Origin of the sequence: Constrictibacter sp. MBR-5, from assembly GCF_040549485.1 — a bacterium.
Lineage (GTDB): Bacteria > Pseudomonadota > Alphaproteobacteria > JAJUGE01 > JAJUGE01 > Constrictibacter.
This window is the reverse complement of sequence record NZ_JBEPTK010000025.1, coordinates 1-45,794: the sequence shown is the minus strand read 5'-3', so window position 1 is coordinate 45,794 and position 45,794 is coordinate 1. Positions and strand designations below refer to the sequence as shown.

At 63.9% G+C, this 45,794-nt stretch carries 53 protein-coding genes, 2 pseudogenes and 1 other annotated feature; of the genes and pseudogenes, 36 read left to right on the top strand and 19 right to left on the bottom strand.

The features are described 5' to 3' along the window. Positions 1-37: 37 nt before the first annotated feature. Positions 38-520: a hypothetical protein gene (locus tag ABIE65_RS26500; protein WP_354081769.1), complete on the bottom strand. Its 483-nt coding sequence runs from the start codon at positions 518-520 to the stop codon at positions 38-40. 270 nt (positions 521-790) lie between these two features. Here ABIE65_RS26500 and metB point away from each other — a divergent pair, with 270 nt between their 5' ends. After that, on the top strand, positions 791-1,945 hold the full coding sequence (gene metB / locus ABIE65_RS26495) for a cystathionine gamma-synthase (protein ID WP_354081768.1): 1,155 nt from the start codon (positions 791-793) through the stop codon (positions 1,943-1,945). Positions 1,946-2,105: 160 nt separating this feature from the next. Here metB and ABIE65_RS26490 read toward each other — a convergent pair whose 3' ends face one another. Next, complete coding sequence (locus tag ABIE65_RS26490) at positions 2,106-2,558, bottom strand: pentapeptide repeat-containing protein (RefSeq protein ID WP_354081767.1); 453 nt, start codon at positions 2,556-2,558, stop codon at positions 2,106-2,108. Positions 2,559-3,285: 727 nt separating this feature from the next. On the opposite strand from ABIE65_RS26490, the gene gdhA (ABIE65_RS26485) reads away from it, so the two are divergent. From gdhA (ABIE65_RS26485) to ABIE65_RS26440, 10 genes and pseudogenes are all read left to right on the top strand, one after another. Then, a complete protein-coding gene (gene gdhA / locus ABIE65_RS26485) occupies positions 3,286-4,626 on the top strand; it encodes an NADP-specific glutamate dehydrogenase (RefSeq protein ID WP_354081772.1) in 1,341 nt (446 codons plus the stop codon). A gap of 290 nt (positions 4,627-4,916) precedes the next feature. Beyond that, complete coding sequence (gene ccoN / locus ABIE65_RS26480) at positions 4,917-6,560, top strand: cytochrome-c oxidase, cbb3-type subunit I (RefSeq protein WP_354081766.1); 1,644 nt, start codon at positions 4,917-4,919, stop codon at positions 6,558-6,560. Between the two features lie 4 nt (positions 6,561-6,564). Continuing rightward, complete coding sequence (gene ccoO / locus ABIE65_RS26475; protein ID WP_354081765.1) at positions 6,565-7,320, top strand: cytochrome-c oxidase, cbb3-type subunit II; 756 nt, start codon at positions 6,565-6,567, stop codon at positions 7,318-7,320. 19 nt (positions 7,321-7,339) lie between these two features. Further along, positions 7,340-7,510, top strand: a complete 171-nt coding sequence (locus tag ABIE65_RS26470; RefSeq protein WP_354081764.1) for a cbb3-type cytochrome c oxidase subunit 3 — start codon at positions 7,340-7,342, stop codon at positions 7,508-7,510. Next, positions 7,501-8,382, top strand: coding sequence for a cytochrome-c oxidase, cbb3-type subunit III (gene ccoP, locus ABIE65_RS26465; protein ID WP_354081763.1), 882 nt, complete (start codon positions 7,501-7,503; stop codon positions 8,380-8,382). The genes ABIE65_RS26470 and ccoP overlap by 10 nt, the downstream gene beginning before the upstream one ends. Beyond that, on the top strand, positions 8,379-8,579 hold the full coding sequence (locus tag ABIE65_RS26460) for a hypothetical protein (protein WP_354081762.1): 201 nt from the start codon (positions 8,379-8,381) through the stop codon (positions 8,577-8,579). The genes ccoP and ABIE65_RS26460 overlap by 4 nt, the downstream gene beginning before the upstream one ends. A gap of 10 nt (positions 8,580-8,589) precedes the next feature. After that, entirely contained in the window at positions 8,590-9,414 is an 825-nt protein-coding gene (locus ABIE65_RS26455; RefSeq protein ID WP_354081761.1) for a DUF2189 domain-containing protein, read from the top strand. Then, on the top strand, positions 9,411-11,675 hold the full coding sequence (locus tag ABIE65_RS26450) for a heavy metal translocating P-type ATPase (RefSeq protein WP_354081760.1): 2,265 nt from the start codon (positions 9,411-9,413) through the stop codon (positions 11,673-11,675). The genes ABIE65_RS26455 and ABIE65_RS26450 overlap by 4 nt, the downstream gene beginning before the upstream one ends. Beyond that, positions 11,672-11,866, top strand: coding sequence for a cbb3-type cytochrome oxidase assembly protein CcoS (ccoS, locus tag ABIE65_RS26445; RefSeq protein ID WP_354081759.1), 195 nt, complete (start codon positions 11,672-11,674; stop codon positions 11,864-11,866). The genes ABIE65_RS26450 and ccoS overlap by 4 nt, the downstream gene beginning before the upstream one ends. A gap of 745 nt (positions 11,867-12,611) precedes the next feature. After that, positions 12,612-12,819, top strand: a pseudogene (locus ABIE65_RS26440) (IS5/IS1182 family transposase); the annotation flags it as partial. A gap of 55 nt (positions 12,820-12,874) precedes the next feature. Here ABIE65_RS26440 and ABIE65_RS26435 read toward each other — a convergent pair. Then, positions 12,875-13,303 (bottom strand): CBS domain-containing protein, encoded by a 429-nt coding sequence (locus ABIE65_RS26435; RefSeq protein ID WP_354081771.1) that lies wholly within the window; start codon positions 13,301-13,303, stop codon positions 12,875-12,877. Between ABIE65_RS26435 and ABIE65_RS26430 the strand changes: the two genes are divergently transcribed. Beyond that, entirely contained in the window at positions 13,211-13,420 is a 210-nt protein-coding gene (locus ABIE65_RS26430) for a hypothetical protein (RefSeq protein ID WP_354081773.1), read from the top strand. The genes ABIE65_RS26435 and ABIE65_RS26430 overlap by 93 nt on opposite strands. A gap of 43 nt (positions 13,421-13,463) precedes the next feature. Further along, a protein-coding gene (locus ABIE65_RS26425) for an IS3 family transposase (RefSeq protein WP_354081758.1) occupies positions 13,464-14,575 on the top strand; the annotation gives its coding sequence in 2 pieces (ribosomal slippage) (positions 13,464-13,719 and positions 13,719-14,575; 1,113 coding nt in all). Here ABIE65_RS26425 and ABIE65_RS26420 read toward each other — a convergent pair. The 4 genes and pseudogenes from ABIE65_RS26420 to ABIE65_RS26405 all read right to left on the bottom strand — a co-directional run. Beyond that, positions 14,511-14,849: an HPP family protein gene (locus tag ABIE65_RS26420; protein WP_354081757.1), complete on the bottom strand. Its 339-nt coding sequence runs from the start codon at positions 14,847-14,849 to the stop codon at positions 14,511-14,513. The two genes, ABIE65_RS26425 and ABIE65_RS26420, sit on opposite strands and share 65 nt — an antisense overlap. Before the next feature lie 440 nt (positions 14,850-15,289). Next, entirely contained in the window at positions 15,290-16,009 is a 720-nt protein-coding gene (locus ABIE65_RS26415; RefSeq protein ID WP_354081756.1) for a pentapeptide repeat-containing protein, read from the bottom strand. Positions 16,010-16,263: 254 nt separating this feature from the next. Next, complete coding sequence (locus ABIE65_RS26410; protein WP_354081755.1) at positions 16,264-16,707, bottom strand: CBS domain-containing protein; 444 nt, start codon at positions 16,705-16,707, stop codon at positions 16,264-16,266. 50 nt (positions 16,708-16,757) lie between these two features. Further along, a pseudogene (locus ABIE65_RS26405) lies at positions 16,758-16,925 on the bottom strand (succinate dehydrogenase iron-sulfur subunit); the annotation flags it as partial. A gap of 379 nt (positions 16,926-17,304) precedes the next feature. Between ABIE65_RS26405 and ABIE65_RS26400 the strand changes: the two are divergent. Beyond that, positions 17,305-17,442 carry a hypothetical protein gene (locus ABIE65_RS26400; RefSeq protein WP_354081754.1) on the top strand — a complete coding sequence of 46 codons (138 nt, stop codon included), beginning with the start codon at positions 17,305-17,307 and terminating at the stop codon, positions 17,440-17,442. A gap of 78 nt (positions 17,443-17,520) precedes the next feature. Continuing rightward, positions 17,521-17,898 (top strand): hypothetical protein, encoded by a 378-nt coding sequence (locus tag ABIE65_RS26395; RefSeq protein WP_354081753.1) that lies wholly within the window; start codon positions 17,521-17,523, stop codon positions 17,896-17,898. Positions 17,899-18,282: 384 nt separating this feature from the next. Here the strand turns inward: ABIE65_RS26395 and ABIE65_RS26390 are convergent, their stop codons facing one another. Further along, entirely contained in the window at positions 18,283-19,173 is an 891-nt protein-coding gene (locus ABIE65_RS26390) for a ferritin-like domain-containing protein (RefSeq protein WP_354081752.1), read from the bottom strand. Between the two features lie 252 nt (positions 19,174-19,425). On the opposite strand from ABIE65_RS26390, the gene ABIE65_RS26385 reads away from it, so the two are divergent. From ABIE65_RS26385 to ABIE65_RS26340, 10 genes are all read left to right on the top strand, one after another. After that, the gene (locus ABIE65_RS26385) at positions 19,426-21,681 is read left to right on the top strand and encodes a 4Fe-4S binding protein (protein ID WP_354081751.1); all 2,256 of its coding nucleotides are present in this window, start codon (positions 19,426-19,428) and stop codon (positions 21,679-21,681) included. 15 nt (positions 21,682-21,696) lie between these two features. Then, positions 21,697-23,622 carry a TAT-dependent nitrous-oxide reductase gene (gene nosZ, locus ABIE65_RS26380; RefSeq protein WP_354081750.1) on the top strand — a complete coding sequence of 642 codons (1,926 nt, stop codon included), beginning with the start codon at positions 21,697-21,699 and terminating at the stop codon, positions 23,620-23,622. 119 nt (positions 23,623-23,741) lie between these two features. Next, positions 23,742-24,992 (top strand): nitrous oxide reductase family maturation protein NosD, encoded by a 1,251-nt coding sequence (locus ABIE65_RS26375; RefSeq protein ID WP_354081749.1) that lies wholly within the window; start codon positions 23,742-23,744, stop codon positions 24,990-24,992. Continuing rightward, complete coding sequence (locus ABIE65_RS26370; RefSeq protein ID WP_354081748.1) at positions 24,979-25,923, top strand: ABC transporter ATP-binding protein; 945 nt, start codon at positions 24,979-24,981, stop codon at positions 25,921-25,923. The genes ABIE65_RS26375 and ABIE65_RS26370 overlap by 14 nt, the downstream gene beginning before the upstream one ends. Further along, positions 25,920-26,750 carry an ABC transporter permease gene (locus ABIE65_RS26365; RefSeq protein ID WP_354081747.1) on the top strand — a complete coding sequence of 277 codons (831 nt, stop codon included), beginning with the start codon at positions 25,920-25,922 and terminating at the stop codon, positions 26,748-26,750. The genes ABIE65_RS26370 and ABIE65_RS26365 overlap by 4 nt, the downstream gene beginning before the upstream one ends. Next, a complete protein-coding gene (locus ABIE65_RS26360) occupies positions 26,747-27,322 on the top strand; it encodes a nitrous oxide reductase accessory protein NosL (RefSeq protein WP_354081746.1) in 576 nt (191 codons plus the stop codon). The genes ABIE65_RS26365 and ABIE65_RS26360 overlap by 4 nt, the downstream gene beginning before the upstream one ends. A gap of 8 nt (positions 27,323-27,330) precedes the next feature. Beyond that, the gene (locus ABIE65_RS26355; RefSeq protein ID WP_354081745.1) at positions 27,331-28,323 is read left to right on the top strand and encodes an FAD:protein FMN transferase; all 993 of its coding nucleotides are present in this window, start codon (positions 27,331-27,333) and stop codon (positions 28,321-28,323) included. A gap of 254 nt (positions 28,324-28,577) precedes the next feature. Continuing rightward, positions 28,578-28,865, top strand: a complete 288-nt coding sequence (locus ABIE65_RS26350; RefSeq protein WP_354081744.1) for a hypothetical protein — start codon at positions 28,578-28,580, stop codon at positions 28,863-28,865. Between the two features lie 15 nt (positions 28,866-28,880). Continuing rightward, positions 28,881-30,109 (top strand): IS3 family transposase gene (locus ABIE65_RS26345; protein WP_354081743.1). Its coding sequence is split into 2 segments (ribosomal slippage): positions 28,881-29,169 and positions 29,169-30,109, totalling 1,230 coding nucleotides; the frame shifts between segments, so codons are not numbered across the junction. Further along, positions 29,162-29,278 (top strand) — a sequence feature (AL1L pseudoknot). Its footprint overlaps the gene before it by 117 nt. Beyond that, the gene (locus ABIE65_RS26340; protein ID WP_354081742.1) at positions 30,106-30,684 is read left to right on the top strand and encodes a DUF4142 domain-containing protein; all 579 of its coding nucleotides are present in this window, start codon (positions 30,106-30,108) and stop codon (positions 30,682-30,684) included. The genes ABIE65_RS26345 and ABIE65_RS26340 overlap by 4 nt, the downstream gene beginning before the upstream one ends. A 234-nt stretch (positions 30,685-30,918) precedes the next feature. On the opposite strand, the gene ABIE65_RS26335 is transcribed toward ABIE65_RS26340, so the two are convergent. Next, positions 30,919-31,170: a hypothetical protein gene (locus ABIE65_RS26335; RefSeq protein ID WP_354081741.1), complete on the bottom strand. Its 252-nt coding sequence runs from the start codon at positions 31,168-31,170 to the stop codon at positions 30,919-30,921. An 87-nt stretch (positions 31,171-31,257) separates the two neighbouring features. Further along, on the bottom strand, positions 31,258-31,788 hold the full coding sequence (locus ABIE65_RS26330; protein WP_354081770.1) for a Crp/Fnr family transcriptional regulator: 531 nt from the start codon (positions 31,786-31,788) through the stop codon (positions 31,258-31,260). Between the two features lie 710 nt (positions 31,789-32,498). Between ABIE65_RS26330 and ABIE65_RS26325 the strand changes: the two genes are divergently transcribed. From ABIE65_RS26325 to ABIE65_RS26315, 3 genes are all read left to right on the top strand, one after another. After that, complete coding sequence (locus ABIE65_RS26325) at positions 32,499-32,957, top strand: pseudoazurin (protein ID WP_354081740.1); 459 nt, start codon at positions 32,499-32,501, stop codon at positions 32,955-32,957. Positions 32,958-33,121: 164 nt separating this feature from the next. Continuing rightward, positions 33,122-34,462 carry an NADP-specific glutamate dehydrogenase gene (gene gdhA / locus ABIE65_RS26320; RefSeq protein ID WP_354081739.1) on the top strand — a complete coding sequence of 447 codons (1,341 nt, stop codon included), beginning with the start codon at positions 33,122-33,124 and terminating at the stop codon, positions 34,460-34,462. 144 nt (positions 34,463-34,606) lie between these two features. Beyond that, on the top strand, positions 34,607-35,050 hold the full coding sequence (locus ABIE65_RS26315; protein ID WP_354081738.1) for a TDT family transporter: 444 nt from the start codon (positions 34,607-34,609) through the stop codon (positions 35,048-35,050). Positions 35,051-35,078: 28 nt separating this feature from the next. On the opposite strand, the gene ABIE65_RS26310 is transcribed toward ABIE65_RS26315, so the two are convergent. The 5 genes from ABIE65_RS26310 to ABIE65_RS26290 form a co-directional block, all read right to left on the bottom strand. Beyond that, positions 35,079-35,297 (bottom strand): CBS domain-containing protein, encoded by a 219-nt coding sequence (locus tag ABIE65_RS26310; protein WP_354081737.1) that lies wholly within the window; start codon positions 35,295-35,297, stop codon positions 35,079-35,081. Continuing rightward, complete coding sequence (locus ABIE65_RS26305; RefSeq protein ID WP_354081736.1) at positions 35,294-35,518, bottom strand: hypothetical protein; 225 nt, start codon at positions 35,516-35,518, stop codon at positions 35,294-35,296. The genes ABIE65_RS26310 and ABIE65_RS26305 overlap by 4 nt, the downstream gene beginning before the upstream one ends. Further along, on the bottom strand, positions 35,515-35,838 hold the full coding sequence (locus ABIE65_RS26300) for a DUF6522 family protein (RefSeq protein ID WP_354081735.1): 324 nt from the start codon (positions 35,836-35,838) through the stop codon (positions 35,515-35,517). Before ABIE65_RS26300 ends, ABIE65_RS26305 begins: the two co-directional genes overlap by 4 nt. Then, positions 35,835-36,068: a hexameric tyrosine-coordinated heme protein gene (locus ABIE65_RS26295; protein WP_354081734.1), complete on the bottom strand. Its 234-nt coding sequence runs from the start codon at positions 36,066-36,068 to the stop codon at positions 35,835-35,837. The genes ABIE65_RS26300 and ABIE65_RS26295 overlap by 4 nt, the downstream gene beginning before the upstream one ends. Before the next feature lie 69 nt (positions 36,069-36,137). After that, positions 36,138-36,632 carry an Rrf2 family transcriptional regulator gene (locus ABIE65_RS26290; protein WP_354081733.1) on the bottom strand — a complete coding sequence of 165 codons (495 nt, stop codon included), beginning with the start codon at positions 36,630-36,632 and terminating at the stop codon, positions 36,138-36,140. A gap of 9 nt (positions 36,633-36,641) precedes the next feature. On the opposite strand from ABIE65_RS26290, the gene ABIE65_RS26285 reads away from it, so the two are divergent. The 6 genes from ABIE65_RS26285 to ABIE65_RS26260 are packed head-to-tail and all read left to right on the top strand — an operon-like array spanning position 36,642 to position 40,167. Next, positions 36,642-37,097: a group III truncated hemoglobin gene (locus tag ABIE65_RS26285; RefSeq protein WP_354081732.1), complete on the top strand. Its 456-nt coding sequence runs from the start codon at positions 36,642-36,644 to the stop codon at positions 37,095-37,097. Between the two features lie 19 nt (positions 37,098-37,116). Beyond that, positions 37,117-37,605 (top strand): hemerythrin domain-containing protein, encoded by a 489-nt coding sequence (locus tag ABIE65_RS26280; RefSeq protein ID WP_354081731.1) that lies wholly within the window; start codon positions 37,117-37,119, stop codon positions 37,603-37,605. Continuing rightward, a complete protein-coding gene (locus ABIE65_RS26275; protein WP_354081730.1) occupies positions 37,598-37,936 on the top strand; it encodes a carboxymuconolactone decarboxylase family protein in 339 nt (112 codons plus the stop codon). The genes ABIE65_RS26280 and ABIE65_RS26275 overlap by 8 nt, the downstream gene beginning before the upstream one ends. Then, positions 37,933-38,256, top strand: a complete 324-nt coding sequence (locus ABIE65_RS26270; RefSeq protein ID WP_354081729.1) for a DUF488 domain-containing protein — start codon at positions 37,933-37,935, stop codon at positions 38,254-38,256. The genes ABIE65_RS26275 and ABIE65_RS26270 overlap by 4 nt, the downstream gene beginning before the upstream one ends. A gap of 35 nt (positions 38,257-38,291) precedes the next feature. Continuing rightward, on the top strand, positions 38,292-39,491 hold the full coding sequence (locus tag ABIE65_RS26265; protein ID WP_354081728.1) for an NnrS family protein: 1,200 nt from the start codon (positions 38,292-38,294) through the stop codon (positions 39,489-39,491). Between the two features lie 4 nt (positions 39,492-39,495). After that, on the top strand, positions 39,496-40,167 hold the full coding sequence (locus ABIE65_RS26260) for an NnrU family protein (RefSeq protein WP_354081727.1): 672 nt from the start codon (positions 39,496-39,498) through the stop codon (positions 40,165-40,167). A 1,397-nt stretch (positions 40,168-41,564) separates the two neighbouring features. Here the strand turns inward: ABIE65_RS26260 and ABIE65_RS26255 are convergent. Beyond that, positions 41,565-41,891, bottom strand: a complete 327-nt coding sequence (locus ABIE65_RS26255; RefSeq protein ID WP_354081726.1) for a hypothetical protein — start codon at positions 41,889-41,891, stop codon at positions 41,565-41,567. Continuing rightward, positions 41,888-42,421 carry a nuclear transport factor 2 family protein gene (locus ABIE65_RS26250; protein ID WP_354081725.1) on the bottom strand — a complete coding sequence of 178 codons (534 nt, stop codon included), beginning with the start codon at positions 42,419-42,421 and terminating at the stop codon, positions 41,888-41,890. The genes ABIE65_RS26255 and ABIE65_RS26250 overlap by 4 nt, the downstream gene beginning before the upstream one ends. Positions 42,422-43,316: 895 nt before the next feature. On the opposite strand from ABIE65_RS26250, the gene ABIE65_RS26245 reads away from it, so the two are divergent. Further along, positions 43,317-43,883, top strand: a complete 567-nt coding sequence (locus ABIE65_RS26245) for a hypothetical protein (protein WP_354081724.1) — start codon at positions 43,317-43,319, stop codon at positions 43,881-43,883. A gap of 68 nt (positions 43,884-43,951) precedes the next feature. On the opposite strand, the gene ABIE65_RS26240 is transcribed toward ABIE65_RS26245, so the two are convergent. Next, the gene (locus ABIE65_RS26240) at positions 43,952-44,530 is read right to left on the bottom strand and encodes a recombinase family protein (RefSeq protein ID WP_354081723.1); all 579 of its coding nucleotides are present in this window, start codon (positions 44,528-44,530) and stop codon (positions 43,952-43,954) included. A gap of 687 nt (positions 44,531-45,217) precedes the next feature. After that, positions 45,218-45,517 (bottom strand): transposase, encoded by a 300-nt coding sequence (locus tag ABIE65_RS26235; RefSeq protein WP_354081722.1) that lies wholly within the window; start codon positions 45,515-45,517, stop codon positions 45,218-45,220. A 56-nt stretch (positions 45,518-45,573) separates the two neighbouring features. Here ABIE65_RS26235 and ABIE65_RS26230 point away from each other — a divergent pair, with 56 nt between their 5' ends. After that, on the top strand, positions 45,574-45,726 hold the full coding sequence (locus ABIE65_RS26230; RefSeq protein WP_354081721.1) for a hypothetical protein: 153 nt from the start codon (positions 45,574-45,576) through the stop codon (positions 45,724-45,726). Positions 45,727-45,794 lie beyond the last annotated feature (68 nt).

Sequence of the window (45,794 nt, the reverse complement as noted above, 5' to 3'; positions counted from 1 at the left end):
CTACGGCTCCGCATCACCCAGGACGGCAGCGAGCACTTCAGGGGGTCAATATTGCAAGCCGATACGGGGTCAGCTTTGAACGCCGTTTGACACCGCAGGTCGATGCGCCGCCAACGGACGACGCCGTCGACCGCCTGATCGGGTCCGGTCCCTTCGACCGGTTGGCGCCAGCCAGAACAGCGACCAGGCTATCCGGCTTGTCGAGATCGTTTGCATATGCCTGCCGCCGCTCCTCGTCCCAGATGTCGGCACCAGATGCGTGCGCCTCTGCGAGGGGCACCATATGGTCGATGTCGATCTGTCGGCGGTCGGTCACGACGGAGCCGGTGTATGGACAGACCCAGAGGCCGACGAGGACTTTGCAGCCGGGTTGGTCTAGCTGCACCACCACTAAGCTTTCGGCGATCAGCACCTCCTCGCGGGTGTCCTGACAGTCCCCGTCGGCATCGATCCAGTGGCGATACAGGGCGCGATCATAAGGCTCCGCCGCGAGTGCGGGCGAGAGTAGCAGAATGAGCAAAGCAACCGTCGTGGATCGCATATCGATACCGTGACAGGATGTCCCCGATCAGGGGGTGATCGCGGTCACGCCTGACGCGCCGATGCAAATCCAGGCGTAGACGCGAAGCGGGTCCAGCGCGATCCGAGCTTCGGCGAGCACTCTTCCCACGTGCACTCGCGATCGCCGAGCTTCGGGCAGGGACGAGAGCGCTTCCTGCGACACGATCACTCTTAGCGCGTAGCCGCGTGACCGACGGATGGTAAAGCCAGCAGCGGATGGAGCCCAATCATGGAACTTTCACCTGAGACCATTGCCGCAGCGAATGGTGTGGCCGAGGACAAGGCATACGGCGCGGTAGTTCCGCCGCTCTACCTGTCGAGCACCTATGAATTCACCGGCTTCGACGCGCACCGTGGCTACGACTATTCACGCGCCACGAATCCGACGCGCGACCAATTGTCCGACACGATCAACCGCCTTGAGGGCGGGGCCGGCGCGATCATAACCTCTTCGGGGATGGCCGCCATCGATCTGGTGCTGACGATCCTAAAGCCTGATGACCTGCTGATCGCGCCGCATGACTGTTACGGTGGCACTCTTCGCCTGCTCTCGGCCCGCGCGGCCCAAGGCCACTTCCGCCTGGCGCTCGTTGATCAGACGCGGGAGGAGACGGTCGTTGCCGCACTCGAAGAGCGCCCGGCTCTCGTGCTCCTGGAGACGCCCAGCAACCCGCTGATGCGGATCACTGACATCGAGATGGTGTCCGCACGGGCGAGAGCAGTCGGCGCAAAGATCGTGGTGGATAACACGTTCCTATCCCCAGCGCTGCAGCGGCCCATCTCGCTCGGCGCGCACATGGTCGTTCACTCCACCACCAAATATCTGAACGGTCACTCCGACGTGGTCGGCGGCGCCGTCGTCGCTGCCGATGCGGACATGGTGGAGCACCTTAAAGCCTGGGCAAACATGACCGGTGTGACAGGTGCTCCCTTCGATGCCTTCCTGACGCTTCGCGGCATCCGGACACTCTTCCCTCGGATCGAATACCAGCAACGCAACGCGGCTGCCGTAGCGGAATATCTCTCCGCGCATAAGATGGTCGATGCCGTCCACTATCCGGGGTTGCCCTCCCATCCCGGCCATGCGATCGCTGCCCGACAGCAGCGCGGATTCGGCGCAATGCTCAGCTTCGAAATCGCGGGTGGCCCAGAGAGTGTGCGGAAGTTCGTGGAGCACGTTCAGGTATTCACCCTGGCGGAGTCGCTGGGTGGTGTCGAGAGCTTGGTTGCTCATCCCGCCACGATGACACACGCGAGTCTCTCGCCCAATGCTCTACGGGCCGCTGGCATCGGGCATAACCTACTAAGGCTCTCGGTTGGGCTCGAGAACCAGTCCGATCTCATCTCCGATCTCGAAGAAGCATTAGCCTCTGCGAGGATCTAGGAAACAGCCCAATCGCCGCTTTATCGGCGCCCCTTATAGGATTGCGTCACCGGACCAGCTTGTCGGTGAGCGGCTTGAGCGATGAACTCTCGCTCCTTGTGTGAGAGCAATGGGTAGGCCACTGCTGCACGCGCCGCCTCACCTCCGCCGTCGGCGAGAGCTAGGGCTTACAGGCGCCTACGGAACCAGGCGCGCAGGTTTGCCCGTCGGTCCACGTGGCGCCGCTCAGGTCGCTGTAGGTGAACTCCGCCCGATCGAGCTTTGCGTTCGACAGGTCGGCGCCGGATAAGTCTGCCGCCCGTATGTCGGCGGCTGTCAAATCCGCTCGCGACAGGTTGGCGTTCGACAAATCCGCCCGGTTAAGGATTGCGCCTGTGAGTTGCGCACCGACGAGCACTGCGCCTGACAGGTTGGTGCTGTAAAGATCGACGCCGCTCAGGTTCGCTCCTGCCAGGTTAGCGCCTGACAGATCGGCGTCGGAGAGGCTGGCGCCGGCGAGATCACGGCCTGAAAGATCAACCCCCGTGCAGTTCGTCCTCGGCTTGATCTTGCATAGAGAGCTGGTGGCTGAAGAGGCTGGTGCTGCGGGCGTCACGAAGGCGAAAAACAGCATAGCGGCGAGCGCATGGTGTCGGATGTAGCACTTGCGCCGCTCGTTGCCCTGGAGCGTCAGGCGAACAACCCTAGGTTCCACACCATGAACAAGGCGACCGCAACCAGAAGGACGCCCCACAAGATCCGCTGATCCTTCATCCACTCTTCCCTCTGTATCGATGCAGCGGCACTGGCGGCTGCGCCATCTTGCCCTTTAGCGCACCGCATTCTCGGTAGCTTGCGGTGGCTGGTATCTCACTTAGCCCCTCCGCTGTCGTGATCAAGGATTGGCATCAGTTTCACCAGACGGTAGGGCTACCAGGTCCCGAACTCCCGGAGGTTGACCAGCCACCGATCGACCGTCACTTCTTGCGGTTCGCGGTGGGAACCACCGAAAATTCAAGTTGGACGTTCACCGTCAGCCTCACGCGGTCGTCAGTGACAGGGATCGGCCGTGCTGCAGCAGCGGCTTGAAGGTCCGCGCCACCTCGGCGGCGCGAGCGACGAGGAGGGCGACACGAGATTGGGTGCCCCCAGGCTGCGCAGCCAAGCGTCATAAATGGCGCCTGTTAACTGCCTGTCGCAGAGGCGGAAGTGTGTTCGCCGTCTGAGGTGACGTCGATTTCCGGTCGACGCTGCACAGGAAAGCGCCATAACAGAGCGACAGGTGGAATGATATCGCGCGTGCGGCACCGGTGCCGCAAGCATCGAAGCCGTTCAGCAACGAAGGACATCGCGTCGTGAGTATGGACGAGAAGCTGCAACCGATCCTTGACGAAGTGCTGCGCCGCAACGCTGGTGAGGAGGAGTTTCACCAGGCCGTGCGGGAGGTCCTGGAGTCCCTCGGCCCGGTTGTCGCCCGCCATCCCGCCTATGCCGACGGAGCGCTGATCGAGCGACTTTGCGAGCCGGAGCGGCAGATCATTTTCCGCGTGCCTTGGGTCGACGATCACGCACAGGTGCAGATCAACCGTGGCTTCCGGGTGCAGTTCAACTCCGCCCTCGGCCCCTACAAGGGCGGGCTGCGCTTTCACCCGTCGGTCAATCTCGGCATCATCAAGTTTCTCGGCTTCGAACAGACCTTCAAGAACGCGCTGACCGGCTTACCGATCGGCGGCGGCAAGGGCGGCTCCGACTTCAATCCGCGCGGTCGCTCCGACGCCGAGATCATGCGCTTCTGCCAGTCGTTCATGACCGAGATGTATCGCCACCTCGGCGAGTATACCGATGTGCCGGCGGGCGACATCGGGGTCGGCGGGCGCGAGATCGGCTATCTCTTCGGCCAATACAAGCGGATCACGAACCGTTACGAGGCCGGTGTGCTGACTGGCAAGGGCCTCGTTTATGGCGGATCGCGCGCCCGCACCGAGGCGACAGGGTTTGGCGCTGTCTTCTTCGTGCGACAGATGCTGGCGACACGTGGCACCGATTTCGACGGCAAGCACGCGACCGTCTCAGGCTCAGGCAATGTCGCCATCTACACGATGGAGAAGATTCTGCAGTTCGGCGGCAAGGTCGTCGCCTGCTCCGACTCCGGCGGCTATGTCGTCGACGAGAGCGGGATCGACCTGGATCTCGTTAAGCAGATCAAGGAGATTCGGCGCGAGCGCATCTCGGAATATCCCCGTCTGAAGGGTGCTAGCGCACACTACATCGAGAAGGGTCGCATCTGGGACGTGCCTTGCGAGATCGCGATGCCGTCGGCGACCCAGAACGAGTTGAACGGCAAGGACGCCCGTCAGCTCGTTCAGAACGGCGTCATCGCTGTGGGCGAAGGTGCCAACATGCCGTCCACGCCCGAGGCGGTGCGGATCTTTCAGGAGGCGGGCGTCCTTTTCGCTCCCGGCAAGGCCGCCAATGCCGGCGGCGTCGCCACCTCGGCGCTGGAGATGCAGCAGAACGCCTCCCGCGACAGTTGGAGCTTCCGCGAGACCGAGGAACGGCTGGAACGGATCATGTGCAACATTCACGACAGCTGCGCCGACACTGCCGAACAATACGGGTCGCCGGGCAACTACGTCCTCGGCGCCAACATCGCCGGCTTCGTCCGTGTCGCGGAAGCCATGCGTGCGCTCGGCCTGATCTGATTCCCCGTCAGGCGATGGCCCTGATGTTCCCAAACCCCAGGTCCCTCGCCATGCTCGCGCGCTCTGTCTTGCCATAGCCGACTTCGGGGGTACCATGGCCCTATGTTCGGTCCGCACAATTCGCGACCTACGAGACTCCGTGGCTCGCCGGAAAATATACCGGCCGGATCCGGCAACCTCCGCATCGATGCCCTGCGCCCTGCAGGACCCCGCCGCGCACCATCAGAGCACCATCGACACCAGCCCCCCGTGCTCCCTCCCCCCGATGATCGGAAAAAGTGACTGCCCGCATGGCCGCAACACTCACTGCCACCGAGCGTCAACTCGCACTGGTGATATCCGCCGCGGTCGCCTTGTGCGGGCTCATTCTGGCTGCCGCAGGACGCCAGGACGCACTCGGTATGCACGGGTTCATCATCCTGCTGTTCGGGTTGGCGTGCACGTTCGCCGTGGTCCATGCGTATCAGGAACCGGAGCCGGGCGAGGAGCGTCTTGCGCGCTACTATGACGAGCCCATCAAGGCCGGAATCGCCATCTCGATGGCGTGGGCGGTCTTCGGCATGTTCATTGGGGTATGGGTGGCCGTGCTTCTGGCTTATCCGGACTTCACCTTCGATCAGGCGTGGGCGAGCTTCGGCCGCTTGCGACCCGCCCATACCACCGGTGTGATCTTCGGCTTCGGCGGGAATGCCCTGATTGCGACGTCGTTTCATGTCGTTCAGCGAACATCGCGGGCACGCCTGCCCGACCAGCTTTCACCCTGGTTCGTCCTGATCGGTTACAACCTGTTCTGCGTGCTGGCCGTGACCGGCTACTTCGTGGGCGTCACCCAATCGAAGGAGTATGCCGAGCCGGAGTGGTACGCCGACATCTGGCTCGTGGTCGTCTGGGTAACGTACTTCGTGCTCTATCTGCGCACGCTGGCGCGGCGGAAGGAGCCCCACATCTACGTTGCCAACTGGTACTTTCTGGCCTTCATCCTCGTCGTCGCCATCCTCCACATCGTCAACAACATCGCCGTTCCGGTGTCGCTGGGACACGCGAAGAGCTACACGGTCTGGCCGGGCGTCCAGGATGCGATGGTGCAGTGGTGGTATGGCCACAACGCCGTCGCCTTCTTCCTGACGGCGGGATTCCTGGGGATGCTCTACTATTACCTGCCCGTTCGGGCGCAGCGACCGATCTTTTCCTATCGCCTTTCGATCCTAAGCTTCTGGGGGATCACCTTCTTCTACATGTGGGCCGGCTCGCACCACCTGCATTACACCGCCCTGCCCCACTGGGTGCAGACGCTGGGCATGACATTCTCCGTGATGCTGCTGGTGCCGTCATGGGCGTCGGCCGGCAATGCTCTCCTCACCCTCAACGGCGCTTGGCATAAAGTCAGGGACGACGCGACACTCCGTTTCATCATGGTCGCCGCGGTGTTCTACGGGCTCTCGACCTTCGAGGGATCGTTCATGGCGATCCGGCCTGTGAACGCGCTGTCGCACTACACCGACTGGACCGTCGGCCACGTTCATGCCGGCGCACTCGGATGGGTCGCGCTGATCACCTTCGGCTCGTTCTATACGCTGGTCCCGTCTCTCTGGAGACGCGAGCGTATGTACTCGCCGGCGCTGGTCGAAGTGCATTTCTGGCTCTCACTCGCCGGAACGCTGATCTACGTCTTCGCGATGTGGAACTCCGGCATCATCCAGGGCCTGATGTGGCGGACCTACACCGAGGACGGCACGCTCGCCTACTCCTTCATCGATTCGCTGGTCGCGATGTTCCCGTATTACGTGGCGCGCGCCATCGGCGGACTGCTGTTCCTGATCGGTGCCATCGTGGGCAGCTACAACATATGGATGACGGCCCGCACCGCTCCCGTGGCGGAGCCCGCGGAGGCGGATGCTCCCCTGACCGGCGCTGTCGCCGCCCCGGCGGAGTAGAATCATGCCCGAATTGTTTCACCGCAGGCTGGAGCGCTCGGCCATCGGCTTCGTGCTCGCGATCATCGCGGCAGCCAGTGTCGGGGGCATCGTCGAGATCGCTCCCTTGTTCACCATCGACGAGACCGTCGAGGAAACGCCGGACATGCGCATGTACACGCCGCTCGAACTCGCCGGCCGCAACATCTATATGCGCGAGGGCTGCTACGCCTGCCACAGCCAGATGATCCGCACGCTGCGCGACGAGGTCGAGCGCTATGGGCCGTACTCGCTCGCCGTCGAATCCAAGTACGATCACCCGATGCTCTGGGGCTCGAAGCGCACCGGGCCGGACCTCGCCCGCGTCGGCGGCAAGTACAGCGACTTCTGGCACGTCGCCCATCTGACGAACCCGCGGGACGTCGTGCCGGAATCCAACATGCCTGCCTACCGCTGGTTGGCGCGGAACACGTTGAAGCTGGACGATCTGCCGCTGCATCTCGAGGCGCTGCGGGCGGTCGGCGTCCCCTATACCGACGAGATGATCGGGAACGCCGCCAGGGACGCGTACGGACAGGCGACGCCCGACAGCGGCTCCGCCGCCGAAGGCGTCTCGGAACGCTACGGCGAGGACACGCAAGTGAGAGCGTTCGACGGCGTCGCCACGCGCGTCACCGAGATGGACGCTCTCGTCGCTTATCTTCAGGTCCTCGGGAGGCTGACCGCCGCGGCGTATCTCGGCACTGCCGCGCCCGAGGAAGTACCGAAACCCATCAATTGACCGGAGAGGAGGAGACGGAATGGACATCGACCACGACAGTCTCGTCGCCTTCTCGAAGAGCTGGGGGCTGTTCTACCTGATCGCGCTCGCGATCTGCGTACTCGTCTACACGTTTTGGCCTTCGAACAGGAAGCGCTTCGAATCGGCCAAGAAGAGCATCCTCGACCAGGACGACAAGCCATGGAAGTAGAGCAGCGCGATCCCGTCAGTGGTCACAGGACCACTGGCCACGAGTGGAACGGCATCACCGAACTCGATACGCCGGTGCCGCGTGGCGTGCTCATCTTCCTGATCGTGACGCACGTCTTCGCAGTCGTGGTGTGGTTTCTGATGCCGACATGGCCGCTCGGGACGACCTACACCAAGGGCCTGCTCGATACGGATCAGTGGAAGACCGTGGAACAGGACCTCGTCAGGGCGCAGGCCGAACGTGCCGCCTGGGTGGGACGCATCGAGACTGCCGACTTCGACGAGATCCGCGCCGATCAGCAACTCATGTCCATCGTCCGTCGCAGCGGGCATCAGCTGTTCGGTGACAACTGCGCCGTCTGTCATGGCGTCGAGGGCAGGGGCCGGGCGAACTATCCCGATCTTACGGACGACGACTGGCTCTGGGGCGGCAGCGTGGAAGAGATCGCCCAGACGATGCGCGTCGGCATCAACGCCGAACATCCGGAGAGCCGGATCGGGCAGATGCCCTCCTTCGGCCGCGACGGCATCCTCAATCGCGAGGAGGTGAAGACTGCCGCCGCCTACGTCTATTCCCTCAGCAATCCCGACTATTCGACCCCCCAGAACGTCGACACCCTGGAAGCCGGACGGGAAGTCTATCTGGCCAATTGCGCGGCATGCCACGCCGAGGACGCCCGGGGAACGCGGGAACTCGGCGCCCCCAACCTCACCGACGACTATTGGGTCTACGGCGGCGACCTCGACACCATCATCGCCACGGTTCACGGCGGCAGGCAAGGCCACATGCCGACCTGGGACGAGCGCCTCACGGACGCCGAGATCAAGATCCTCGCGCTGTACGTGCACTCCTTGGGGGTGGAGACGCCATGACGCCCGCTCCCGGCAAGAGGCGAAGGAAGGTGCGGCTCCTCGTCTGGACCCTTGTCCCGGCGGCGCTGTTGCTGCTGGCCGCAGCCAACATCCACTTGGTCTACGTCGCGGTCGGCTCGCAGCCGGACTGTGTGCCCCACCTGAAGGAAGCCGGTACCGGACCCGGCAGCTTCAGGGCGGCGAAATCCGCCTGCTGAGGAGTGACTGATGAGCGGACCGGACGAGGGCTACTGGCTGCTGAGCGAGACCTCCAGCATCGAGGAAACCAGGAACGAGCGCTGGAAGCGGCACCTGCCGACGAATGCCGGCATGCGGTGGCTGGCCGCGGGATGGCGTGATCTGGCGGCCCAACCAGGCCCCAGTCTCGCCTACGGCTTCGGCATCTTCCTGCTCTCCGCTGGCTTCGTGTGGCTTCTGACGCATTTCGGGCAGGACTACATCCTGTTTCCCGCGCTCGCGGGGTTCCTGATCGTGGCCCCCATCCTGGGGATCGGGCTCTATGCGAAAAGCCGGGAAAGAGAGGCCGGAGAGAGGACTACCCTGGCCCGGATGCTCTTGGCCAAGCCCCGGTCGGGCGCTCAGGTCTACTTCACGGGCCTCCTGCTCTGCCTCCTCACCCTCCTCTGGATGCGGGCAGCCGTCCTCATCTACGCCCTCTTCTTCGGGGTGAAGCCGTTTCCCGGCATCGAGCACATCGTCGACCTGCTCCTCACCAGCCCGACCGGATGGGCCATGCTGGTCGTCGGCACCGCGATCGGCGGCCTCTTTGCCGCCTTCGCCTTCTCGATCAGCGTGTTCTCGATCCCCATGCTGCTCGACCAGCGAGCTGATGCGCTGACCGCCATGGGCACGAGCATGGCGCTGGTGTGGAACAACATCGTCCCGATGGTGGCCTGGGGGGCGATCGTGTTCGCCTTGTTCCTCGTGTGCGTCGCGACCTGGCTCGTGGGTTTGGTCGTGGTGTTTCCACTGCTGGGACATGCCACGTGGCATGCCTACAGGGCGATGTCGCGACCGGAGGCCCAGGGGTGAGTTGCTGCGCCTTCGGAGCGGTAGCGGCCGAGTACGCGCCCCGGTCGGGATGGCCTTCCGACCAGGAGATACGTCTGGCGAGCCGGACGGTCGGCGAGGATCTTCTTCAAACTGATCTTTCCGTACCGTCGGCGCATTGCGGCGGCTGCATCGCCGCGATCGAGGCCGCACTGACGCCACTCGAGGGAGTCGTCTCGGCGCGTCTCAACCTGACCACGCGACGGGCCACGGTGAAATGGCGTAAAGCCGGCAAGGCACCGCCGCTGTTCCAGGCTCTCGCCGCCGCCGGATACGACGCCAGCCTCTTCTCCCTCGACGAGCCGGAAACGAACCAGGAGATGCGGAGACTGGTCCGCGCGACCGCCGTGGCCGGCTTCGGCGCGTTCAATATCATGCTGTTCTCGGTGTCGGTGTGGTCGGGCGCCGGCGAAGGTACGCGGCATCTCTTCCATATCCTGTCCGCGGTGCTGGCGGTGCCGGTCGTCCTGTATTCCGGGCGGGTCTTCTTCCTCTCGGCCTGGTCTGCGGCGAAATCCGGACGGGCGAACATGGATGTGCCGATCTCCGTCGGGATCCTCTTCGCACTGGCGCTCAGCCTGCACGACACCCTGCGGAACAATCCACACGCCTATTTCGACGCCGTGACGTCGCTGATCTTCTTCCTGCTGGCCGGCCGCACGCTCGACCACATGATGCGCAGCAAGGCCAGAACCGCGGTGCTGGGCCTCGCGCGGATGATGCCGCGGGGTGCCGCGGTCGTCGCGCCCGACGGCGAGGTCTCCTACAAGCCCCTCCAGGAGATCGCGCCGCAGGAGCGCGTGCTCGTCGCACCGGGAGAAAGGATCCCGCTCGATGGGGTGGTGGCGTCCGGATCCGCCGACGTGGATGCGGCCATCGTCACCGGAGAAGCGGCCTCACTCCCCGTGAAGCCGGGCAGTTCCGTCCTGGCGGGCATGCTGAACCTCGACGGATCGCTCGAGGTGACGGTGACGCGGCCTGTGGCGGACTCCTTCGTCGCGAGCATTGCCCGTCTGATGGAGGCGGCAGAGCACGGGCGCGCGAAATACAGGCGGCTGGCGGATCGCGCAGCTTCAGCCTATTCGCCGTTCGTGCACGCGCTGGCGATGCTGGCGTTCGTCGGCTGGATGACAGCGACGGGAGACTGGCACCGCTCGCTGACGGTGGCGATTTCGGTCCTCATCATCACCTGTCCCTGCGCGCTGGGCCTGGCGGTCCCGATGGCGCAGGTCATGGCCGCGCGGCGACTGTTCGAGCGGGGCATCGCGCTCAAGGACGGCAGCGGCCTCGAACGGCTCGCCGAGGTGGACACTGTCGTCTTCGACAAGACGGGCACGCTGACCCTCGGCGATCCGCGCGTCACGGACTGTAGCGTCCCACACGAACATCTTGCCGCCGCGGCGGCGCTGGCCGCCCGGTCCCGACATCCCGCAGCCCGCGCCGTGGCGGCGCTCGCCGAGGGACGTCTGGACGTCGAGGAGTTCCGGGAGCAGCCGGGGCTCGGGATCGAAGGACGGATCGGCTCGAATGTGTACCGGCTTGGAAAAGCCGAATGGGTCCGCTCCCAGGGAGAGGCATCCCATTCCGGCACGGACCAGGGTAGCACGCTGACCTGCAACGGCGAGTTCCTGGGATCCTTCAGCTTTTCGGATACGCCCCGCCTCCAGGCAAGGCAGGCCGTGAATGGGCTTCGTGCCGCCGGGCTGGAGGTCGAGATGCTCTCCGGCGACCGCCGGGAACCCGTCTCCCGAATGGCAGCCGCCCTCGGCATCGCGGCATTCCGCTCAGGCCTCCTGCCGCAGGGCAAGGTCACCCGCCTGGAGGAACTAGCCCGGAACGGTCGTAGGACCCTCATGGTCGGGGACGGGCTCAACGATGCGCCGGCACTGTCCGCCGCCCATGTCTCGATGGCTCCAGGGAATGCGGCCGATATCGGACGCGCAGCGGCCGACCTCGTGTTTTTCGGCCGCGGACTGATGGCCGTGCCCGACGCCATCGCGATCGCCGCAACGGCCCGCCGCCTCGTACACCAGAACCTGGCCCTGGCAATCGCCTACAACGTCCTCGTGATCCCGGTGGCGCTGCTCGGTTATGTCACGCCTCTCATGGCCGCCGTCGCCATGTCGCTCTCCTCCATTCTCGTCGTGGCGAACGCATTGAGGTTTCCCTCGATGCGAGGCCGGACAGTGGCTTCGGAAGGACCTGGTGCGCCGGTGCCTATCGCGTTGGAGGCCGCACGGTGATTTCGTTGGCTTGGCTGGTACCGATCGCCTTGGGGATGGGCGTCGTAGGGCTGATGGCGTTCCTCTGGTCGGTCCGCAGCGATCAGTATGAAGATCTCGACGGGGCAGCCGAAAGGGTACTCCTCGACCAGGAGGACGATCGGCCGGTTCCGGATCGTTCGGGTCGCCGAGAGGACAAATTGAGAGGATAAAGAGCAGGATGACGTATCTGATCACACGCACCGAACCGGCTCGACACCACTTTTAGAGGATATAGCCATGGCGGCAACGAGAAGTCGGATCGGGTGGGTCAGTTCCCTGGCAGTCGTATTTGGTGCAGCTGTGATGCTTCCGAGCATGATCGCACTAGCAGTTACAATTTACGCGGTCGCAGTTGCCATGTTTTAAGCACTGGTTGGCACCGTGGGTGTCTTCGCCGAGAGCATGCCCGCGGCGGCGATGCTGGCCGACTACCTCTTCGGTCACGACCATGCCGATCCGGCGACTTCATTAGCACAGCCTCCTTCATCCGGCCGCGCCCCCTCCCCTGCTCCTGCCTGGTTTCGCGTTAATGCACCAGCCCCTGGGCAATGCCCATCGGGTTCCCCGAATAGAACGACGGGCATCTCCGCCCCTCACCGGCCTTTGGCACTCGTCGCGCTACGCCCGAGGTCACCCTCCACTCCTGCCGTATGCGAAGGCGGCCGACGCCTTACGTGCCGGATCGGCGATGCGAGGCATCGGTGAGGCCATCACCGTCATGGTCGTCAATGCCTCTTTCAGAGTCGACCGTCACCGGCGCAGATCATGCCACGGTGAACGGCAATCTTGCGGGTAAGGTATCGCCTCACACGCCTTTCCACAGGCTACGCGCCCTGGAAACGACCAAGGGAAGCAGCAATGCCGTTCCGCACAATAGAACGATGGAACGGTGTCGCCGCGGTAATGAAGGTCAGCGACACCGACGGGCGCGGCCTCGTCCTCGATCCTCAGCCTGCCGATGTCCAGGATCGCGATGATGCCATTCCGGTTCTGCGCCTGTCGCGCCGCTCCTTTCTGGTCGTGGCCAAGGCGTTTGCCGACATGGGCTTCTCCAGCGACATGCCGCAGAGCACCACCCTCATCGACATCGAGATCGTGGCGAAAACCACCCGACCAGTTCGGCGGCATTTCCTGGCGGCCTCCTATCGTCGTCAGACCGGATCGAAGCCGTCCAAGGGTCACGCAGCCTTTTGCAGGGCGCCCGCAAGAAGCGTCTGGCGCGCCAGGACCGCGATCAGGTCCGACCGCGTCACGATGCCGACGAGCCGCGGGCCTTCGACGGGAGCTGCCTGCAAGCCGCCATCGGCCAGCAACCGGACCAGGACGCCGATGCCGTCAGCGGGCCCGACGGTCGGCAAGTCGGGAGTCATGATGTCGCGGGCGCGCAGCCGCCGGTCGCGGCCCGGGCAGGCAAGGCGGGTCAGGCTGGCCGCAAAACCCCCACCGTAGCCGACCGAGTCGAGACGCGCGCGCTGAATCAGGTCGTTCTGGGTGATGATGCCGCGCACTACGCCATGCCCATCCACGACGGGCAGGGTCTTGAACATGTGCCGACGAAAGAGGTCTGCGACAACGCCGAGGCGGGTATCGGGTGCGACCGTTATCAAATCACGCGACATGACCGCGCCGCAGGTCAAGTCGTCGAAGTGGCGCCGTGCGGCCTCGGCCTCGGCAGCGACCAGAATGCGGCCGAAATCCTCGGCGCCGATGACGTTGCCCCCTGAAGCGCCCTCGGTTTGAACTGGACTCCGTCGGAAGGAGACGGAGATGAAGAAGAGCCGGTTCAGCGAAGAGCAGATCATTGCGGTCCTGAAGGAGCATCAGGCCGGGATTGCGGTGACGGATCTCTGCCGGAAGCACGGGATCAGCGACGCGACCTTCTACAACTGGCGCAGCCGCTGTGGGGGCATGGAGGTGTCCGATGCGCGCCGGCTGAAGGCGCTCGACGACGAGAACCGCAAGCTCAAGAAGCTGCTGGCGGAATCGATGCTGGACGTTGCGACGCTGCGCGAGGCGCTCGGAAAAAACTTCTGAAGCCCGGATCGCGGAGAGCGTTCGTGACCTGGGCTATCGAAAAGAAGAGCTATTCGCAGCGTCGGGCGTGCGGACTGATCGGGCTCGACCCGAAGACCTGCCGCTATGCCTCGCGGCGGTCCGACGACGCGGAGATCAGGGAGCGCCTGAAGACGCTGGCGGGCCAACGTCGGCGGTTCGGCTATGGGCGGCTGCACATCCTGCTGCGATGGGAAGGCGTCGCGCTGAACCACAAGAAGCTGTTCCGGCTCTATCGGGAGGAGCGGCTGACGGTGCGCCGGCGCGGGGGGCGCAAGCGCGCTCTCGGGACGCGGGCGCCGATGGCCGTGCCACAGGGACCGAACCAGCGCTGGCGCCTCGACTTCGTCGCCGACCAACTCGTCGACGGCCGGCGCTTTCGTGTGCTGGTCGTGGTCGACGACTTCACCCGCGAATGCCTGGCGCTCGTCGTCGACACCTCGCTCTCCGGCCAGCGGGTCGCCCGCGAGCTCGATGCGCTCATCGCTCTTCGCGGCCGGCCGCTCATGGTCGTCAGCGACAACGGTACCGAGCTCACATCGCGGGCGATCCTGCAATGGCAGGAAGATAGCCAGGTCGAGTGGCACTACATCGCGCCGGGCAAGCCGATGCAGAACGGCTTCGTCGAGAGCCTGAACGGTCGCTTCCGCGACGAGTGCCTCAATGAGCACATGTTCCGCAACCTGCCGAGCGCTCGTCGGCTGATCGAGGAATGGAAGACGGATTACAACGCCCACCGGCCGCACACGAGCCTTGGCGGCCTCACCCCGAACGAATTTGTAATCCGGACCCACAAGGGCCAAAACGAGCACAGAGTCCAGTTATGAACGAGGGCAAATAGGGGGCAACGTCACCGATGTTGGCACTCAGGTTGAAACGGTCGAGCATAGTGGACAGGTCATCCGCGCTCAGGCCCAGCCGGCGTTCCGGCGCAGGGTCCGCGGTCGCATGGGTTCCATACGATTTCGGCTGGCGGAATGGATAGCGCCGCCCCGTTGTTCTATTGTAGAGCACAGCCAAGGCAACCAGCAGCATCGTGTCAAGCATCACCGGTGCGAGCACGAAGCCGTAGCCAAGTTCGCCTGTGAGCGGATCGGCCAACGCCGTCGCACTGTGCCTAACTCCGCGCTTGCCCAACCCTGGTCGGCGGTGGCCAGGAACGCCGTCGCCCCGAGCGGCGCAATCAGCAGCAGGCGTGGGCCGCGCCGACCCATGAACTAACAGTGATCAGGATCGCGCCGCAGAGCGCAAGCCCCGCACCCGCCCCCAGCGATGCGCGCAGAGCCTCGCGCCATGTCGGGCGGGACATGGTCGGACCGAGTGCGCGCAGGGTTTGGCGCAGGCGCACCCGCGCCCGTCTCCCGATGCATGAGGCTCGGCACCGGCCTATCCGGCGCAGCCCTCGTTACCTGCATACTGTGAGACGGGTCGCCCCGTACTCAGGCGGACATGTAGTCTAGGGACAGCCCAATCGGCGCTTGATCGGCGCAATGGGTGGGCCACTGCTGCACGCGCTGCCTCACCTCCTCCGTCGGCAAGAGCTATGGCTTACACGCGCCTATGGAACCAGGCGCGCAGATTTGCCCGTCGATCCACGTGGCGCCGCTGAGGTCGCTGTAGGTTAATTCGGCTCGACCGAGCTTTGCGTTCGACAGGTCGGCGCTGGATAAATCTGCCGCCCGTATGTCGGCAGCTGTCAAATCCGCTCGGGACAAGTTGGCGTTCGACAAATCCGTTCTGTTGAGGACTGCGCCTATGAGCTGCGCATCGGCGAGCACTGCGCCTGACAGATTGGTGCTGTAGAAATCCACTCCGGTCAGGTTGGCTCCTGCCAGGTTAGCGCCCGACAGATCGGCGTCGGAGAGGCTGGCGTTGGCGAGATCACGCCCCGAAAGATCAACCCCCGCGCAGTTCGTCCTCGGCTTGATCTCGCATGCAGAACTGCTGGCCAAAGAGGCTGATGCTGCGGCCGTCGCGATGGCGAACAGGCTTGTGGTGAGCGCACGGTATCGCATGTGGCACTTGCGTCTCTCGTCTCCCTGGAGCTTCAGGCGAACAAACCTAAGTTCCAGCCCATCAACAAGGCCACCGCAACCAGAAGGGCCCCCCACAAGATCCGCTGATCCTTCATCCACTCTTCCCTCTGTATCGATACAGCGGCACTGGCGGCTGCGCAATCCCACCCCCTGTGCGCCCAGCAACCCGGCTAGCTCGCCGCGGCCGACTGCCATCTCACTTAGCCCCTCCTTGATCTTGATCAAGGATTTGCATCAGTTCCACCGGGTGATAGGGGCAAGCAGGTCGCCAACTGCCGGAGGCTGATGAGAACCCGATCGACCGTCACTTCTCGCGATTTAGGGTGGGAATCGCCGACAGTTCATGTCGGACGTTCACCGTCAGCCTCACGCAGTCGACCCTGATAGGCTCGGTCCGTGCTGCAGCAGTGGACAGGGGGGTCCGCGCCACCTTCGGCGAGAGCCACGAGGACGGCACGAGCTTGGGCGCCCAACCATGTTCAGCGATATCCTATGCACATCACGTAATCTCGCAGGAGTTGCTCCTCGTACTCCACCTCTTCGAGGAGCGCCTGCACGACCTGTCGGGCATTGATTACACCGATCGGGCGTAGATCCCGATCGGTGACGGGGAGGTGCTTCAAACCCCGGTCCTTCATGGTCGACCAGACATCCTTTACGAAGCTGTCCGGGTGGCAGAAGGTCACGGCGCGCGTCATGACGGCGGACGCGGCAGTAACGCAGCTCGCACCGTGACAGTCGCCGATCCGGGCGACGATATCGGTTTTCGTGATGACCCCGGCCATCGCGCCGGCGGCATCGCAGACAATGACAAGGTTCGCGTCGGCGCCCTGCAAAAGCTTCGCCGCATCGATGAGCGGTGCGTCTATCCCGACAGTTGCCGGCTTCCCGCGCGCGGCGGGAAGCATCCTCTCAACGAGCATCGTGCCGCTCCTTTCACCGTAGTCACTGTCCTGCGCCTCATGGCGCATGGGATCAACTTCTTTATCTCGGCAATGGCCTTGGGGCAGGTCCGGGTGCAGTTCAGGATGGTGTGACAGCGGTACAGCCTGAACGGGTCCTGCAATTCGTCGAGGCGTTCGTCAGCGGCTTCATCGCGGCTGTCGGCCAGCCACCGCCAAGCCTGAAGCAGCACGGCCGGGGATCGTAACGATAGATCTCGAACGCCTTCACGCGGTGTGCACCGGCCGGCGCCGGCCATGCCCGCCCTCGTCCGACTTCCGATCCCTGCTCGACGCGAAAGCCCTTCGGTACGAGGAAGCGCTTGAACGGGCTGCGCGAAACTTGATCTGAGGATCGGATGATCACCGCATTCTCCTGAGCCGAAAAGTGCGCGAGGGCGGCGCACTTGGGTGGGTGGAGGTCGCCGGGGTGCAACTGCGTATCGTCGCGACGCCTTTCTATCCCGGTGCTGCACTCCAGATAGTTATTATGCGTCGGCACTCCGAGCAGGAAAGCCGGCGCCCCGACCGTTTCGCCAGAGGTACAGAATGATGTCGAGCCAGAAGGAGCGAATGCAGATGCCAGCCGACGATCGTACCGAGCACGAGAAGGCCGACGCCCGCCTGGACGAAGCCCTCACCGAGACATTTCCCGCCAGCGATCCGATCTCGATCATGCCCGACCCGGCCCCAGTAGACGAGGAGCCAGCGAGCTGAATATGCAGAGATAGGGCGGGGCTCTCCCCGCCGTGGTGCCGTCCGTACTGGTGCCGGAGAAGAACTGGCAGCGGCCGATTGACGGGGTTCTATGGAAGTTTCGACGGAGCGCCGGAGTTGCTTTCCGCGCGCCGTCCGCTTACATCCGGCGCGCCGCTTCGCCAGTTATGGATCGGTGGACATCCACCGCCCGCCGCCCAGGAGCACCTCGCGCAGATCGGCCGCCAGATCGGCGCGGCCACACTGCGCGTCGTGTTCGGCGAGCTCCCGGTGGTGATCGCCGGCGCGAAGGCTACGACGCCGTTTTCTCGACACAGCGGCCGCCTCGGCATCGACGAGAAGATGATGCGGGAGGCGATCGCCGTCCGCGACGCGATCCACCCGCACGAGCCGCTGCTGGTCGGCTACCTGGACAGCACCTACGCATGCCACGGTGAACGGCGATCTTGCGGATAAGGTATCCCCGACATGGGCCTTCCCAGTTCACACGTCTCTGGAAGCGACCCAAGGGACTGCCCGCTGCTCAGCAAGATTACAACGGCCGATGTCGCTCCGCGATGAACGCCCCTGGGAGTCCATCCGGATGGACTCCCACTAATGTCGCCGCCCCTGTACAATCGCACCGAACGGCGTCGTCACTGCCGTTAAGGCCTCTCGCACCGCGAAGCGGATCGGCCGCTGCATGCTCTTCAGGGCACACTCTTCCGCCAGCGTCTCGATATACGCTTCAATTGCCGCACCCGTTCGCACGTGTTCCTCAGCCCAGAGGTGATCATCATCCGTGTCGGGAAGACATCTCGTGACTGCAGGTCGTAACGGGGCGCCGCAATGATGGCGATCCTATCGCGGATAGAGAACGCCTGCTTCAGGCCCGTTGGGAAGATTGTCGCCAAGCCACGCTAATCTAATGATCGCTGCCTGCGCGAAGGCTTGGGCGTACGCTACCGTCTGTTCATCCGTCGCGATTTCTGCTGCTTCCAGGTAGCGGTCCACCAGAATCCCAGCCATCGGGAGCAGCGCAGTATGGAGTTCCGCTGGGATCGGAACTCCTCCTGCCGGCATAGGCAGTCCGGCACCAGCAAGTTCGTCTGCGGTTCGTCTGGCAGCGAGCGCCATCTCGCGAAGTTCAGCGGCCACCTGTCCGATCGCCTTGCCTGCGGCACGCTCACATGCATCGGCGAACCGCTGCTCCAGCACATCCGCCTCAGCAGCAACGCCTGGCGCCTGCCCCTGACGCTCGAGGTGAAAAGCACGACGTCGCTCCTGCCGTAGTAGAGCCACATGCTCGAGTTCGCTATGCGCCATCCGCTCGGCGGCCTGCTGAACCGCAGTGGATGTCGCCTGAGCAGCGACATAGCTCCAGAAGGCGAAGGCTCGCTCCTCGTTCCGCACCGCGACCGATAGCGCCCGGTAGGCCGTAAGGAGGCGGGGGTCGGTCAGGTCGATACCCGCCATGTCGACGGTCTCCGGGGGATGCCATCGCATTAATGCATGCCGCGGAGCATTGCCGGTGTGGCGGAGCGATAGCGCCGTCACCGATTCGCCATGGCGGCGCTCTTCGTCGGCCAGCCGTTCGAAAACCTCCGCCAGCCGTAAGCTATCCTGCGCCCGCATCCGAGCACCAAGATCGGCATACCGCTCCGCTGCCTCTGCCTCCATCAGATGCGCGATGGCAAAAAGCTCATCCAGATCACGTACTGGAGCCACTGGCTCGCTCTTAAGCAAGGGCATCGTCATCCTCCCGGAAGGGCATGGGAATGAGGAGCGCCAGTGCATTCTTGGTTCAAGTTGCGCTGGAGCAAATTCAGCCTGTCCCCCTGCCTTCAGAGTGTGCACCACAAACGGATGGATACGAAGCCCCCACGGGTTGCGCTGGTTTTCGCGAATGAGGCGGGAAAGTTGATTGAAAGGGAGGCCAAGTCAGTGAGGGAGCGGAGGGTCCCTGCCTCGGTGAAGCGAGCGCAATGGGCGTTGGCGCCCTTGGTGGCCTTCTTGCTGTCCGTGATTCTGTGGTCCGCGGCCTTCGCAGCCAGCCGTGTCGATGGTTATCTCGCGCAGGTGCAACCCAGCGAGTTCTTCGGAGAGGCGACCCACTTCGGTTCACCGCAGGGCGATCCACCCATCGTGCCGGTCTTCGCGGGGGATCGACTTCCCGGCCAAGTGTATCTGAACTCCGATTTCACCTCGACCGCCGGCTATTCCGGGAAGCCGATCGACATCCTGGTCGGAATAGACCCGGCCGGCGTGGTCACCGGCTTGAAACTCATGGCACATGCGGAACCTATCGTCCTGATCGGCATCCCCGAGCAGCGTGTCGTTGCCGCGATCAATTCCCTCATCGGCACCGACGCGGCCGCAATTGCCGCAAGCGGACGGATCCCGCAGGTCGATATCGTCAGCGGCGCCACCGTGACCCTTCTCGTCATGGGCGACAGCGTGGTGCGGTCGGCCGTGCGCCTGCTCCGCAGCGGCCGCTTGGCCGGTGGAACCGGGCCCGCGACGCCGGCCGTCGTGCCGCCGACACGCGCGCTCGATCCAGACGTCAGCGAGATCAGAAGTTGGGGCGACCTTCTCGGCGACGGCTCCATTCGCCGGCTGTCTCTAAGCATTGCCGACGTGAACGAAGCATTCAACCGCACCGGCGACGCTTCCGCCGCAGCCAATCCCGAACCGGGGCCGCCGGACGAGACGTTCATCGACCTTTACACCGCACTCGTATCCGCGCCCACGATCGGCCGCAGTCTGCTAGGCGATCTGGGCTATCAGCGCCTGACCGAGCGGCTGCAGCCGGGGCAGCACGCCATCGTCGTGATGGGCGCCGGCTTGTACTCCTTCAAGGGGTCGGGATATGTGCGCGGCGGCATCTTCGATCGCGTCGAACTGATCCAGGAAGGGGTATCGGTGCGCTTCCGGGACCGTAATCACACGCGGCTCGCCGACCTCGCGGCCGACGGCGCGCCCGACTTCCCAGAGATCGCGCTGTTCGTGCTGCCTGCGGATGCTCCTCTGGATCCCTCCACGCCCTGGGAACTGCGGCTTCTGGTCCAGCGCGCGACGGGGGCGCGGGACAAGGTTTTTCTCACCTTCGACCTCGGTTATACGCTGCCGGAAAAATATCTGGCGCCGGTCGTCGCAGCGGCACCGCCCGCGCAGCAAGCGACGGTAAAACCGGGCGGGCCCGCCCCTGGAAGCACGGCTGCCGGCACCGTGGCCCTCGATGCGACCGCGGCCGATGGCGGGGAACTGGCGATACCGCTATGGCAGCGGATATGGCTCGGCAACACCTGGTTCATCGCGATCACGGTCCTGGCTTTGCTTGTGCTGACCGCGATCTTCTTCTTCCAGGACTGGCTCGTCAGGCGGCCGCGGGTCTATGTCTGGGTCCGGCGCGCGTACCTGACCTTTACCCTGTTCTGGCTCGGCTGGTATGCCAACGCCCAGCTGTCCGTCGTCAACGTCCTGACCTTCACGACGTCGCTGGTGACGGAGTTTCAGTGGGAGTTCTTCCTTGCGGCTCCGCTCGTCTTCATCCTGTGGGCCGCTGTCGCGGCAGGGCTGCTGTTTTGGGGCCGCGGACCCTTCTGCGGCTGGCTCTGCCCGTTTGGCGCGCTGCAGGAACTGACCAACACCATCGCACAATGGGCAAAGGTGCCGCAGATCAAGGTGCCCTGGGGCCTGCACGAGCGGCTGTGGCCGATCAAATACGTCATCTTTCTCGGCCTGTTCGGGCTGTCTTTCTATTCCCTCGCGCTGGCGGAGACACTGGCTGAGGTGGAGCCGTTCAAGACGGCGATCATCCTCAATTTCGTTCGCGAATGGCCCTTCGTCGTCTACGCGCTGACGCTGCTTGCGATCGGCCTGTTCATCGAGCGCTTCTTCTGCCGCTATCTCTGCCCGCTCGGGGCAGCGCTCGCCATTCCAGGGCGCATCCGGATGTTCGAATGGCTGAAACGCTGGCCGGAATGTGGTTCGCCCTGTCAGCGTTGCGCCAAGGAATGCCCGGTGCAGTCCATCCACCCGGAAGGACACATCAACGTCAATGAGTGCATCTACTGCATGCACTGCCAGGAACTTTATCACGACGATCACCGCTGCCCGCACATGATCCAGGTCCGCCTGAAACGGGAGCGGTTCGCGGCAACGTCCTCGCCGGCGATGCGGGGAGGTGAGAAGCGGGCGCCTACGACCGGTGCCCAACAAACCCCGGCCGCCCCGGTTGCGGGCGAGCCCTCAAGTTGACAAGGAGCGCTTTGTATGTCCGACGACCGCGAGCCTACAGGTTTGAACAGGCGACAACTGCTGGGCACCACCGCAGCCGTGGCAACGGGAGCCGCCATAGGGGGCGTGGGCCTGGTGACCATGCATGGCGGCGCGGCGCCCGCCGAGGCTCAGACCCGGGCGCGTCCTGGGGCGGCCAAATACGAAGTGAAGCCGGGCGAATTGGACGAATACTACGTATTCTCCTCGAGCGGCCAGACAGGAGAGGTTCGCATCCTGGGCCTGCCCTCGATGCGCGAATTCATGCGGATCCCCGTGTTCAACCGCTGCAGCGCGACGGGCTGGGGGCAGACCAATGAAAGCCGCAAGGTGCTGACCGAGGGCCTCACGCCGGAAGCGCGGGAATTTCTGAAGGACAAGGGCGGGGTCTACACGAATGGCGATCTGCACCATCCCCATCTGTCCTTCACGGACGGCACGTACGACGGCCGCTATCTCTATGCCAACGACAAGGCGAACACCCGCGTCTGCCGCATCCGGCTCGACGTGATGAAGTGCGACAAGATTATCCAGCTTCCGAACCAGCACACCGTTCACGGTCTGCGGGTGCAGAAATACCCGAAAACCGGATACGTCTTCTGCAATGGCGAGGACGGGGTGCCGATCCCGAACGACGGCAAGATCCTGGACGACCCGACGCAATACCACTCGATCTTCACAGCGCTCGACGGCGAAACGATGAAGGTCGCGTGGCAGGTGATGGTCGACGGCAATCTCGACAACGTCGACGCCGACTACCAGGGCAAGTACGCCTTCTCGACCTGCTACAACTCAGAGGGCGGCGTGACTTTGCCCGAGATGATGGCTTCCGAGCAGGATTGGGTGGTCATTTTCAACCTCAAGCGGATTGAAGAGGCCGTTCAAAAGGGCGACTTCAAGGAGATCGGCGGCGTGCCGGTGCTGGACGGGCGTAAGGGATCGCCGTTCACACGCTATGTCCCGGTATCTAACAGCCCGCACGGCATGAATACGGCGCCCGACGGTATCCACGTCGTCGCCAACGGCAAGCTGTCTCCGACCGTCACCGTGTTCGACGTCCGCCTGTTCGATGACTTGTTCGACGACAAGATCGAGCCCCGCGCGACGGTAGTAGCCGAACCCGAACTCGGTCTCGGCCCCCTGCATACCGCCTATGACGACAAGGGTAACGCCTACACCACGCTGTTTATCGATAGCCAAGTCTGCAAGTGGAACATCGAGACGGCGCGCAGGGCGTACAAGGGTGAGAAGGTTAATCCCATCCTTCAAAAACTCGACGTCCACTATCAGCCTGGCCACAACCACACCTCGATGGGCCAGACAAAGGAAGCAGACGGGAAGTGGCTGATATCACTCAATAAATTTTCGAAGGACCGCTTTCTCAACGTCGGTCCGCTGAAGCCTGAGAACGACCAGCTGATCGACATCTCCGGCGACCGCATGGCCATCGTCCATGACGGCCCGAGTTTCGCCGAGCCGCACGACGCCACCATTGTGCACCGATCGAAGATCCAGCCGCTGCATGTCTGGAAGCGCGACGATCCCTACTTTGCGGACGCAGTTCGGCAGGCAAAGGCCGACGGAGTCGACCTGGAAGGGGACAATAAGGTCATCATCGACGGGGACAATGTCCGCGTGTACATGACATCAGTTGCCCCGATGTTCGGCCTCGACAGTTTCACCGTAAAGCAGGGCCAGGAGGTCACCGTTTATGTGACCAATATCGACGAGGTGGAGGACCTGACGCACGGCTTCTGCATCGTAAATTACGGGATCAGCATGGAGGTCGGGCCCAAAGCCACCGCCTCGGTCACCTTCAAGGCCGACCAAGCGGGCGTCTACTGGTATTTCTGCACCTGGTTCTGCCATGCCATGCACATGGAGATGAAGGGCCGTATGCTGGTCGAGCCACAGGCGGTCTGAACCGGCAAATGCACACCCTCCTTCTATGGAGTGCGGGACTGGCGGCGATCTGCGCCGCCAGTCCCGCACCAGCGTGCGCCGCCGTCCTGGAGGTCGCCCCGGGGAGCCCCGTTCAGACCGTGATCGGCGCGGCCTCTCCCGGTGATGTCGTGGCGCTGCTCCCTGGCGTCCATAAGGGGCCGGTGACCCTCGATAATGCAGTCGTGCTGGACGGGCGCGGAAGTGCCGAACTCGCCGGTCCGGGAACAGGCACGGTCGTGACCGTAACAGCGCCGCGAGCGGTCGTCCGCGGGCTGACGATCCGCGGCTCCGGCAGGAACCTCCAGGCAATGGACTCGGCAGTGTTCGTTCACAAGGAGGCCGCGGGCGCGCTGGTGGAGGAGAACCGAATCGAGGGCAATCTCTTCGGCGTCTACCTGCATGGGGCACCTGATTCCGTGGCGCGACGCAACGTCATCGTCGGTGTCGGCGGCCGCCTAGCCGAGAGGGGCAACGGGGTTACCGTCTGGAATGCTCCCGGAGCCGTGGTGGCGGAGAACGACATCAGCGGGGGGCGCGACGGGATCTTCGTACTCGCCAGCAAGCGCAACCGGTTCCTCGATAACCGCATGAAGGATCTGCGCTTCGCGGTGCACTACATGTACACGAACGATAGTGAGGTCAGCGGGAACGTCTCCACCGGCAACCATGTCGGCTTCGCCATCATGTATTCGAACCGACTGGTCATCAGGGACAACGTGTCGAGGGGCGACCGCGATCACGGCCTGCTGTTCAACTACGCCAACCAGTCGGAGATCGCGTTCAATGCCGTGTTCGGCCGCCTGATCGCGTCGTCGGAAGAGGCCGAGGGAAACATCGCCGAACACGGGGTGGCTCTGCGCGATGCGGGATCGGATCTGACCGCGGGCGGCGCGCGCATCGGCCCCACCAAATGCGTCTTCATCTATAATGCCAACAGGAACCGCTTCGTCGACAACTGGTTCAAAGGCTGTGAGATCGGCATCCATTTCACAGCGGGTTCCGAAGGCAACGCGGTCGTCGGCAACGCCTTCGTCAGGAACCGGACACAGGTGAAGTATGTCGGCACTCGCTCTCTCGACTGGTCCGAGAAGGGGCGCGGAAATTACTGGAGCGACAACCCCGCGTTCGACCTGGACCGCGATGGCATTGCCGATGCCGCCTACCGACCGAACGACATCGTCGACAAGGTGCTGTGGGTGGCGCCGCAGGCGAAGCTCTTGATCAGCAGCCCGGCCGTCCAGACGATCCGCTGGGCACAGTCGCAGTTCCCCGCGCTGTATCCGGGCGGCGTCGTGGACAGCCGCCCTCTGGTCGCCCCGCCACCGGTGCCGGCCCGTGCCTCACGATAATCGGGCGCAAGCGCCCGCCAACGTCCGTCTCGACCGTGTCACGAAGCGCTACGGCCGAGAAGTCGAAGCGGTTCGGGACGTCAGCTTCACGCTCCTCCCGGGCGAGACGACCGCTCTCGTCGGCCACAACGGCGCCGGCAAGACGACGCTGATGAAGTTGATCCTCGGGCTCATCCGCCCGAGTTCCGGCTCCTTGCGCGTTCTGGGCGAGGATCCGGTCTCCGGTGCCTTCGCCGTGAGGCGAGCAGTAGGGTTCCTGCCGGAGAACGTCTCGTTCAACACGGCCCTCACGGCACGCGAGACATTGACCTTCTATGCGCGTCTTAAACGACAAGGGCCGGCGGCGGTAGACACGTTGCTGGAGCGTGTAGGCTTAACCGAGGCAGCCGATAGACGAATCGGCGGCTACTCCAAGGGCATGCGCCAGCGGCTCGGCCTAGCACAGGCGCTGCTGGGCGCGCCGCGCGTCCTGATGTTCGACGAGCCGACCACCGGTTTGGACCCTGCACTGCGCCAGAGTTTCTATGGCATCGTGGAGGCGCTTCAGAATGATGGCGCCACTGTGCTGCTATCCTCTCACTCGCTCACTGAACTGGAGCACAAGGTCGGGCGCATGGTCGTGATGAATCGCGGCGTGAAGGTGGCGGACGGCTCGCTGGACGACTTGCGCCGGCTGGCGCGCCTGCCGACTCGGATCCGACTGACGCTGGCGGCCGACGACGTCGCTGGCGCAGCAGAGAGAATCGCTGTCGGCTGCCTGTGGCGGCGTCTCGAGGAAAACATGATCGAAGTCGACGCTACGGCGGAGACGAAGCTCGATATCCTGCGCCGCGCCGCACACCCGGATGCACCGGTGCGGGACATCGATGTGCTCCCGCCCACGCTCGATGAGCTTTACGCGCACTTTCTGCGCACGGGGGGAGAGCGGTGAGCAACATCCTGGCGGTCGCCACCAAGGAGATCCAGGAAGGAATGCGGAACCGCTGGGTGTTGGCCACCACACTCCTGCTGGCCACGCTTGCCCTCACGCTCACTTTCCTCGGCAGCGCGCCGACCGGCGCGGTCGATGCGCAGGCGCTGGACGTCATGGTCGTCAGTCTGTCGAGCCTGACCATCTTCCTGCTGCCGCTCATCGCTCTCCTCATCTCGCACGACGCCGTGGTGGGCGAGGTCGAGCGAGGAACGATGCTGCTGCTCCTCAGCTACCCCGTCTCGCGCAGCCAGGTGATCCTCGGCAAGTTCCTCGGACATATTGCGATCCTCGGTATTGCAACGCTGGTCGGTTACGGGGCGGCCGCAGCCACTCTGCTTTTCAACGACGAAGCGATCGATGCACGAAGTTGGCAGGCTTTCGGGGCGATGATCGGCTCGTCTGTGCTGCTGGGGGCAGCCTTTATCGCGCTCGGTTATCTGGTCAGCGCCCTGGCCCGTAATCGAGGCACTGCTGCGGGCGCGGCGATCGGTGTCTGGCTGATGTTCACGCTGATATATGACGCGGCGCTGCTCGGGCTCCTGGTGATGGATCAGGGGCGCACGATAACGGGCGAGCTGCTCGACACGCTGCTGCTGCTCAACCCCGCCGATGCCTATCGGCTGTTGAATCTGACGGGCTCCGAACACACCCGCCTGGCGTCCGGTATGGCGGGTATCGCCGCCACGACCGGACTCACGCGCCTGACACTGCTCGGCGCACTGGCAACCTGGTGTGCCTTGCCGCTGACGCTCGCGGCGCTGGTGTTTTCCAGGAGACAGCTATGAGATCGGTGTTCGCGTTAGCGGTGGCGCTGTTCCTCTTGACCGCATGCGACGATCCGGAAACTGCCCAGACGCCGCCGCTGCCGCAGGAACCGTCGGCTGATGCGGTCGGCCACTATTGCGGCATGGTGGTGTTGGAGCATAGCGGTCCGAAAGGACAGATCATCCTGGCAAGCCGGTCGGAACCAGTGTGGTTCTCGTCCGCCCGGGATGCGGTGGCGTTCACCCTGCTGCCCGAGGAGGCAAAGGACATCCGCGCCATTTACGTCTCCGATATGGCAAAGGCGCCGACATGGGAGGAACCAGGGACTGCCAACTGGGTCGAGGCCCGCAACGCCTTCTTCGTGATCGGCAGCGCCAGAAGCGGTGGCATGGGAGCGGCCGAAACCGCGCCCTTCTCGGATCGGACCGCCGCGGAGGCGTTCGCACGCGAGCATGGCGGACAGGTCGTGACCTTCCCCGAGATTCCCCGCGACTACGTTCTGGGTGCGGCGGAGGGGAACATGCCGCACGGGCCCGGGGAAGCTGTTTCGGCTCCAGCGGCGCCGATGGGAGCAGGCGAACACCGGCATTGAGGTTTGTCATGACGCACAATCAGATGTCACGACGGCGGTTCATCGGGATCACGGCGGCCGCGGCTGGCCTCCCTCTCCTGCCGCTCCGCCATGCCAGTGCGGCCGCAGGACTCGCAATCTGGCGTGGCACAGCGCTTGGTGCGCCCGCCACCCTGCAAATCCATCACCAGAATGCACGCGAGGCGGAGCAACTCCTCAAACTCTCGGTGCGGGAACTACGCCGGCTCGAGGCGATGTTCAGCCTCTACCGCGATGACTCCGCGCTGGTGGAGATGAACCGGCGCGGCGTCATGGTTGCACCGCCTTGGGAACTGGTCGATCTGCTGGAGCAGTGCGGCCGCTACGTTGCCGCAACGGGCGGGCGTTTTGATCCTACCGTCCAGCCGCTCTGGGATGTCTATGCCAGGCATTTCGCGAAACCCGATGCCGCCCCATCCGGGCCCCCTGCGGTGGCCATTGAGGAGGCACGGCGGCTCATCGGTTGGGAGCATGTCCTTGTCAAGGCTGATCGGATCGTCCTTGGGCGCCGCGGAATGGCGCTGACGCTGAACGGCATCGCTCAAGGCTACGTGACCGACCGGATTGCGGACCTCCTGCGGGCGGCCGGTATTTCGCGGAGCCTGATCGACCTCGGCGAAGCTCGCGCTCTCGGCAGCCATCCGGGCGGCCGCCCCTGGCTGATAGGGTTGGCCGATCCGATTCATCCGGAAAGGGTCATCGACGAGGTTGAGCTCGTTGACGGGGCGCTGGCGACCTCAGCGCCATACGGCTTTCGGTTTGATCCGCAGGGCCGTTTCAACCATCTCTTCGAGCCAAGCTCGGGCGGCTCGGCCGACCGCTACGACAGCGTCAGCGTACAGACGCGCCGCGCGACCGAGGCGGACGCCCTCTCTACGGCCTTCTCCTTCCTGTCGCCCGGCGAAATGCGTCGGATCCTTCACGCTCTCGGCGGCGGGCGCGCCTATGTCACCACCAGAGAAGGCAGCCGTCTGACCCTATGAGAGGTCGTGAACCCGGAGATTTGATTGTCGGGCTGTGCGACACAAGAGCATGCCCGTCCAATCCGATCGCTGATGATTGATCCCGCGCAAAGACAGGTCCCCCGATCGTGCGCTTATTGGCGCCATCAACAGGGAGAAAGACCATGTGCACGGGGTATTGGCGATGGATGTCGCACTTCGAAGTGGGGGTGCCTGACCTCGATCATGACCATTGAGAGATGCATGCTCAGGTTAACTCGATCTCCGGCGCGGCTATGGTACACGACCTCGATGCGGCGACGAGACTACTGCGAGCTCTGATTCTCGCGGCGGTCGCCCACGCCGAGCGTGAAGACGCACTTCTTGCGGAGATCGACCCATCCTATCGCGCTCGATCTGTTTCCCCAGCGCAGAGAGTAGCGAACCTGCAGGAGGTCTTGGCGCAACTGGTGGGCGAGGAAGGCAAGCGGGGTTTCGCCGAGGTTCCTGAGAGCGTGTTTGAGAAGGATTCTCAAGGCTGCGGTTTGAACCGCCCCGGGTTTGCCGGAGGCTCCAACTCCTGAGAAGGTGGAGCCATCATGAGCAAGACGACGAACAGGTTTTCGCCGGAGGTCCGCGAGCGGGCGATCCGGCTGGTGCTGGATCACGAGCATGAACATCCCTCCCGCTGGGCGGCGATCATGTCGATCTCGGCCAAGATCGGCTGCACGGGCCAGACGCTGAACGAGTGGGTGAAGAAGGCCGAGGTTGATGCCGGCAATCGGGCCGGCGTGCCGACGGACATGGCAGCCAAGCCGAAGGTTCTGGAGCGGGAGAACCGGGAGCTTCGGCAGGCCAATGAGATCCTGCGCAAGGCGAGCGCTTATTTTGCCCAGGCGGAGCTCGACCGCCCATTCAAACGATGATCGCGTTCATCGACGATCACCGCGAGGCGCATGGGGTCGAGCCGATCTGCAAGGTGCTGCCGATCGCCCCGTCGACCTACCACGACCATCTCGCCAGGCGCGCCGATCCCGAGAATCTGTCGTCACGAGCGAAACGGGACTTGGCGCTGAAGCCCGTGGTCGAGCGCGTCTTCGCCGAGAACTTCGAGGTGTATGGTGCGCGCAAGATCTGGAGGCAGATGCTGCGCGAAGGCTTTGCCGTCGCCCGCTGCACCGTCGAGCGGCTGATGGCCGATCTCGGCCTTCATGGCGTCATCCGTGGAAAGCCGGGCCGCACCACGGTGCAGGACAAGGCCGCCCCATGCCCACTCGACCATGTGAACCGGGTCTTCCATGCCTCGGCACCGAACAGGCTCTGGCTCTCGGATTTCACCTACGTCAGCACCTGGTCGGGCTTCGTTTACGTGGCCTTCGTCATCGACGCCTATGCCCGCCGCATCGTCGGCTGGCGAGTGAGCAGAACGGCGCATGCGAGCTTCGTCCTCGATGCTCTCGAACAGGCCCTGCACGAACGGCGGCCTATCCATCGCGGCGGCCTGGTGCATCATTCCGACAGGGGCTCGCAATATGTCAGCATCCGCTACACCGAGCGCCTGGCCGAAGCCGGCATCGAGCCCTCCGTCGGCAGCGTTGGAGATTCCTACGACAACGCCCTCGCCGAGACGATCAACGGCCTCTACAAAGCCGAGGTGATCCATCGGCGCGGACCCTGGCGCTCCTTCGAGGCCGTCGAGTTCGCCACGCTGACCTGGGTCGACTGGTTCAACAATCGCCGGCTGCTGGAGCCCATCGGCAACATCCCGCCGGCCGAAGCCGAGGAACGCTACTACGCCATGCTGGAAGAACCTGCCATGGCAGCGTGACTCAAACAAAACGGCCTCCGGCAAACCCGGGGCGGTTCAGGGCGCAGACCGGCCTGATCCCGAAGTCCAACCCACGTCTGCCTCCGCAGGCCGGCCAGGGCCTACCGCAGGCCGACCAAGAATTCCTGAAAAAGGCGGTGAGATTCAACGCGCTCCAGTTGGAAGCGGCGACGATCGCGGCCGAGAAGGCGCAGAGCGAGCAGGTTAAGCAACTCGCCGCTACGCTTGTGAATGATCATCGCAGCGAACTGAAGCGCATTCGCGAACTGGCCGAGAGCCGCAGCGTCATTTTAGATAACGATGAAGCTGACCCGCTGCAGCGCCAGTCGGTCGAGGACCTGAAGGGCGTGGGGGGCGGGGATTTTGACCGTGACTATATCGCGGTTGAGCTGGATTTGCACAGGCGGATCGTCGAACTTTATCAGACGCAGGCATCCAACAGCACGGATACCGGCCTTGCAAGTTTTGCCATAACGTCGCTCGTCCCGATACAGAAACACTTCGATCACGTTCAGGCACTGGGTGCCGAGCGCGGACTGACCATCGACAGGGTTAAGCAGCCGCCACAATATTGACCGGCGGTAAAAGAATCGGTGGCCACCGACTGGTGCGGCTACCGGTTTGGGGGACCCGCATATCGAGGCTGGGTCTGCCGCTTCACGGTCTCCACGTCGAGACCGGAGGCTTTTCATCGTGCTGTGACCCTTGGTCCCACAAGGGCAACATCGTTTGCAGCGTCCGCGCCGGCCTCTTCCTGTTCTTCCCGAATCCACCGTCCGGCGATGCCGCAGTTGTCTGGGCGGCGTTGGTCATCGAGCCGGCCACTCGCTCGTTGCACCCGCCGATGCGTCTGTCGCCACAGCGTCCATCGCCTCGACCAGATCGGCCACCAGTTCCGCAGGCGACAGACTATAGGATGTCGCCGCCTCGGCCACCGTCATGAACGGCGCCATGACGCAGCCCGGGCAGGCCATGCGACGTCGGTTGAACACGCGGACGGTGTAAGGCCACCGCTCCATCACCTCCGCCACCATGATCTCGTCCAACTGAGTGGAAGACATATCTCTACCTCCATCACGCTTTGACGGCACATGCTAGGCGGTGGTCGGGGTAACGAAGTTGCGCCGGCGCAAACTCGCGACGCGCGATCAGGCCTGTTCTGCGATCTGCACCGGCCGGTGCGGCTTGGCGATCACCAAGTGGCTCGACCGCTTGCCGCTGACGATGCCTTCCTGTTCCCACGCGGCGAGGGTGCGACTGACCGTGAAGAGCGTCGTGGCGGTCATCTCTGCCAGTTCCTGGCGGGAGACGGCGAAGGGGATCTCGACCCCGCCTTCCACCCGCCGCCCCGCCTGCTTCACCATGCGCAGCAGGGTCGCGGCGAGCCGACGTTCGACGCGCTGCGTCGCCGCTTCCTGAAGACGCGCCTGCAGATCCTCGACCCGGCCGCCGACGATCTGGATGGCGTTCGTCGCGATCGCCGGGAACCGCTGCATCAGTTCGGCAAAGCCGCCGGCGCTCCAGGCCAGCAGCATGCAGTCCTCTATCGCAGTGGGCGTCGCCGGGAACGGCGCACCGCGGAAGACAGCCACCGATCCCAGTAGATCGCCCGCGCCCATGAAGCGCAGCAGTACGTTCTGCCCGCCCGGGGTGGTCTGATCAGACGGATCCGACCCCAGGCTACGACATAATGGTCGGTGGCCTCCTCCCCCTGGCGGAAGAGCTGATCGTCTTTGCGGACTGGACGCTCGCGCGCCACCCGGGCGACGACGTTGAGATCTGGCGCTCCTAACCCGTGAAAGAGTGGCACCCGCTCGATGAGGCCGACACGTGCGGGAATGTCCATAGCTATTCTCCCCTCAGCTTCATGTGCCTCAACTGGACAAACCAGCTCCCGGTTGGGAATGTGCGCCGCACTTGCGCTAGCGCAAATCCATTCTGCAGTCAGTCGCTATCTTGCAGTCATCGGGGCGACCGAGCCCCCGGTGGATGGAGTGAGATCGATGGAATCCCCGAGCAACGTCGCTCTGAAGAACGCTGACAGCCAGACCGCTCACTCGGTCGACTTCTAGGCTGCTACCGGTCCCGGCGGCGTGACGGGGACCGACTCGGGACACGGCGTCGTTCAGATTGAGGCGCTGTATGCCGGTGGTCGCCGATTGTATCGAACTGCGATGTATGGCCGCTGCCGGTCGATCCCGAGCAGGTGTTGCCCAACATGCCTCGCGAATTCCGCGTCATGCAACCAGGTATTAACGGAGCAGGCCCCAGACACTTGGAACTTGCCGCACCAGGACGGGCACCTCCATGTTCACCATAACGGGAAACTCAGCCTCCGTCCGACACGACAACGCACACAGACGGATCACGATGATCCCGGAGTAGAAAGATGTTCAAGACCCTGCTGATGGCCGCCAGCGCGGCCGCCCTTCTCGCCGCCGGTACCGCCGCCGCCGCGAACCACGAAGTGAAGATGCTGAACCGCGGCGCCGCCGGCATGATGGTGTTCGAGCCGGCGTACCTGAAGGTGGCGCCTGGCGACACGGTGACGTTCAAGTCCGTCAACCCCAGCCACAATGCCGAAACCATTCCCGGCATGCTGCCTGAGGGCGCTCAGCCCTTCAAGGGCGCCCTGAGCAAGGACGTGACCGTCACATTCGAGAAAGAGGGGATCTACGGCTACAAGTGCATGCCGCACTACGGCATGGGCATGGTCGGTCTCGTCCAGGTCGGAGACGACACCGGCAACGTCGACGCCGCCAAGGCGGTCAACCATCCCGGCAAGGCGAAGAAGGTCATGGCCGAGTTGATCAGCAAGACCGGGGCGACCGTAGCCGCAGCAAAGTAGCGCCTGCACGAGCCGTCTGCTGATTAAGGATTGGGGAATCCCGGTGTCGCTCTGGGGTCCCCTCTTTGTGCAGACTGACTCGACGGAATTTCGACCGATAGCCGCACCGTATCTGGTGTCGCCTGAAGAGGCGCGACAGGAATGAAAAAAACGGGACACTGAGCATGGACGAGAAGCTGCAACCGATCCTCGACGAGGTGCTGCGCCGCAACGCTGGTGAGGAGGAGTTTCACCAGGCCGTGCGGGAGGTGCTGGAGTGCCTCGGGCCGGTTGTCGCGCGCCATCCCGGGTATGCCGACGGAGCGCTGATCGAACGGCTGTGCGAGCCGGAGCGGCAGATCATCTTCCGCGTGCCTTGGGTTGACGATCGCGCACAGGTGCAGATCAACCGAGGCTTCCGTGTGCAGTTCAATTCCGCCCTCGGCCCCTACAAAGGCGGGCTGCGTTTTCACCCGTCGGTCAATCTCGGCATCATCAAGTTTCTCGGCTTCGAACAGACCTTCAAGAACGCCCTGACTGGCCTGCCGATCGGCGGCGGCAAGGGAGGTTCCGACTTCAACCCGCGCGGTCGCTCCGACGCCGAGATCATGCGCTTCTGCCAGTCGTTCATGACCGAGATGTACCGCCATCTCGGCGAGTATACCGACGTGCCTGCGGGCGACATCGGTGTGGGCGGGCGCGAGATCGGTTATCTCTTCGGACAATACAAGCGGATCACGAACCGCTACGAGGCCGGCGTGCTGACCGGCAAGGGCCTCGCTTATGGCGGATCGCGCGCCCGCACCGAGGCGACAGGATTTGGCGCCGTCTTCTTCGTGCGTCAGATGCTGGCGACGCGCGGCACCGATTTCGATGGCAAGCGCGCAATCGTCTCAGGCTCCGGCAATGTCGCCATCTACACGATTGAGAAGATACAGCAGTTCGGTGGGCAGGTCGTCGCTTGCTCCGACTCCAGCGGCTACGTCGTCGACGAGAACGGCATCGACTTGAATCTGGTGAAGCAGATCAAGGAGATACGCCGCGAGCGCATCTCGGAGTATCCCCGCCTGAAGGGTGCCGGCGCCCACTATATCGAGAAGGGCCGCATCTGGGACCTGCCCTGCGAGATCGCGATGCCGTCGGCGACCCAGAACGAGTTGAACGGCAAGGACGCCCGTCAGCTCGTCCAGAACGGCGTCATCGCGGTGGGCGAAGGGGCCAACATGCCGTCCACGCCGGAGGCGGTGCGGATCCTACAGGAGGCCGGCGTCCTTTTCGCTCCCGGCAAGGCCGCCAATGCCGGCGGCGTCGCCACCTCGGCGCTGGAGATGCAGCAGAACGCCTCTCGGGACAGTTGGAGCTTTCAGGAGACCGAGGAGCGGCTGGAGCGGATCATGTGCAACATCCACGACAGCTGCGCCGAGACCGCCGAGCAATACGGAGCGCCGGGCAACTACGTCCTCGGCGCCAACATCGCCGGCTTCGTCCGCGTCGCGGAAGCCATGCGCGCGCTCGGCCTGATCTGAGAAGTGCAGATTAAAGGTTCCAACCACAGGCGGCGAACAAGATACTTATTAATCTGTCCTCCGCCTCTTTGACAGCCCCCTTCCCCCCCGCAGCCTCGCCACGCACATCGCGGTGTGGGCGCAATCTCGCCTGGGTCGACGAACTTGGGCACACGCTACCCGCCCTACTGGATCAACATGGGAGCGGTGGCGATCACCGCTCTGGCGGGCTCGATCCTGATCCTTCGCCGCAAGACATGGCCGTTGCTCGGTCCGCTGCTGCCGTTCCTGCGCGGCTTTACCTTCTTGTTCTGGGCGGTGGCGAGCTGGCGGATCCCGTTCCTGTTCGCACTGATGACCTGGCGCTACGTCTGGATGCGCGACCGTTTCACCTATGAACCGGCAATCTGGGACATCGTCTTCCCGCTGGGGATGTGTACAGCACCTACCAGTTCGACCGCGCGATGGGCTACGGCTTCTTCGATCCGATCCCCGAGGTGCTGGTTTATGTGGCGCTTGCCGCGTGGGTGCTGGCGATGGCGGGGCTACTGCGGCGCATCGTGCAGGCCGGGCGCGCTGCAGGACGAGAACAGCCCGTCTGACCGCTGATGACCCGTGGAGGCCATGATCCGCACGGTCATCGGTAACCAATGCCCTTCACATAGTTGATCAACGGGGTCTCCTCGTGTTCCCGCTCATCAAGAAGGGGCTCCAGAACGCCGCGTGTGGCAAGAACGCCCAAAGGCCGCCTTGTTGTATCGATCACTGGCAAATGCATGAAGCCGGTCTGCTTCATTTGTGTCCAGATGTCTTCGACCGCATCGAAGGGAGCGCAAGTCTTTACGTCGGCCGTCATCGCCGCCTCGACGGCCTCGGTGCATGAACACCCGGTGCAGTGGCTGATGTGACGATGTCTGTGCGGCTTACCACGTCGACCATGATCCCTTCCGGATCGTTGACGATGATCAACCGGGTTTCCGGATGGTCGAACGCCTGCGCCGCGGCGATCAACCGCGCGGATCGGTCAATCACAAGCAGTCGGCGAGCGGCCTTGTCGAGAAGGTTTGCGGGAATCACGACCCGATCCCCCAGCCTGCGATCGTCCTGCCTGTGGCTTCGTCTTGCGGAGCGGATACCCGCGGCCTGGCCCTTAGAGGGAAGGCCACCTTCTTGAGGACTTTGCCCGCGTCATCGATGATGAAACGGCACGCCCGATCACCATAATGGAAGGTCAGTCGCCAACAACCTGCGTCCTCTCCGACGCCGGTCTCGCAGCGGGACGTGATTGCGCCATCGCGCATCCGGACCTTGATCTCCCCTTGCGACAGACCGAATGCATCCGCCAGCAGAGCCGCGTCGATAACAAAATCCCCGTTCTGGCGGTCTACGGCCGTCATGACGGTTCCCTCCAATAATGATTTGCCGCAGCTACCGTCGCGAAATGCGTCGCCACCACCTGGCTGGAGGCGATCAGCGCGTCGGCATCATCGGCGTAGACTTGGCGCAGCTTGTCGCGCACTTCAGCGTCCGGTTGGGTCATCTTGATCGCGACGCGGGCCATCTTGACGGCCAGCTCATAGCCCTCTTGCGGTGTTGCGGTCTTCAGGGTGGGGAGCCAGGGGGTCATCGGGCATTCCTTCCGTTCTGTGGTTGCGGGCCGAAGCGCGCCGGTGGCGAGTTTCGGTTTGTTTGTCTGTCACCGCATCGGTATCGGGTCGAGTGCGATATCGGCCAGCGTCGCGCGATCGAGGTCGGCGAGAAAGGCTGACTCCGCCGAGCGCATGCGCGCCTTCAACCGACAGCGGCCCTCAAGCGTGCAGGCGCCGCCGTCGACGCTCAGGCACTCGACCAGCGGCTGGCCCTCTTCGAGCAGGCGCACAACGGCGCCGAGCCGGATCTCCGACGCCGGCCGGGCCAGCGCTGCGCCGCCGCCGCCGCCGCGACGCGTCTCGATCAACCCGGCCTGCGCGAGCCGCTGCATGATCTTGGCCAGGTGGTTGCGCGACAGCCCAAACTCGTCGGCCAGATCTGCGGTCGAGAAGGCGCGATCTGGCGCGCTCGCCATGCGCATCAGCATGCGCAGACCGTAGTCGGTGAAGGAGGTGAGGCGCATCGCCGCAATCGTCCCAGACGAATTGGTATTGTCGATACCAATTAACAGATCTAGCCTAGATTGCAACACCCGAACCACGAGGATGTCATGCCTGCCGCCGACCCATCCGCACAGATCGCCTCCGCCCGACCGGAGATGACGGCGGCCATCATGGCGGAAACGGGCCTTGACGAGGGGTTCCTGCGCGACCTCGTCCATTTGTTCTACGACAAGGTCCGCCGCGATGCGGTCCTCGGCCCGGTATTTGCGACGCGGATCGCGGACTGGGGGCCGCACCTGGAGCGCATGGTCGCGTTCTGGTCCTCGGTCGCGCTGATGACCGGCCGCTACCACGGCCGCCCGGTGCCCGCGCATACGCCGCTGCCGATCGATGGGGCGCATTTCCAGCGCTGGATGGAACTATTCCGCGAAACGGCCAACGAGGTCTGCACACCGTCAGGTGCTTTGCATGTCATTGAGCGAGCCGAACGCATCGCCCGTTCGCTCCACATTGCGGTCAAGGAGGCGCAGGCCGCCCCCGACGCCATTCCTGCCCTTCGCTGACGAAAGAAAGGATGCCCGAATGTCCGATGCTGCCCCGATACACGACGCGGCCGAACTGACCCGCTACATCGAGACGCGTTATCACGCGCGACACCGCCAGCAGCTGCCGCCGCTGGCCGCGATGGCCGCGAAGGTCGAAGACGTGCACTTCGGCAATGAACATGTGCCCGATGGGCTTTCGGACATCCTGCGCCGCATGATCGGCGAGATGGAGGTACACATGAAGAAGGAGGAACTGATCCTCTTTCCCACTATCCGCACGGGTGGCGGCCCCGGCATTGAGAACCCGATTGCCATGATGCGCGCCGATCATGACGATCATGCCATCGAGGTCGCAGAAATCCGCCGTCTGACCGGCGATCTTACATTGCCCGAAGGCGCCTGCGGCACCTGGACGGCGCTCTATGCTGGGCTGGACGAATTCATCATCGATCTTGAGGAACACATGCGGCTGGAGAACGACGTGCTGTTCCCGCAGTTCGAGCCTGGAAGTGCGGCCCATGGCTGACCTTCATTTTCCGCAGGCCACCCGCGCCCATGCCGAGCGGCGGCATGCCCTTGCGCCAGCGGCCGACGACGCCTTTCGCGCCTTCTCGAAAGCGGTGTTCGCCGAGGGCGCGCTCGATGCGCGCACCAAGCAGATCATCGCTGTGGCCGTCGCCCACGTCACGCAATGCCCCTGGTGCATCGAGGGCCATGTCAAGGCCGCGCGGCGGGCAGGCGCGACGCGAGAGCAGATCATGGAGGCGATTTGGGTCGCCGCCGAGATGCGGGCGGGCGCAGCCGTCGCCCATTCGGTCAAGACGCTCGAGCTGCTGAAGGAGACCGGCGAGGAGTGAGCGGGTGCCCGGCGCCCGGCTTCTCGTCGACCGGGTCTGGCCGCGGCGTGAAGAAGGCGGATCTGCGGCATGACGACTGGATCAGAGATGTTGCGCCGAGCACCGAGCTTCGGAAGTGGTTCGGGCACGATCCCGAGAAGTGGGACGCCTTTCGCAGCCGCTGCCGCGCCGGGCTCGAGGGCAACCCCGAGGCGGTGGACCACTGCCTCGACTGGTGCCGCAAGGGGCTGGTCACGCTGCTCATCGCAGCGAAGGACCGAGAGCACAATCAGGCCGTGGTGCTGCGCGACCACCTCGCCGAACGCCTGAAGCGACGGTGAAAGTGCCGCGCACACGAGAACCGAAAGACACCGACATGACCAACATAGCCGAACAGATGCGCGCGTGGCGCGGACCCGTCGTTCTGACCTATGGGTTTCGTCCGTTCTTCTTAGGAGCCGGAGTGTGGGCGGTCGTCGCCATGGCTCTTTGGGTGCCGATGCTGAGCGGGATCGTCGTTCTGCCCACCGCCTTCGATCCGGTGTCGTGGCACGCGCACGAGTTCCTGTTCGGCTATCTCGGAGCGGTGGTCGCGGGCTTCCTGCTGACCGCGGTGCCGAACTGGACCGGGCGGCTGCCCATTATGGGCTGGCCGCTCGGCGGCCTCTTCGCATTGTGGATTTTCGGCCGGGTCGCGGTCGCCTTCTCGGCGGGGATGCCGCCCATGCTCGTCGCCGTGGCCGACATCTTGTTCCTCGTCGCGCTCGCGGCTGCGATAGCGCGCGAGATCGTCCAGGGGCGTAATTGGCGCAACCTGATCGTCCTGGCGATGCTGTCCGTGCTGATCCTCGGCAACGCGGTTTTTCACTGGGAGGCGGCGCGGGGCGCATATGCCGCCCAAGGAACGGGACTGCGCCTCGGGCTCGGGGCCGGCATCATGATGGTCGCGGTGATCGGCGGCCGGATCGTGCCGTCGTTTACACGCAACTGGCTGGTCAAGCGGCAGAGCGCCGTCCTGCCCGCCCCGCCGATGCAGCGGTTCGACCGGCTGACGCTGCTGGTCCTCGGCCTCGCGCTCCTGCTCTGGGTCGTGGCGCCGGGCGCTGGTGTCACCGGCGCGTCGCTCCTCGTCGCGGCGCTTCTGCATCTGGCGCGGCTGGCGCGTTGGGCCGGGCATCGGACCGGGGCCGAGCCGCTGGTGCTGGTGCTGCACGCCGGCTACGCCTTCGTGCCGCTCGGGGCGCTGGCGGACGGGACCGCAATCCTGTGGCCGGGGGTACTCGGGACGGCGGCGGCACAGCATGTCTGGATGGCGGGGGCTCTCGGACTGATGACTCTTGCGGTGATGACGCGGGCGACGCTGGGACATTCCGAGCACGCGCTGATCGCCGATCCGGGCACGGTCGCCATTTACCTGCTGCTGGTCCTGTCGGTCGGGGCGCGCTTTCTTGTCGGGCCGCTGCCGGGGCTCGCCCCGGCGCTCCACACCCTTTCCGGCGTCGCCTGGATCGCCGCGTTCGGCGGCTTCTCCGTACTCTACGGACGCCATCTGCTGAGAGCCCGGCCGGAGCACTGAGCGGATGGGCTGGATCGAGTTCATCACCGTCTTCGCCGGGTTCTACATCCTGCACTCGGTCCCGGTGCGTCCGCCGGCGCGGCCATGGCTGGTGGCGCGGTTGGGGCATGCGGGTTTCGATATCGCCTATTCTACCCTGTCGCTCGCCATGCTCGCCGCGCTCTTCGTCGCGGTGGAGCGCGCGCCTTACGTGCCGCTCTGGCCGGAGCCGCCCGGCGCACACTGGCTTGTGCTGGCGGCAATGACGGCGGTCGGCCTGATCTTGGCCTTCGGTCTCTTCCGGCCCAACCCGCTCTCCTTCGGCGGCACACGGAACGCTGCGTTCAACCCGCGCAACCCGGGCCTCCTGCGCTGGGTGCGCCACCCGGTGCTAGCGGCATTCTTCCTGTGGTCGGGCGCGCACCTGATGGTTAATGGTGACGTCGCCCACGTGGTGATGTTCGGCAGCTTTGCCGCGTTCGCGCTCTTCGGCATGCGGATCGTCGACCGCCGCCGCCGGCGCGAGATGGGAGACGAGGTCTGGCGGCAGACGGTGGTGCAGATGCGCGCCGCGCCGGTTTCGCGGCCGCACGCCGCCGTGCTGCGCGTTGCAGGCGCCCTCGCGGCGGTGGTCGTCCTGATCCTGCTGCACCCGTGGTTCGCGGGCGTCGGCGTGCTTGGGCGATTCCTGCCGTAACGGACGACGAACGCACTTGGCGTCAATTGCGGATAGGCGGCTGCGGCGGGCGACGGTCGCGAAGTCGCCCACCACCAACCCGTCCAGGCGCCGAATCGTCCGCTGCAGCCGGCAGTCAGGCTCATCCAATCTTAGGGCCACAGAGTGCCGTCGAAGCAGCTCCCATGCCTGGTTCGGCCGCAGCGCACCGAATCGATCTTTACGTCTAACCGCCCCAGTGCGGCATGATGGAGCGTCAGCCCGCGCTCTCGGCAGAGTGAGGAGCGCTTCCGCCGGTCGATACCGATCACCATATCGACCGAACATCAAAAGACCGCCGCGCCAAACGACCTGCTCCGCGCACCGACTGCAGACGACGTAGTGCGGGTCGTGTAGGATCGCCCAAAGCGGGGTAACGGCAGCTTCTAAGACACCATTGACTACGCCACTGGCGATAGACGTGTTGCTTTCCGGCTATGGGTACATGTCGCCTGCCATGGTTCATCGCAATCGGCGCATCGGGACGCGAAGGGCTGGATGATCTGCGGGCGCTGCTTGCTGCGCTTCCGGCTGATCTCGACGTTGTCGTTCTGGTGGTACTCCATCGGCCGTGGGACAGGCCGACGCATCTGCGTGAGACTTGGGACGCGCCAAGCTCATGCTGGTCCTGACGGCCGGCCATGGAAATCGTTTCGAATCTGGCAGAGTGTACATCGGCGACCTGCAGCCCACCTGACTCTGGCGCGGCGCTGCTTCAGCCGACTGCCATGCCCCGCGAGCCGTCGTCCAGCGACCCCGCCAGCACAACGCCGATCATATGATCGCCGCCGTGCATCGGCGAGATCCTGCCACGGTGACAGGCGATCTTGCGCCTAAGGTATCCCCGATAGGGTCCTTCCCGAGTTCACGCGCCTCTGGAAGCCAAGGCTCCCGCGGTCCAGCAAAATTTCGACGGCCGGTGTCGCCCCACGATGAACGTTTCCGAAAGTCCATCCAGATGGACTCCCACCACCGTAAGCCACTCGGAGGGCGCCGTCGGATCGGACGGCTGCCTGGCCCGCGGAAGGGACCGCTGGCCCCTCTGACTGCGAAAACTGCGAGTGACCTCAGATCGCAGGTGGGTGACTTCCTCGCCAGGGTTCGCGCTGCCTGACGAGCCGATCGGAGAGCCCAGGCTGCTGCCAACACGCAATCTGGGCGGCTCCAATTGTGGGGCGATCGCGGTCACCTCTCACCTGCCGGTTCGCGGACGTTCGGACACGAAGCGCGCGGCGGTTGTCACTTACCTGCGCCGCTGACCGGCGATCTTGCGGGCAAGGTATCCCCTTACACGTCTTTCCCACCATACACGTCCCCATTCAGCCCATGAGCCTGAGGAGGGAGGTTGTCGTGCCCCGCCCATACTGCTCACCACGCACCTATGAACGGACGGCCCTCAAAACAGCCTCGTCTCCGAGGTGGTAGGCCATCTCGATTTTCAGCGAGCCGTCGTCGAGTAGTTCTGCTGAGCCAGTGCCGCGAACCTCATCACCCTCATCGAACCCTGCCCAGGTAAAGAAGATCGTCGATCGGCCATATTTGACGTCCATCGTCGCCTCCACCGCACCAAAGGCGATCTCGCCACGACCGTTGCAGTTGATGACGAGTCGTGCCGGGCCGGTGAGATCGAGATACCCGCCATCCCAGATATCCGCCTCGATGATCCGCCATGTGCCGACGATGTTGCATTTACTCCGGATCGTCATCGCGATGCTAACACCAGTCGAGCCCCATCCTCTGATTCAGCCAGCGTAGTGGGACCGCCGCACCCGCCGCTACGCGCCGCCTCGCCGAAATCTTGCTGATCGCCCTTGCCAGGCAGCGATCCGACGATCCCGCTGCGCCCCTTTAGCCGATCTGCTTCCAGTAGCTGTCCTTCATGCGCGATCAAGCCGTCGCGCAGGTGGTAGACGTCGACGCCCCGCACATCGATCGGAGCGCCGGTTGCCCACTCGCCGGTGGCGCGGAACCGCCCGACGTTACGGTCGCCGGCGATTGTGACCTCGGCCTCGGGGAACCGAATGCGGCGGATGGCGGCAGCGCGTTCAGCAAGCGCCTCACGAGCCGCCTCTTTGCCACCCACGATCCGGGCTCGGGCGCTTCCAGTCCTTGCGCCAGGCGCCATTCGAAATCCGCCATGACGCAAGGCAAGGATGCCATTAACATCGTCGGCATTGAACGTCGCGCCGAACCGCACGAGTAGCTCCATCGCGGCGTCTCGGTCAGCGGCAATCATTTCCCTGCCCTTTCCTCCGGATACTGTTCGAGCGAACCGTCTGTCGCGCCAGCCGCGAAGCCTGAGGCGGCGCAGGCGCGGTCGACAGATACGAGTTTCGGGAGATGATCACGAGCACCCACGCCAGAGAAGGCCACATGAGGATCACGCGACGCACTTTTCTTCTTGGCAGTGCTTCCACGGCAGCGCTGCTGGGGTTCCCTTACCGCCGCCTTGGGGCGGCAGCCCCTCCCCCGCTCTACGATCCGGCACTCGCGTCGGTCACAGGCGCGGTTGAGGCGATATCTAAGCTCGTCTCTACTCGGGGCATCATCGGTCTCGACCTGAGCGATATCCAATCCGTCCTCGAAGGCGGAGGATGCGCTTACTACGGTGAAGGCGCGGCCAGCGGGCCTGATCGGGCTCGGGTTGCAGCAGGAGAAGCACTGACGGACCTACAGCGATCACTGTCCGCTGCAACGAGCCGGACCCTTTTGATCCGAACTATCCACTAGGTCGCCACCTCAACCGCGAGCGACCGCGACACCACGATATCCGCGATATATCTGGTGCAGGCAAAATGTACCATAATTCGAAATTAATTAGACCAGCATCCCTCTAATGTGATTCGAACCCGGCTCGAAAAATAATGACACCGCCCGTGCCGCCGCCAATACTATGGGTGTCGGAACATTCAGTGAGCGATCAATGGCCACCCAGAGATCTCATGATACAAAATGTACAGTGGATTATCTATAGTGCAGACCTCCCAGCGCAGGACCGTATACGCTAGAATTCCTGGTCATACTCCCCAAGCCGCAAGTCCAGGCTATTGCTGCCAAATCGCGGAGGCATTATCTTCGAGACTGGAGATCATCGATTCGGCTACGGAGGAAGCTGCTCCAGGAGATGTAGCATGATGAAGGAATGGAGAGTTCGATATCAAGGTACGAGCTATCACAGTGTTCGCGTGCTCGCGGAAACCGCAGAGGGAGCGCGCCTTCACGCCGATCAGCATCGCAAAAGCCTAGTAACCGAATGTGACCTCGATAGTCTCGAATTCCTCTGCGCACATGACATCGGCGACACAGAGTACCGTTACTGGGCGGCCCGTATAACCCTGATCTACGACGAGAGAGAGTTCATGTTCGATGTAGAGGTGGAGGCAAAAAATGAAATCGACGCCGAATCTAAGGGGGCAGATGAATGGGATTTCGCGCTCTATAGTTCCCACGGCGACATCGAGAGAGCGCTCACTAAGATCGATGTAGAGTCTCCGCCCTGCGGGTATTTTGGTGATGGTACGGATTACAAAATTTCCGTCTCCCTTGCCGACAGCGTCGAGGATATCCATCAGCGGCGGACGACATTAAAGCGGTTCTTAACAATTGCCCTGAAGAAATGTGTAGCCGCTGATCCCAACGGGGGCGCTCTATGCCCTCCCGATGGGGTCGGCAAGGAAACGGCACCGTCGGGCTTTTAACTATAAATACGGATCACTTTACATCCCGAGAAGGGCGCAGTGTAGCGCCCTTCTTTTTCTGTACCTACCTATTCGACCGTATGGCGGGGCTTCACAACGCCAACATGCTTATAGAGCGTGGTACGGGAGACTCCATAGCGCTTTGCCACATCGGCAACTGGAATTGCAGGGTCCCGCAGAATTGCCTTGATCTCCCGGAGTTGGGCGGCGTCGAGCTTTGGCTTACGCCCGCCGGAACGACCTCGCGCTCGTGCAGCGACGAGACCCGCAGTCGTCCGTTCACGGATGAGGTTACGCTCGAACTCGGATAGAGCCCCAAAAACGTGAAATATCAATCGGCCAGCCGCGCTTACCGTTTCAATCTTTTCTGACAAGCTCTCGAACCCGATGCCCGCTTGCTCCAACTCTGACACGATCCGCACCAGGTCAGATAGATTTCTACCCAGCCGGTCCAATCGCCACACCACGAGCACATCGCCCGCGCGCAACGCCTTACGGCACTGGTCGAGCTCGGGACGGGCCGCTGTCTTGCCACTGGCGGCCTCTTCGTAGATCACACAGCACCCAGCTGCGCGCAGCGCGTCCCGCTGTAAGTCAAGGAGCTGATCGAGCGTTGAGACGCGAGCATATCCAATGCGCTGATTCATGGACAATTCCGGAACATAGAATAACTGACGACTTTTCTAACAGCTTCTTGACCCCCGGTATACCGAAAACTCGGGCCCTGCTGATTGTTCAACAAACGGTCGTTTTCCGGACGCTTGTGCGCCGCGGGTAGCGGGTAGCGGGTAGCGGTTAGCGAAGCAGTCCTGGCGATTCGCTGCGACGCGAACATGCGATCGACTTGAACGCGGCAGATGGCGGTCCGGAGATCCCCCAGCCAATCGCTGCGATGCTGCAGCGCCATCCGGCACGCTGAGCATCGCCAGCCCAAACCTGGTGCGCTCGGCGTGCAGCGGACGCCGGACGACCCGAAGCGACTGGTGGCCTACGAGGGGGCACATTGGACAGCTCCCTCTGCGCTCGGTTTGTGAATGAAATCCGGATTTGAGACGGATTGGTCGAGGCTAGAGGTTGTTCCGCGGGTGCGGATGCCGGCTGATGGACGGTATTTTCGGTGTTGGAGACGTCATGCGGGCGCACTGCGCCTGTCGAGCCAGCACCATCGCCTCATGTTGTAGGCCATGTTGGCGAGGGTGATCGCCGCCTCGGCGCGGGCGCGGCCGATGGTTCGGATCGCCAGGCTCACGCCCCCTCTTGATGGGCAAACGGATGCTCGACGGCGACACCGACCGCCGACTTCTTCGCGTGCGCCTCGCCATTGACCTCCCCTTTTACTTGCGATGGTGGATGCGGCTCACCTTGCCGATCCCCGCCAGAAAGCGTTCGTTCTCGGCCGAGCGGTAGGCGCCGTCCGCCCACACGGCGGAGGCGGTGTTCTTCGGGTCGATCAGCCCCTCGCGCAGGCGCGTCCCGTCATGGGCCGCCGCATCGGTGACCTTAGCTCGCCGGATGATGCCGTGCCGCCAGTCGATCGAGATGTGCGACTTGTAGCCGAAGGCCGGGATCGCGGTGTCGGCGCGCGGCCTGCCGTCCTCGGCCGGCTTGGCCGCACCGGCGACCTGGTCGCTCACCGTCCACTCGACCTCTATGACGCGGTGGCGCGTCGTCTGGCCCAAGAGAACGGGGCATGACCGGTTCTGCCGACCTTGACCTCTCGATGCTGGACCGTTTCCGCGACGACCTGGTGGGGCTGAAGATGCCGCGGGCGCTGGAAGCGCTCGATCACATCGTTGCCGCCTTGAGCAAGGCGAGATCGGTGTGTTTCGGCGTGCAAGTTTGACCCCCTTGGCGGGGGTATCGGCGTTCAAAAATGACCCCCTGCTGGTGACGTTGATCAGACTGCCCACC

Excerpts from the sequence above, each read along its gene's own strand:
- ccoN (WP_354081766.1), top strand. The coding sequence starts at position 4,917 with ATGGCCGCAACACTCACTGCCACCGAGCGTCAACTCGCACTGGTGATA.
- ABIE65_RS26430 (WP_354081773.1), top strand. The coding sequence starts at position 13,211 with ATGCCCATCCACGACGGGCAGGGTCTTGAACATGTGCCGACGAAAGAG.
- gdhA (WP_354081739.1), top strand. The coding sequence starts at position 33,122 with ATGGACGAGAAGCTGCAACCGATCCTCGACGAGGTGCTGCGCCGCAAC.
- nosZ (WP_354081750.1), top strand. The coding sequence starts at position 21,697 with ATGTCCGACGACCGCGAGCCTACAGGTTTGAACAGGCGACAACTGCTG.
- ABIE65_RS26360 (WP_354081746.1), top strand. The coding sequence starts at position 26,747 with ATGAGATCGGTGTTCGCGTTAGCGGTGGCGCTGTTCCTCTTGACCGCA.
- ABIE65_RS26265 (WP_354081728.1), top strand. The coding sequence starts at position 38,292 with ATGACCAACATAGCCGAACAGATGCGCGCGTGGCGCGGACCCGTCGTT.
- ABIE65_RS26230 (WP_354081721.1), top strand. The coding sequence starts at position 45,574 with ATGACCGGTTCTGCCGACCTTGACCTCTCGATGCTGGACCGTTTCCGC.
- ccoO (WP_354081765.1), top strand. The coding sequence starts at position 6,565 with ATGCCCGAATTGTTTCACCGCAGGCTGGAGCGCTCGGCCATCGGCTTC.
- ABIE65_RS26250 (WP_354081725.1), bottom strand. The coding sequence starts at position 42,421 with ATGATTGCCGCTGACCGAGACGCCGCGATGGAGCTACTCGTGCGGTTC.
- ABIE65_RS26410 (WP_354081755.1), bottom strand. The coding sequence starts at position 16,707 with ATGCTCGTTGAGAGGATGCTTCCCGCCGCGCGCGGGAAGCCGGCAACT.
- ABIE65_RS26310 (WP_354081737.1), bottom strand. The coding sequence starts at position 35,297 with ATGACGGCCGACGTAAAGACTTGCGCTCCCTTCGATGCGGTCGAAGAC.
- ABIE65_RS26455 (WP_354081761.1), top strand. The coding sequence starts at position 8,590 with ATGAGCGGACCGGACGAGGGCTACTGGCTGCTGAGCGAGACCTCCAGC.
- ABIE65_RS26260 (WP_354081727.1), top strand. The coding sequence starts at position 39,496 with ATGGGCTGGATCGAGTTCATCACCGTCTTCGCCGGGTTCTACATCCTG.
- ABIE65_RS26335 (WP_354081741.1), bottom strand. The coding sequence starts at position 31,170 with ATGTCTTCCACTCAGTTGGACGAGATCATGGTGGCGGAGGTGATGGAG.
- ABIE65_RS26240 (WP_354081723.1), bottom strand. The coding sequence starts at position 44,530 with ATGAATCAGCGCATTGGATATGCTCGCGTCTCAACGCTCGATCAGCTC.
- gdhA (WP_354081772.1), top strand. The coding sequence starts at position 3,286 with ATGGACGAGAAGCTGCAACCGATCCTTGACGAAGTGCTGCGCCGCAAC.
- ABIE65_RS26280 (WP_354081731.1), top strand. The coding sequence starts at position 37,117 with ATGTCCGATGCTGCCCCGATACACGACGCGGCCGAACTGACCCGCTAC.
- ABIE65_RS26390 (WP_354081752.1), bottom strand. The coding sequence starts at position 19,173 with ATGCCCTTGCTTAAGAGCGAGCCAGTGGCTCCAGTACGTGATCTGGAT.
- ABIE65_RS26400 (WP_354081754.1), top strand. The coding sequence starts at position 17,305 with ATGCCAGCCGACGATCGTACCGAGCACGAGAAGGCCGACGCCCGCCTG.
- ABIE65_RS26350 (WP_354081744.1), top strand. The coding sequence starts at position 28,578 with ATGGTACACGACCTCGATGCGGCGACGAGACTACTGCGAGCTCTGATT.
- ABIE65_RS26460 (WP_354081762.1), top strand. The coding sequence starts at position 8,379 with ATGACGCCCGCTCCCGGCAAGAGGCGAAGGAAGGTGCGGCTCCTCGTC.
- ABIE65_RS26300 (WP_354081735.1), bottom strand. The coding sequence starts at position 35,838 with ATGACGGCCGTAGACCGCCAGAACGGGGATTTTGTTATCGACGCGGCT.
- ABIE65_RS26285 (WP_354081732.1), top strand. The coding sequence starts at position 36,642 with ATGCCTGCCGCCGACCCATCCGCACAGATCGCCTCCGCCCGACCGGAG.
- ABIE65_RS26325 (WP_354081740.1), top strand. The coding sequence starts at position 32,499 with ATGTTCAAGACCCTGCTGATGGCCGCCAGCGCGGCCGCCCTTCTCGCC.
- ccoP (WP_354081763.1), top strand. The coding sequence starts at position 7,501 with ATGGAAGTAGAGCAGCGCGATCCCGTCAGTGGTCACAGGACCACTGGC.
- ABIE65_RS26490 (WP_354081767.1), bottom strand. The coding sequence starts at position 2,558 with ATGCTGTTTTTCGCCTTCGTGACGCCCGCAGCACCAGCCTCTTCAGCC.
- ABIE65_RS26470 (WP_354081764.1), top strand. The coding sequence starts at position 7,340 with ATGGACATCGACCACGACAGTCTCGTCGCCTTCTCGAAGAGCTGGGGG.
- ABIE65_RS26355 (WP_354081745.1), top strand. The coding sequence starts at position 27,331 with ATGACGCACAATCAGATGTCACGACGGCGGTTCATCGGGATCACGGCG.
- metB (WP_354081768.1), top strand. The coding sequence starts at position 791 with ATGGAACTTTCACCTGAGACCATTGCCGCAGCGAATGGTGTGGCCGAG.
- ABIE65_RS26245 (WP_354081724.1), top strand. The coding sequence starts at position 43,317 with ATGATGAAGGAATGGAGAGTTCGATATCAAGGTACGAGCTATCACAGT.
- ABIE65_RS26255 (WP_354081726.1), bottom strand. The coding sequence starts at position 41,891 with ATGACGATCCGGAGTAAATGCAACATCGTCGGCACATGGCGGATCATC.
- ABIE65_RS26295 (WP_354081734.1), bottom strand. The coding sequence starts at position 36,068 with ATGACCCCCTGGCTCCCCACCCTGAAGACCGCAACACCGCAAGAGGGC.
- ABIE65_RS26275 (WP_354081730.1), top strand. The coding sequence starts at position 37,598 with ATGGCTGACCTTCATTTTCCGCAGGCCACCCGCGCCCATGCCGAGCGG.